This window comes from Burkholderia mayonis, assembly GCF_001523745.2.
Lineage (GTDB): Bacteria > Pseudomonadota > Gammaproteobacteria > Burkholderiales > Burkholderiaceae > Burkholderia > Burkholderia mayonis.
The window spans coordinates 3435535-3491921 of the sequence record NZ_CP013386.1 but is presented as its reverse complement, the minus strand read 5'-3'; the positions used below and the strand labels follow the sequence as shown (position 1 = coordinate 3491921).

The window sequence follows — 56387 nt, the reverse complement described above, 5'->3', positions numbered from 1 at the left end:
GACGGCGGCAGCGCGAACTTCACGCCGGGCGATGCGTCGCCCATCGATCCTTCACCGGGCCGCGTGGTTGCGCCGGCGCCCGACGCGGCGCTTGCCGCGCTGCCCGACGCGCTGTTGGCCGCGCCGGCCGTCGCGGTGCTGCTCGCGGGCTCGGCCGCAGGTGCCGCGGCGGGCGATTCGACGGGAGACTCGACGGCGCTCAATACGGGCTCCGAACGATGCGGCGCGCGGGCGCGCGGCGCGGGAGCCGCGCGCTTTTGCGCGGCCTGCGGCCGAGCGGCGGCGGGCTTGGCCGGCGCCGGCGCGCGCTCGATCTGCCGGGGCTTCAGCAATTCGACCTGAACCGGCACGTTCTCGGGCTCGACCGGCTTGAACGGCTCGCGAAAGCGCACGAGCCACAGCGCGGCGAGCCAGTGCAGCACGAGCACGAGCGCGAAGGCGAGCACCGCGCGCCGCACGCGGTGCGGCGCGATGCGCGGATTCGGCGAAACGGTGGACGACGGCGGCATCAAGGGCGGGCGAACATCTCGAACGGCGACGAAACGGGGCGCGCGCGAGTCGCGCGGCCGGGATGCGGCGGCGCCGGTCAGGCGTCGCGCGCCCCTTCACTATACCCAAGCTCGTACGACAGCTTCCGTGCGCATGCGCGCAGCGCGACGTCGATCTCTCCGTCCCAGCGGAGGTCGAATGCGCCTTCGTGGCCGAGCGCGATGATCGCGAGCGCGAGATCGCCGACCGCGTCGAACACGGGCATGCCGAACGCGTTGATCGTCGGCAGCAGCATCCCTTCGACGCGCGCTGCGCGATGCGCGCGCACGTCGGCGAGCACGGCATCGACTTCGGCGAGCGTGCGCGGCCCGGTGTAATGCGTTGCGCGCCGCGTGTCGGCGAGCTCGCGCTCGATCATCGCGACCGTCTTGCTGCGCGGCAGATACGCGGCGAACACGAGGCCCGTCGCCGAGCCAAGGAGCGGCATCACATCGCCGAGCTTGAGCGACGCCTTCGCCGGATGGCTCGACTCCATCCAGTGGACGATCGTCGGCCCCTGGTTGCCCCATACCGCGATGCCGACTGTCTGGTCGAGCTGATCGCGCAGTGCGGTCAGCGCGATCCGCGCGAGCTTCACGCCGTCGACGCGCGCGAGCCGCGCGAGGCCCATCTGCAGCGCGAAGCCGCCGAGCTCGTAGCGGCCCGACACCGGATCCTGCGAGACGAGCCCGAGCCGCTGGAAGCTCACGAGATAGCGGTGCGCCTTCGCCGGACTCATCTCCGCACGTTGCGCGAGGTCGCGCAGCATCATCGCGCGCGGCTCGCTCGTCAGCACGTCGAGGAGGCGAAAGCCGACCTCGATCGACTGGATGCCCGAGCGGACCTTTTCCTCGGCGGTGTCGTTGTCGTCGGCGAGATCGTCGTCGGGAGCGTTTGAGGCGAACTTGTTCACGGCGTGGCGGGAAGAAAGAGAACGGAACGTCCGCGCGGCTTGCGGCGCGCGCCGCCGAGCGGATTCACCATCGTAAAATAGATTCCTTCCATCGTCACTACAACGGCTCACTTCTCTATGAAACTTGCTTCGCTCAAGGACGGCACGCGCGACGGCCAGCTGATCGTCGTATCCCGCGATCTGCACACGGCGGCGATCGCCGACGCGATCGCGCCGACGCTGCAGCGCGTGCTCGACGACTGGGCGTTCTACGCGCCGCAGCTGCGCGACCTGTACGACGCGCTGAACCAGGGCCGCGCGCGGAATGCGTTCCCGTTCGAGCCCGCCGACTGCATGGCGCCGCTGCCGCGCGCGTTCCAATGGGCGGACGGCTCCGCTTACGTGAACCACGTCGAGCTCGTGCGCCGCGCGCGCGGCGCCGAGATGCCGCCGGAGTTCTGGACCGATCCGCTGCTCTACCAGGGCGGCAGCGACGACTTCCTCGGGCCGCGCGACGACATCGTCTGCGCGTCGGACGAGTGGGGCATCGATTTCGAGGCGGAAGTCGCGGTGATCACGGCCGACGTGCCGATGGGCGCGACGCCCGACGAAGCGCTGAAGGCCGTGCGGCTCGTCACGCTCGTCAACGACGTGTCGCTGCGCAATCTGATTCCCGCCGAGCTCGCGAAGGGCTTCGGCTTTTTCCAGAGCAAGCCGGCGTCCGCGTTCGCGCCGGTCGCCGTGACGCCGGACGAGCTCGGCGAGCACTGGCGCGACGGCCGCGTGCACCGTCCGATGATCGTCCACTGGAACGGCAAGAAGGTTGGCCAGCCGGACGCGGGCGCCGACATGGTGTTTCACTTCGGGCAACTGATCGCGCACGCGGCGAAGACGCGCAATGTGCGCGCGGGCTCGATCGTCGGCTCGGGCACGGTGTCGAACCAGGACGCGAAGCGCGGCTACTGCTGCATCGCCGAGAAGCGCTGCCTCGAGACGATCGAGCACGGCGCGCCGCAGACCGGGTTCATGCGTTACGGCGACAAGGTAAAGATCGAGATGTTCGACGAGGCGGGCAAGTCGATCTTCGGGGCGATCGAGCAGGCGGTGGCGCCGTTGGATCGATAGGGGGAAGCTCGTTTTCTTGTCGACTCGGCCCGACATGCCGGACATTGCCGGGCGCTCGCGCGACCGTGATCGGCCGACTGCAGGATGGCGGGCTGAAGCCGCCGCGATGCTGGCGGGCCGCTGAATTCCATGGCGGCGCAGATCCCGCGCGGAGCGCCAGAAACCTGGGCGGCAGCGTATCGGCGGCGGGCGCGGCGAATGGCGACCATCCGATGCCGGACGTCGTCGCGCCGCCTGCGAAGCTCACGCCGATTGATCCGGACAAAGACGGGTTCCGCGCGCGCGGCGAGAACGACGCGCATTTGGCGGGGTGGGGGCGTCGCCACGACGATACTATCCGCCGACACGTGAGAAACTCTCTCCGAGGCGCCCCGTCGCCGATTCCCGATCCCGCGCCGGGTTTCGCCCGATGCCCGTCCGAACGGGCTTCGCTACACTGAATCGAGAGACAGAAAGCCTCCCGGCCGCCCACCCTCAATCGAAGGAAGGTCCAGCATGCCCGATCTCGCCCTCTATGCCGGCTACGAAGCGCTGCGCATCCGACGCCAGCCGCACGGCATCCTCGAAATCGTGATGAGCGGCGAAGGCGCGAACCGCAGCGGTCTCGCGGTCGCGAGTGAAGCGATGCATCGCGAGCTCGCCGACATCTGGCGCGACGTCGATCGCGATCCGCACGCGCGCGTCGCGGTGATTCGCGGCGAAGGCAAGGGCTTCTCGGCGGGCGGCGATCTCGCGCTCGTCGAGCGGATGGCCGACGACCACGCGGTGCGCGAGCGCGTCTGGCGCGAGGCGCGCGATCTCGTCTACAACGTGATCAACTGCGGCAAGCCGATCGTGTCGGCGATGCACGGGCCCGCCGTCGGCGCGGGGCTCGTCGCCGGGCTGCTCGCCGACGTGTCGATCGCCGCGAAGAGCGCGCGGATCATCGACGGCCACACGCGCCTCGGCGTCGCCGCGGGCGATCATGCGGCGATCGTCTGGCCGCTCCTGTGCGGGATGGCGAAGGCGAAATACCACCTGCTGCTCTGCGAGCCCGTGAGCGGCGACGAAGCCGAGCGCATCGGGCTCGTGTCGCTCGCGGTCGACGATCACGATCTGCTGCCGAAGGCGTACGAGGTCGCCGAGCGGCTCGCGCACGGCTCGCAAAGCGCGATCCGCTGGACCAAGTACGCGCTCAACAACTGGCTGCGGCTCGCGGGGCCGACGTTCGACGCGTCGCTCGCACTCGAATTCATGGGGTTTTCCGGGCCGGACGTGCGCGAAGGGATTCGTTCGCTGCGCGAGCGCCGCACGCCGGATTTCACGGGCGACGCGCCGTCGTGAGCGCGGCGCACGCTATGATCGACCATGGACGCCGCCGCGCGGCGTTTCCCCGTGACCCGCTTCATTCGTTTCGAAGGAATCGACGATGACCGACACCAACGGCTCCAATCCGTTTTCCGGCTTTGGCGGCTTTCAGCCCGCCGGCTTCCTCGACAAGATGTGGGACATGATGCGTCTCACGCCGTTCGGCGGAATGGGCGGGTTTCCCGGCGCGTCGCAAGGGCTGCCGCCGTCGCTGTCGGCGATGTCGGACCTGATGGCGCCGCTCGCGAGCGTCGAGGAGCTCGACAAGCGGATCACCGATCTGCGCGCGGTCGAGCAGTGGCTGAAGCTCAACCTCGGCATGCTGCAGTCCGCGATCCAGGCGCTCGAGGTGCAGCGCGCGACGCTCGCGACGCTGCGCGCGTTCGGCGCGTTCGCACAGACGTCGATGGCCGCGGCGGAAGCCGCGCTGTCGCCCGACGACTCGGCGCACGGTGAATCCTCTTCCGCCGCGCTCGCGTCGTCGCGCGAAGACGATGCGCGCGCGCGCGCCGGTGCATCCGCGAGCGCGGCAGCCGACGCCAGCGGTACCGAGCCGCCGCAAGCGGCGCCGGGCGCCGACGCGTTCGATCCGGCGGGCTGGTGGAATCTGCTGCAATCGCAGTTCAACCAGCTCGCGCGCTTCGCGATGACGCAACCGGGCATGACGCCGCCCGCCGACGCGGATGCGCCGGGCGACGAGGCGGCGAAGAAGCCGTCCGCCGCGAAGAAGCCGGCCACGCGCCGTGCGGCTTCGCCGCGCGCGAGCGGTTCGGCGGCCGAGCGTGCATCGAGCGCGGCCGGCGGCGCGAAGTCCGCCGCCGCGAAGAAGACGGCGAGGCGCAGCCCGTGATGCGCGCGCCGCCGATGAGGACACGCTGAGGCAGACATGCGGCTCGCGCTCGTGATGATGGGGGGCGGCGCGCGCGCCGCGTATCAGGTTGGCGTGCTGAAGGGGCTCGCCGAGATCGCGCGCGACGTCGATCCGAAGCGGCGCACGTCGCCGTTCACGGTGATCTGCGGTTCGTCGGCGGGCGCGATCAACGCGACGTCGCTCGCGAGTCACGCCGACGACTTCGAGCACGGCGTGCGGCGTCTCCTCGATTTCTGGGAACAATTGCGCGCCGATCACGTTTATCGAACCGACTGGCTCGGCATCGCCGCCGCGGGCGCGCGCTGGCTCGCGGCGATGAGCCTCGGCTGGGCGGCGCGCCGTTCGCCGCGCGGGCTGCTCGACAACTCGCCGCTCGCGTACTTGCTGCGGCGCGAACTCGACTTCCACCGGATCGAGCTGATGCTCGAGGCGCGCAAGCTGCATGCGCTGTCGGTAACGGCGCTCAGCTATTCGAGCGGCCGGCATCTGACGTTCTATCAGGCGAGCGAACCGATCCAGGCGTGGCGGCGCGCGGAGCGCACCGCGCGGATGGTCGACCTGTCGGCCGGGCATCTGCTCGCGTCGTCGGCGATCCCGTTCGTGTTTCCCGCAGTGCCGCTCGTGCTCGACGGCCAGATCGAATATTTCGGCGACGGCTCGATCCGGCAGATCGCGCCGCTGTCGCCGGCGATCCATTTCGGCAGCGATCGGATCGTCGTCGTCGGCGCCGCCGACCCGCGGCCCGAGGTGCCCGCCGCGAACGGCAACGGGCGCGGCTATCCGTCGCTCGCGCAGATTGGCCAGCAGGTGCTCGCGAGCGTGTTCCTCGATTCGATCGGCGCCGACATCGAGCGGATCGACCACGTGAACCGGATGATCGAGCACCTGCCCGCCTACGTCGAGCCGACGAGCGGCTGGCGGCATGTCGACGTGCTCGCGATCGCGCCGTCCGAGCGGATCGAGCTCATCGCGTCGAAGCATCTGAAGCGGTTGCCGCTCACGGTGCGCGGGCTGCTCGGCGCGGTGGGCGGCAACAAGCCGGCGGGCGCGTCTTTCGCGAGCTATCTGCTGTTCGAGGCCGAATTCACGCGCGAGCTCGTCGAGCTCGGCTACCGTGACGCGCACGGGCAGCGCGAGCGGCTCGCGCAGTGGATCGCGTCCGCCGAGCGCAGCGGCGCGGAGGCCGAGCACGGCCCGGGCGCCGGCCGCGAAGCGAGCGCGAGCGTCGCGGGCGCGGGCGACGACACGTCGGACGGCGGCATGTCGAGCGTGTCGAGCTTGTCGGGCGCGCCCGCCCGGGCGGCGCGGCACTGACGGCCGCGTGACGATGCAGCCCGCTCGGCCCGATTCGGACGGCGACACGCATTCGGCCGCCGCATCCGCCGCTTGGGTTGCGTTTTCGCCACGCTGACAGAAAGCTTTCGCCGCGACGCTTTGCCGCATGGGCGTGGTCCCGGCGCCCGCCGCCGTCTCGGAACGGTCACAGTCGCGTGCTATCATGGCCGCCGCCGAATACATCATATCGGGCCGCTCGAGCGCAGCCGTTCTGCAAGGCGCGCGCGGGTCCCGGCAACGAAGCCGGCGGTGCGCCGGCGCCTTTCAGGCATGCGCGACGCGGCTTTCGATCTCGTCGGGAGCGCTGAGTGCGGCCTGCCCCACGGTGGTAGCGCGGCCGCCCGGCGTCCGGCGCGAAACCTGCGTCCGGGCCCGGATTAGCGCGTAAAATTATCGACTTGGTTGCGAAAACGCCCGCACTGGGCCGGTTTGCCGCAACAGTCTCGTTTAAGTTGTCGCATTGCGCAGAACAGGGGTGGGACCATGAACACCATGCTTTATCCGGAACTTTACAAGTCGCTCGAAGCCGTCCGCTGGGACATGGAGAAGGACATTCCGTGGGACAAGTTCGACGCGTCGCTCCTGACCGACGAGCAGGCGAGGACGATCAAGATGAACGCGATCACCGAGTGGTCGGCGCTGCCCGCGACGGAGATGTTCCTGCGCGACAATCATCACGACAGCGACTTCTCCGCGTTCATGAGCGTCTGGTTCTTCGAGGAGCAGAAGCACTCGCTCGTGCTGATGGAATACCTGCGCCGCTTCCGGCCGGAGCTGATGCCGACCGAAGAGGAACTGCATGCGGTGCGCTTCGAGTTCGATCCGGCGCCGCCGCTCGAGACGCTGATGCTGCACTTCTGCGGCGAGATTCGCCTGAACCACTGGTATCGCCGTGCGGCCGAGTGGCATACCGAGCCCGTCATCAAGCACATCTACGAAACGATCTCGCGCGACGAGGCGCGTCATGGCGGCGCGTACCTGCGCTACATGAAGAAGGCGCTCAACAATTGCGGCGACGTCGCGCGCGCGGCGTTCTCGAAGATCGGCGTACTGATGGCGTCGGCGCGCCGCACCGAGAAGCCGCTGCACCCGACGAACCTGCACGTGAACCAGGCGCTGTTCCCGCGCGACACCGTGCAATCGCGCCTGCCCGATCCGGAATGGCTCGAGCGCTGGCTCGACGAGCAGATCCTGTTCGACGGCGAGTGGGAAAAGAAGGTCGTCGACCGGATCCTGCACAATTTGTCGGTGCTGTTCGAGCGCACGTTCGCGACCGCGCAGGAACTGAACCGCTATCGGAAGGAAGTGACGGTGCGCCTGCAGGCGGGAAGCGGCTCGGCCGCCACGCAGCCCGCGTAACGCGCGCAGCACGCGGCGCCGCATCGCGCGAAAAGCCCGCTCGCAGGCCCGGCGGGCTTTTCTTTTGCTGCTTCGCGTCGCAGCCGGCGCGCGTCGAGCGTGATGCTCGACGTCGTTTTCCGATCATCCCGCCCAACGAGTTTTTGCACCATGCCCGCTTCGTTTGAACGCAAGCTGATCACCCGCGACGCGCTCGTCGCATTGCGCGCGTCGCTGCCCGCGCCCGTCGTGTTTACGAACGGCGTGTTCGACATCCTGCATCGCGGCCACGTCACCTATCTCGCCGATGCGAAGGCGCTCGGCGCATGTCTCGTCGTCGGCGTGAACAGCGATGCGTCGGTGCGCATGCTCGGCAAGGGCGACGATCGGCCGATCAACGCCCAGGAAGACCGGATGGCGCTTCTCGCCGCGCTCGAATGCGTCGATTGGGTCGTCGGCTTTGACGAAAAGACGCCGGTTTCGCTGATCGACGCGGTGCGTCCCGACATCCTCGTGAAGGGCGGCGATTACGACATGGACGCGCTGCCCGAATCGGCGCTCGTGCGCGGCTGGGGTGGGCGGGCGCTCGCGATTCCGTTCGAGCACGATCGCTCGACGACCGCGCTGCTGAAGAAAGTGCGGTCGCCGTCGAACTGAGCGAAGGCATGCGCGGCTGCCGTCGCGGCTGCGGCGCGCCGCTGCGTCATTGCGCGGCGGAGGCGTTCGAAGGGGTTTGCGCCGATGCGGGCGTCGCGGCCGCGGCGGGCGTCGCCGAGGACGCCGATGCGGGTGCCCGCGAACCCGGCGTGGCGCCGGCGGCCGAGCCGGGCACCGAGCCGGGCGCGTTCAGCGGTGCGGTATCGAGCGGCGGCGACATGATCGGCCCGCCGACGGTCGGCTGATCCATCGCCTCGGACACGGGCGTCACGCGCAGCGCATCCGGCCGCACCTGCAGCAGCGCGTGACCCGGCTCGCGCGAGCCCGCGGCAGGCATCGGGCCGAACAGGCCGCGTACCACGACGAACGCGAGCATGTTGGCGAGAAAGAGAATAGAGATCAGCCAGCGCAGCATCGTCGATACTCCCGAGAATCGTTCCGTTACCGTCAATCCGCCGCGCATGGCGGCGATGCGCCGCTTCGTGCGCCGAAGCCGTGCGGGCCGCGCGCTCGCGCGGCGCGCGTCACGCCGAATGCGCGATCAGCGCGAGGCCCGTCAGCACGAGCGTATCGTGCCGCGTGTGCGGGATGGTCAGCGCGCGCACGATCGCGTCCGCCGCGCCGCCCGACAGCACGAGCCGCACGGGCGCCTTCCATGCCTTTTCCAGATCGCGCCATGCGCGCTCGATGAGCCCCGCCTGCGCCTGCAGGCAGCCGGCGGACAGCGCGTGCGGCGTGTCGATCGCGAACGGCGCGTGCGCGTCGTTCATGGCGAGCTCGTCGAGCAGGTTCGTCGCCGCGTCGATCGACACCGTCGGCAGCTGCGCGGTGTGCGTGCCGAGCGAGCGCATCATCAGCGCCCAGCCGGGCGCGATCAGCCCGCCCGCGAAATGGCCGTCGGCGCGCAGCGCTTCGAGCGTCGTCGCGGTGCCGAACGTCGCGATCAGCAGATGCTCGCCCGGAAACGCCGCATGCGCGCCGATGAGGCCTGCCCAGCGGTCGCTGCCGAGACGTGCCGGCTCCGTGTAGCCGTTCGTCACGCCGCACTGCGCGGCGCTTGCGCGCACGACGGTGCGCGGCAGCGCGGGCCAGTGCGCGTCGATCAGCGCGTCGATGCGTGCGGCTGCCGCGTCGCCCGCGACGTTCGAGATCCATGCGCCGCGCGGCGCGGGCAGCGTCGACCAGTCCGGCGCGTCGTCCGCGTGCCCGAACGCGCCGATCGAGACGAAATGGCGTTCGGTGTCCGCGAGCGCCCATTTGACGCGGCTGTTGCCCGCGTCGATCAGCAAGCACAAGCCGCTCATCGGACGGCTCCCGGCGCGCGCAGCGACACGTCGCCCGCCGCGATCGCTTGCCGGCCGGCGGGCGTGTCGAGCAGCAACTGGCCGGTCGCGTCGATTCCGACGGCGACGCCGCGCATGATTTCCGCGCCGCGTTCGAGCAGCACGACGTCGCGGCCCGCATACGCGTGCAGCGCGTTCCAGCGCGCGGCGAACGGGGCGAGGCCGTCCGCTGCGAACGCGGGCAGCGCGACGGCGAGCGCGTTCAGCGCGGCGGCGAACGCGTCGGTGAGATTCGCGCCGGGCCGAACGGCGGATAGCGCGACGGGCGGCAGGCCGCTCGCGAGCGTCGCGTCGCGCTCGCGCAGCGCGTCGACTTCGGCTGCGGCGGCGTCGGCCGTGCGCACATTGACGCCGAAGCCGATCACGACCGCGGTCGCATCGTTCGTGTTCCAGACGGTTTCGATCAGGATGCCGGCGAGCTTGCCGACGATCGCGGTTTCACCGTCGCGCGTTGTCGTGACGAGCAGATCGTTCGGCCATTTGAGCGCGATGCGATGGGCGTCGGCAGCAGCGTTCGCGCGTTGGCCCGCAAGCGGCGCGCCGTCCGTCCCGGCAAGCGCTTCGGCGAGCGCGACGCCGACGGCGAGGCTCAGGCCCGCGAGCTCGCCGACCGGACACGGCAATACGCACGCGATCGAGCAAAGCAGCGCGTCGCCCGGCCTGGCGAACCACGGGCGGCCTTGCCGGCCGCGTCCGGCCGTCTGCTCGTACGCGACGCGCGCGATCGGCGCGGCGAGCGCGTCGCGGTTGCGACGCAGCGTCTTCAGGTGCGCGGCGAGGTCAGCGTTGGTCGAACCCGTCGTGTCGACGATCTCGATCGACCATTCGCGGGCTGCGGGAACAAGGCGTGCATCGACGCGTGCGCGATCGATGAGCGGCCCGTCGTCCGCGGGCGTTGAAGGGAGGGTGGCGACATTCATGGCGCGTATTGTTGCGGAACTGGTCGACGGTTGCCAGCGTAAAGTTCGATTGTCCCGTCGCTTGACGGGGGATTGCGGATCGCGTTCTTTCATGCGTTCGTCGGCGATTCGCCCATCATAGCCGCGTCGTCCGGCGACGGGCGATTGGCGGGGCTGCGGCGCGTGCGGCGCGAATGCTCGGCGCGTGCGGCGGATCGGTGGATCGGTGGATCGGTGGATCGCGCCGAGGCGACAAATCGCGGGACTGCGGGATCGGCGACCGACGGTTGGCGGATGACAGGCGGCAAGCGACAGGCGACAGGCGATTGCGCACGTCGCGTCGGCGAACCGTCGCCCACAGAGCGCGAAAGACTCCGATTGTAGTGGCCGGCGCGCTCGATCGCTTCGACGTGGCCATCGACGCGGCATCGCGGGCGTAATCGCGGATCGGGCATGTATCGGGCATGTATCGGGCGTCGTGCCGGGATGCGCGAGCATGCGTCAGTGGGAATGCACGCCGATCGATTGCGATGGTTGGCCGGCGGGTCGTCACGCGGCGTCGGCGCGACGGCCGCTTCACGCGAGCGAGGGGTTCGCGCGGCGTGTGCACGACGTGTCAGCACGCCGATACGGAATGTGTTCGGCGTGGCGCGAGGCGGAGAAACCGGGGCGGTGCGATGCGCGAGCGTGCCGGGACCGGTTCACGTCGACATGCCTTCGCGCGACGCCGATCGAGCGCAGGGGGGCTTGGATCCTGTTTCTGTTGCATCGCGTGCGAGGCGCGGCAGCTCGGCGAATGCGTTTGAGGGTGAGTTCGGCGATTCGAATCGTGCGTTTGGCGGACGCATGCCGGAGCGATTTGCCCCAAACGCCCCAAACGCCCCAAACGCCCCAAACGCAGCCAACAAAACGCCTCGACCCGGCATCGCCGGCGAAGTCAGCGATCGCCATGCGCCGCGACGCCGAATCCAGAGAATCGCCGGCCGAAGAGGCCGCGCCGCCCATCCGCCGATGGACGGCCCGGCACCGCCGCGCGAAGCGCCCGACTTATTGAACGTGCTTCTGCAGCGCCGTCGCGCGCCCCGTCTTCGCATACTGCTTCCAGGCATCGAGCTTCTCGCCTTCGAGCAGCGCGAGCGAGCCATCGCCGTTCGCGTAGGCCGACGTGATGTCGGCCTCGCTCATGTGCCCCGACTGGACCATGAACGCGATCAGGTTGCCGCCCCAGACCTTCGGCTGTCCGCCGAGATCCGTCGTGAAGTAGTTCGTCTTGTAATCGGCATCCGGATAGAGCCGCTGATAAACCTTGTGCGCGAAATAGTCGGTCGCGAACTCGTCGTAGTTCCAGTTCGAATTGATGCCGGCTTCCTTCGTCGTCTGCTGAAAGCCCGTGTGATCGTGCGAAGCCGCATGCACGCTCTCGTGCACGAGCGTCGATCGGATCTTCGCCGCATCGAGCACGCCGCCCGCCGAATATTCGGGCGCATCGGTCGCCATGTAGATCCTGCCTTCGGGCGACGTCCACGCGATCGGATTGAGCGTCGGTTCGTCGGCGTAGTACGGGATGCTCATCACGCTCGACAGCCCTTCCATCGTCGTCTCGGCGATGTCCATCCGCGGCGGCGCAATGCCGAGCACTGCCGCAATGCCCGCGCTCAGCTTGTCGGTGTCGACATAGTTCTTCACCGACCAGCGCGGCGACAACTGCTTGTTCTCGTTCACGAACGGCTTGAGCTCGGTCGGCTGAAACGGCTGCGTCGACGTGCGCGGTGCCGCTGCCGTCACGGGAGCCGGGCGCGCGGCAGGCGGCAGCGGCGGTAGCGGCAGCGCGCCGGGCGTTGGGGGCGGCAATGCGCTGGGCGGTGGAGGCGGCATCCGCACGCCGGGCGCCGGTGCGGGCGGCGGGGGCGCGTGGCGTCCGGCCGGCGTCGGGCCGTCGCTCTCGAAGACCCGGCTCGCGCCTTCGAAGAAGCGGCTGACGTCCGCATGTTGCGGATGCGTATGCGGCAGCCGCTGCGAGGCCGCGTCGACGCGGTGTTCGTGCCCGCCGACCTTCAATGTTCCTACGTGTCGGACGTCCTGCGGCGCATTCGGCGATGCGCTCGCCGTTGCGGCAAGATGCTTAAACTCGATCATGAATCACACTCTTCTCGTATCGCGCCACGTGCGCGGTTTCGCGCAGCGACGCGGGAAACGCCTTTACCCAGACGATGAAATCGGACAGCCGGTGCGCGAGCGCTTCGGCCGTCAGCTCCAATGCCGGCTCGACCCGGTACGCGACGAGCCCCAGTTCCTCATGCCAGCCGATGCCCGGCTGCGCGCCGACGAGCGGATTGAGCGCCGCATGCAGCAACAGACGCAGCGTGTCTTCGCTCGCCGATGCGGGCAGCGGCCAGTCGATGCGCCCGATGACGACGAGCTGTGCGCCGCTACGGCGCAACAGGATCGGCAGCGATTCGTCGATCAGCAGGCGGCAATGGCCGTGCGCGTCGAAATGCAGGCTGCGCAGTCCCAGCCGCTGTGCGAGCTCCGCGAGTAGCGCGTCGGTCGCGCCGTCGTGCGGGGAAGGCGCCGGAGTCGAGCGGATGCTCGGCGAGAAGTCGGAAAAACAGATGGTCATGGGTATCGTGTCGAACGAGGGCGTTGCGTGAAACGGGGTTGCTCGCCGGACGGCAAGCGCGGCCGAACCGCACGGTGCGGCTGCAACACGTATTGGTACACGATCGTTGCGCACGCCTCTTGTTGAAATCGCCGATTGTTTCGTTTTTCTGTCCGGCATTCGTGTGGCGGTGCGCGCTGGCATGTGTTTCGGCACGGCGTCGTCGCGGGGTGTCGGGAGGCGACGCAAAGCCTGTATGCGTGCGCCGCCGCGCGCCGCCGCACCGCGCCGGACGGCCGGGCGAAACGAGACTTCGCGCGGCGAAGCGGTTCGCTACAATGACCGCTGTCACCGTTTTGCAAAATCGACCTTTGGACTTCCAGACTCCCCCCGGCCTGTCGGTCGATTCCGGCAGCCAAGGCCAGACCGTGCGCCTTTACGGGCAGTGGACGGCGCTTGCCCTCGCGCGCGACCGCGGCAACGTCGCGCGCCGGATCGCGCGGCTCGCGAAAGAGCCCGTCGGCGAGTGGGATCTGTCCGGCGTCGTCCGGCTCGATCACGTCGGCGGGCAGGCGCTCTGGCGCGTGTGGGGCCGCCGGCTGCCCGAAGGGCTCGCGCTCACCGACAATCAGCGGACCGTGTTCGAGCGGCTCGAGCGGCTCGACGAAGGCCGCGAGGCGCCCGAGCCCGTCGTGCGGACCGACCCGGTCACGCGCTTCGGCCAGGGCCTCTTTACGTTCGGCGAGCATCTGTACGGCGGCATCGGGCTGCTCGGCGGGCTGATCATCGATCTGCTGTCGGTGCTGCGCCGGCCGCGCACGATGCCGTGGATCGAGATCTCCGCGAACGTCTACGCCGCGGGCGCGAAGGCGCTGCCGATCACGGCGCTCGTCGCGTTCCTGATCGGCATCGTGCTGTCCTATCTGTCCGCGCAGCAACTGCAGCTATTCGGCGCGAACCGCTACATCGTCAATATCCTCGGCCTGTCCGTGATCCGCGAGCTCGGGCCGGTGCTGTCGGCGATCCTCGTCGCGGGCCGCTCGGGCTCCGCGATCACCGCGCAGATCGGCGTGATGCGGGTGACGGAAGAGCTCGACGCGATGCGCGTGATGGGCATCCCGCACGGCCTGCGGATCACGCTGCCGCGCGTGCTCGCGCTGGGCGTCGCGATGCCGCTCCTCGTGATGTGGACCAACGTCATCGCGCTGACGGGCGGCGCGCTCGCCGCGAAGTTCGTGCTCGCCATCGACCTGAACTTCTTCGTGCGCTCGCTGCCGTCCGTCGTGCCGATCGCGAACCTGTGGATCGGGCTCGGCAAGGGCGTCGTGTTCGGGATGTTGATCGCGCTCGTCGCGTGCCACTTCGGTTTCCGGATCAAGGCGAACTCGCAGAGCCTGGGCGAAGGGACGACGACGTCCGTCGTCACGTCGATCACGGTCGTGATCCTCGCCGACGCGGTGTTCGCGATCCTCTTTCAGAACGTGGGGCTCGGATGAGCGCGCGCGACGACGATTTCGTGATCGAGGTGCGCGACCTGACGAAGCGCTACGGGCGCAACGTGGTCCACGAGCACCTGGACTTCGACGTGCGCCCGGGCGAGATCGTGGCGATCGTCGGCGGCTCCGGTTCGGGCAAGACGACGCTCGTGCGGCAGATCTTGGGCCTCGAGCGGCCGACGTCCGGCACGATCAAGGTGTTTGGCGAGGACACGTCGAAGATCGACGCCGAGACCGCGCGCGTGATGCGCAGCCGCTCGGGGATGCTGTTCCAGCACGGCGCGCTGTTCTCGTCGCTGACCGTGTTCGACAACGTCGCGCAGCCGCTGCGCGAGCTCGGCCGCGTGCCGGAGGACCTGCTGCACGACATCGTGATGCTGAAGCTCGAGATGGTCGGGCTGCCGTGCAAGCACGCGTCGAAGATGCCGGCCGCGCTGTCGGGCGGGATGGTCAAGCGGGTCGGGATCGCGCGCGCGATCGCGCTCGAGCCGGAGCTGCTGTTTCTCGACGAACCGACGGCGGGGCTCGATCCCGGCGCGTCCGACGAGTTCGTCGAGCTGATCGCGACGCTGCATCGCACGCTGGGCCTCACCGTCGTGATGGTCACGCACGATCTCGACACGATGGTCGCGCTGTCGACGCGCGTCGCGGTGATCGCCGACCGCAAGGTGCTCGTCGCCGCGCCCGTCGAAGAGGCGGCGGGCGTCGATCATCCGTTCATCCGCGAGTACTTTCTCGGGCGGCGCGGCCGCCGCGCGCTGCAGGCGCTGCCGCCCGAGCGTCGCGCGCGCCTGCCGAAGGCGGCGCTCGAACCGGCGCCTTCGGACGTCGAGCTGTAAAACGAGGGAACCCCCACATGGAAAACAAATCACACGCGTTCTGGGCCGGCCTGTTCACGATCGGGCTTCTGCTCGCGATCGTCGGCGCGGTCTATTGGTTCAACGTCGATCGCACGGTGCGCGTGCCTTACGATCTCGTGTCGCGCTCGAACGTGACGGGGCTCTTCCCCGACGCGGCCGTCCGCTATCGCGGGCTCGACGTCGGCAAGGTGCAGTCGATCAACTTCGACCGCGGGCATCCGGGAGAGATCGTGATCCGCATCCTCGTCGACGCGAACGCGCCGATCACGCGCTCGACGTTCGGCAGCCTCGGCTTCCAGGGCGTGACGGGCATTGCGTTCGTGCAGCTCGACGACACGGGCGCGGATCAGGCGCCGCTGCCGACGTCGGCGAAGGCGGTCGCGCAGATTCCGATGCACCCGAGTCTCTTCGACCAGCTCCAGCAGCGCGGCGACGTGCTGCTCAAGCAGATGGAGATCGCCGCGAAGAGCGTCAACGAGATGCTGTCGCCGGACATGCGCGATCAGCTGAAGGCGACCGCGGCGAGCATGCAGCATGCGGCCGACGGCGTCGCCGAGCTGTCGAAGCAGGTCGAGCCCGCGCTCGCGCAGATGCCGGAGACGATGGCGCACGTGAACCATGCGCTCACGTCGGCGAACGCGCTCGTCGCGCCGGGCGGGCCGCTCGTCACGAACCTGAACCGCGCGGGGCAGGCGCTCGCGTCGATGAACGACACGCTCGCCGAGCTGAGCGCGCGCGTGCGCTACGACACGCTGCCGCGCTTCAACGCGCTCGCGACGAACGTCGGCGACGCGTCGCGCACGCTGAAGGACGTCGCGGGCGATGTCGGCCGCAATCCGCGCAGCCTGCTGTTCGGCGCGCCGCTCGCCGAGCCGGGCCCGGGCGAGACGGGATTCGTGTGGCCGGGCGTCACGCCCGCCAAATAAGTACTCTTGGAATTCGCGATGCACGCACACTTCATGTCAGGTCCTTTCTTCCGCCGAAGCCGTCCGGCGCTCGCGCTCGCCGTGGCGCTCACGATCGCGAGCCTGAACGGCTGCGCGGGGACGCCCGCCGCGCTCTCGAACATCCGCTACGACCTCGGGCCCGCGCGGCCGGCCGCGTCGGCGGGCGCGGGTCCCGCGCTCAAGGTGCTCGACGTGAGCGCGCCCGACGCGCTCAACTCGGATCGTTTCGTCTACCGGCTCGCGTACGCGGATGCGCAGCGCATCGCCGTGTACCGCGACAGCAAATGGACCGCACCGCCCGCGCAGTTGCTGACGCAAAGGCTGCGCGGCGCGCTGTCGCAGCGCGGCGCGGTGCTCGAGGGCGAGGACAGTGTGCGCGCGCCCGTGCTGAAGGTCGAGCTGTCCGAGTTCGAGCAGGTGTTCGACGGGCGCTCGGAGAGCCACGCGGCCGTCACCGCGCGCGCGACGCTCACGCAGGACGGCAAGGTGCTCGGCCAGCGCACGTTCGTGTCGCGCGCGCCGTCGAGCACGCCGGATGCGGCGGGCGGCGCGCAGGCGCTCGCGACGGCGAGCGACGAACTCGTCTCGCAGCTCGTCGCGTGGCTCGGCGTCCAGGCATACGCCGCCGCGCCGTGAACGCCGCCGCCCACGCCGCGTTTGTCGCGTTTGCCGCGCCGTGCGCGGCGCCGCCGAGATGAAACGCGCCGCGCGCTGGCAGCGTCGTCATTCGACGCTCGCGCGTCAGGCGTTCGCCGTCTACGCGGCGCTCGTCGTCTATGCGTCGCTTTATCCGTTCACGGGCTGGCGCTCGCTCGGCATCGGCCCGTTCGACTATCTGCTCGCGCCGCTGCCGCGCTATCTGACCGCGTTCGACATCGTCACCAACGTGCTCGGCTATCTGCCGTTCGGCGCGCTCGCGGTGCTCGCGCTCTATCCGCTGCGCGGCGTGCCGGCCGTGTTCGCCGCGACCGCGGCGGGCGCGCTGCTGTCGGGCGCGATGGAAGCGCTGCAGACGTATCTGCCGGCGCGCGTGTCGTCGAATCTCGATCTCGCGGCGAATGCGCTCGGCGCGCTGATCGGCGCGACGCTCGCCGCGCCCGCCGCGACTGCGCTGATCGAGCGCGGCGTCGTGCGGCGCGTGCGCTTCGCGTGGTTCGAGCGCGATGCGTCGACGCCGCTCTTTCTCGCCGCGCTGTGGGCGGGCGCGATCCTGTTTCCGTCGCCGTTCCTGTTCGGCATCGGCGACTGGCCGAGCGAGCTTTGGGAGAGCGCCGACGTGTCGATGCGCGGCGCGCTCCTCGCGTGGGCGCCGGCCGCGTGGAACGTGCCCGCATGGCCGGACCGGCTCGACGGCCTGCTGTCCGATTCCGCGTGGGAGGCGCTGCTTGCCGCGCTCGGCCTGTTCGCGGCGCTCGCGGTCGCGTCGCTCGCGATGCGCGAGCGCGCGCCGCGCGTGCGGCTCGTCGCCGGCTTCACCGTGTTCGCGCTCGCGCTGAAGGCGGCCGCGACGTTCATGCAGTCGTACACGGGCCTCGTGTTCGACTGGGCGACGCCCGGCGCGCGGCTCGGCATCGCGGCGGGTCTCGTCGCCGCGCTCGCCGCGCTGCGGCTCGCGAGCGCGTGGCGCGCGGCGCTGGCCGCGGCGGCGCTCGCCGTCGCGCTCGTGCTCGTCAACGTGCTGCCCGTCAATCCGTTCTTCGATTTCGCGCTGTCCGGCTGGCAGCAGGGCCGCTACGTGCACTTCAACAGCATCGCGCGCTGGCTCGCGTGGATCTGGCCGTACGCGGCGCTCGTCTGGCTCGCCGGACGCGCGGAGCGCGCATGGCTCGCGAAGCGCGCGGCGGGCGCTTCGCGCGGCGCCAGCGGCAAACGGCGCCGCTCGCTATAATCGGCCACTCGCCTGCCGATTCCGTCCGACAACGCGGGGCGCTCACGCGGCGCCCCCACGCAATGGGCCACATCATGGATCCCTACTATCAACACCACGTCTTTTTCTGCCTGAACCAGCGCGAAAAGGGCGCCGAACGTCCGAGCTGCGCGAACTGCGGTTCGCAGGAGATGCAGGAATACGCAAAGCAGCGCGTCAAGGCGCTCGGCCTCGCGGGCGCGGGCAAGGTGCGCGTCAACAAGGCGGGCTGCCTCGACCGCTGCGAGGAAGGTCCCGTCGTCGTCGTCTATCCGGAAGGCGTCTGGTACACGTACGTCGACAAGAACGACATCGACGAAATCGTCGAGTCGCATCTGCGCGACGGCCAGGTCGTCGAGCGGCTGAGAATCTGAGCACGGTTTTTCGAATCACCCCGCACGCTGCTGCATGAACGCCTACACCCAGAAATCCCTGATCGCCGGCCCGGTCGGCAACATCGAGGTCGCGATCGACCTGCCCGACGCGGTGCGCGACGGCTCGGCCGCGCCGCGCGGGATCGCGCTCGTCGCGCACCCGCATCCGCTCTTCGGCGGCACGATGGAGAACAAGGTCGCGCAGACGCTCGCGCGCATCTTCGTCCAGTTGAACTACGCGGTGATCCGCTCGAATTTCCGCGGCGTGGGCGCGACGGAAGGCGCGCACGACAACGGCGCGGGCGAGGTCGACGACCTGCTCGCAGTGCTCGCGCACATGCGTTCGCTGCCGGGCCACGCGGAACTGCCGGTCGTGCTCGCCGGCTTTTCGTTCGGCACGTTCGTGCTGTCGCACGTCGGCAAGCGGCTGCGCGATGCGGGGCAGGCGATCGAGCGGATGGTGTTCGTCGGCACGGCGGCGAGCCGCTGGCAGGTCGCCGACGTGCCGGAAGACACGATCGTAATCCACGGCGAGAACGACGACACGGTGCCGATCGCGTCGGTTTACGACTGGGCGCGGCCGCAGGAGCTGCCCGTCGTCGTGATTCCGGGCGCCGAGCACTTCTTCCATCGCAAGCTGCACATCCTGAAGCGCGTCGTCGTCGGCGCGTGGCGCTGACGCGCGACGAGCGGCGTTTCGTTTCGCCGTGAGCCGTGAGCTGTGAGCCGCGCGGCGAGCGAGCGGGCGGATGCCGGACGTTCGTCGTGCCGGGCGCGTTGCGGCGGATCGCTGCGGCGCGGTGCTGCATCTCGCGGCGTGCATGGATGGCGCGGTCGAGTTGCACAACCGGCGCAGCGCGGCACCACACGGCACCGCACGGCACCACACGGCACCGCACGGCACCACACGGCACCGCACCGAGCGGCGCGGCACGCGGCTTGGGCGACTGCATGGTAATTGCGGCACGCGACATGGGCGTCCGGCGCGATCACCGTTCCGTCCGTGATCGACAATCGATCGACCAAAGATCGACCAAAGATCGACCAAAGATCGACCAAAGATCGACCAAAGATCGACCCGCGATCGGCCGCCGGCCCGCCCGCCGCGACCGAATCACACCGCCCGCCACGCGACAAGCTCCCCAATCCCGAAAAGCGCCGCTGCGAACTTCCGTATAATGGCCGGGTTTTGCGTCGGCCCGTCCGCACGGACGTCCGATGCGCCGTGCAGGCCGCCGCGCCGCTTTTCGCTTAGCGAACCGATCGCGCCGCCGCCTGTCCAATCGGCGCGTTTCGCGAGCCTTCCTTCCCAGAGATGCCGCCGGAACGCCGCCGCCGGCCCTTCAACCGCGCGCCCCGTGTGCGCTGAAATTTCTGCCATCAGCCTGAATCGATATGCGTCTGTCTTCCTTCGGCCTCACGTCACTCGCCACCTCCACCGCTTTTGCCGTCGCCGCGCGTAACCTTGCGCTCGGCGTCGTGCTGCCCGCCGCGCTCGTGTCGACGATCGCCGTCGCGCAGGCGAAGCCCGCCGCCAAGGCGAAGCACGCGGCCGCCGCGCCCGCCGCCGCACCGACGGGCGCACCCGCCACGTATGCGCCGGGCGCGGTGCCGCCGCCCGGCGTGAACGCGCGCTCGTGGGTGCTCGTCGATGCGACGAGCAATCAGGTGCTCGCATCGGGCAACGCAGACGAGCGCGTCGAGCCCGCGTCGCTGACGAAGCTGATGACGGCGTACCTCGTGTTCGAGGCGCTCGATGCGAAGAAGATCACGATGGAGCAGATCGTTACGCCGGGCGAAGCGGTGCGCCGCGTCGGCCGTGACGAGTCGCGGATGTTCATCGAGGCGAACAAGCCCGTCAGCGTGCACGATCTCGTCTACGGGATGATCATCCAGTCGGGCAACGACGCCGCGATCGCGCTCGCCGAGCTCGTCGGCGGCAGCGAAGCGCAGTTCGTCAACATGATGAACGCGGAAGCGCAGCGCCTCGGGATGGCGGGCACGCACTTCGCCGACGTGAACGGGATGCCCGATCCGCAGCACTACACGACGGCGGGCGATCTCGCGAAGCTGTCGACGCACCTGATCCGCGACTACCCGGACTACTACAACATCTTCTCGGTCAAGGACTTCACGTACAACAACATCAAGCAGCCGAACCGCAATCGTCTGCTGTGGCTCGACCCGACCGTCGACGGCCTGAAGACCGGCCACACGCAGGCGGCGGGCTACTGCCTGATCGCGTCGGCGAAGCGCTCGCTGCCGGGCGCGACCGACGCGACGCGCCGCCTCGTCACCGTGATGATGGGCGAGACGAAGGAAAGCGACCGTGTGCAGGACAGCATGAAGATGCTGAACTACGGCTACACCGCGTTCGATTCGGTGCGCCTCTACAAGGCCGGCCAGGCGATCGACACGCCGCGCGTCTACAAGGGCAAGAGCAACAACGTGCAGGTCGGCGTGAAGAAGGATCAGTTCATCACGGTGCCGCGCGGCTTGGCGGACAAGGTGAAGCCGGAAGTCGCGCTGAACGCGCCGCTCATCGCGCCGCTCGCGGACGGTCAGGCGGTCGGTTCGGTGAAGCTCGTCGCCGACGGCAAGACGGTCGCGGAATTCCCGGTCGTCGCGCTGCAGCCGGTGCCGGAAGCAGGCCTCCTCGGCCGCATCTGGGATTCGATCCTGCTGATGTTCAGCAAAAAGAAGTAAGCTGTCCGGGTCTCGCCGGACCGGGTCTCCAGGGATCAGGGTCCTGCGGACCGGATTCACTGGGACCGGATCCCTTCGTCATGATTTCGTCACTCGTTTAACGCCATGAGCCAAGCCGATATCGAACCGACCGTCTACCTGAGCGTCGCGTCGCGGGAAGAGCTGGTGCCGCTGTCCGAAGCGCGCGTACCGGTGCTCGACCGCGGCTTCATCTTCGGCGACGGCGTGTACGAAGTCGTGCCGATCTACGCCGACGGCGCACGTCGCGCGCCGTTCCGGATCGCGCAGCATCTCGTGCGTCTCGCGCGCAGCCTGAAGAAGATCGGCATCGACGATCCGCACGACGAAGCGGGCTGGCGCGCGCTCGTCGCGCGCGTCGTCGACGCAAACGCGGCGGTGCTCGGCGACGGCCAGCACGCGATCGTCTACATCCAGGTGACGCGCGGCGTCGCGAAGCGCGGCCACGCATTTCCGCTGAACGCGGTGCCGACGGTGTTCGCGATGGCGAGCCCGCTGTCGCTGCCGACCGACGCGCAGCGCGCGCAGGGCGTGCGCTGCGTGACGGCCGAGGATCGCCGGTGGCTGCATTGCGACATCAAATCGGTGTCGCTGCTCGGCAACGTGCTGATGGCGCAACATGCGGCCGAGCACGACGCAGTCGAGACGATCCAGCTGCGCGACGGCAACGTGACGGAGGGCTCGTCGTCGAACGTGTGGATCGTGAAGAACGGCGAGCTGATCGCACCGCCGCGCAGCAACAGGATTCTTGAAGGGATCCGCTACGCGCTCGTCGAGGAGCTCGCGGAGGCGTGCGGGATCCGCTTCGTCGCGCGCGACATCAACGAAGCGGAACTGCGTGCGGCCGACGAGATCCTGCTCACGTCGGCGACGAAGGAAATCCTGCCCGTGACCCTGCTCGACGGCCTGCCCGTGCAGGGCGGCCGGCCGGGCCCGGTGTTCGAGGCGCTGTACGCCGCGTATCAGCAGGCGAAGGCGCGTGAGTTGGAAAGCGTTTGAGCGGGCCCGGCCCTCGACGCGTGGAGAACGACATGACCGAATCAAACAAGACCGTCGAGCTGACGGGCGAAATCGCGACGCCCAAGGAAACGCTGCTCGAATTTCCGTGCGATTTCCCGATCAAGGTGATGGGGCGCGCGCATCCGGAGTTCAAGGACACGATTTTCAAGGTCGTGAGCGTCCACGACAACGAGATCGATCTCGAGAAGATCGAGGAGCGCGCGTCGAGCGGCGGCAACTACACGGGCCTCACGATCACCGTGCGGGCGACGAGCCAGGCGCAGCTCGACAACATCTACCGGGCGCTGACCGGCCACCCGATGGTCAAGGTCGTGCTCTGACGGCCGGCCGCCAGGCTAGTCCCCGCCAATCCTTTCCCTTCGCACACGCGCGGCCGCGCAGGCCGCCGCGTGCTGCGCCTCCAGCGTCGCGCACACCGCGTTGAAGCGCGCGATCTCCTCCAGCAGCCAGGTCCGGAACGCCTGTACGCGCGGCGTCTGCGCGAGCGACGGCGGGCACACGAAGAAGTAGTGCCACGGGCTCGGCCCCGCGATGTCGAAGAGCCGCACGATCCTGCCCGCCGCCAGATCCGGCACCGCGAGCGAGCGTCGCACGAGCGCGATTCCCTGACCGTCGATCGCCGCCTGCAGCAGATTCGACGAATCCTGATACAGCACGCCGCGCTTCGGCTCGGTCAACGTGTCGAGGCCCGCCGCGTCGAACCACGGGCGCCACAGCTCGTCGTCCGAGCGCAGCAGCGGATAGCGGGCGAGATCGGCGGGCGTCTCGGGCAGCACGCCGCCGTTGAGCGTCGGCGCGCAGACGGGGAAGAACGTCTCGTCGAGGATCGGCTCGACGTACAGCCCCGGATAGACGCCGTAGCCGAAGCGGATCGCGATGTCGACGTCGTCGCGTGCGAAGTCGACGAGCGCGTCGCTCGCCCGTAATTCGAGATCGATTTCCGGATGCCGCTCGATGAACGGGCCGATCCGCGGCGTGATCCAGCGCGCGGCGAACGACGGCAGCGTCGACACGACGAGCCGCTTGTCGCGATCGCTCGCGCGGATGTCGCGGGTCGCGTCGGCGATGAGCGTCAGCGCGGCGCGCACCTGCTGCGCGTAGCGGCCGCCCGCGTCCGTCAGCGCGAGCCGCTTGCCGTGGCGCACGAACAACTGCACGCCGAGCTCGGCTTCGAGCGCGCGTATCTGATGGCTGACCGCGCCGTGCGTGACGGACAGCTCGTCCGCCGCGCGCGAGAAGCTTTCGTACCGCGCGGCGGCTTCGAACACGCGCAGCGCGTTCAACATCGGCAGCTGACGGAGGTTCATTGGTTAGTTTTTCTCACTAGCACGTGAAAATCGATCGTTTTACGCCGAGCCTTGCGCACACTACGATTGTAGCCACTGGAGCATTTTTGGCGGAGGCGGTCATGAGAGAGATTTCTTCAAGCATCACGTTCGAGATCCAGCCCGGCGAAACGGTGCCGATGAAGGTGGCGCGCAGCACGCGGTTGAGCGTTCGCGGCGCGTCCGTGTGGGCGACGCGCAGCAACGACGTCCACGATTATTTCCTGTCGCCGGGCGAGACGCTGAAGCTGCGGCGCGGCGAGCGGCTGTGGCTGAGCGCCGACGGCGAGACGAGCGCATGCGTGTCGTTCTCGATCGCCGTGCCGCCGCGGCAGGCGGCCGTGTCCGGCATCGTGCGGTTCGCGACGCGGTTCGCCGCGCGCTTTCGCGACGGGTGGCGCACCGTCTGAGCGCCCCGTGGTCGCCGGTGCGTGCCGCCGCGTGATCCGTCCCCTTCGGGCACCGGCGAGGTGCATGGGTTTTCGGTAAACTACCGTCCATGTCAGCCTCGCCGGTTTCCATCGTGCCACCCGCTTCCGTCGCGTCCGCCGCGCCCGACGCCGCCGCGTCGGCTTCCTCGTGTTCGTCCTCCGCGCTGCCTGTCACGGTTCGCTGGCTCGGCGAAACATCTTACGAAGCGTGCTTCGACGCGATGCGAACGTTCACCGACGCGCGCACGCCGGACACCGACGACGAGATCTGGGTCGTCGAGCATCCGCCCGTCTACACGCTCGGCCAGGCCGGCAATCCGTCGCACCTGCTCGTCGCCGACAGCGGCGTGCCGCTCGTGAAGGTCGACCGCGGCGGGCAAATCACCTATCACGGTCCGGGGCAAATCGTCGCCTATCTGCTCGTCGACTTGAGGCGGCGCAAGCTGATGGTGCGCACGCTCGTCACGCGGATCGAGGAGGCCGTGATCGAGACGCTCGCGGCGTATAATCTCGCGTCGATCCGCAAGGCCGGCGCGCCCGGAATCTACGTGGAATCGGGGCCGCATCGCGGCGCGAAGATCGCCGCGCTAGGTCTCAAGATCCGCAACGGCTGCAGCTATCACGGTCTGAGCGTCAACGTGAAGATGGATCTGCGTCCGTTTCTCGCGATCAACCCGTGCGGTTACGCGGGACTCGAAACGATCGACATGGCGAGCCTCGGCGCGACCGCCGACTGGCACGAAGTCGCACGGACGCTCGTGCGCCGTCTGATCGCCAACCTCGACGGCGCAACCGCGGCCGCCGCATTGCCGCAGCAGGCACTGGAACAATCGAATGACTGACCTTACCGCTCCCTCCGCACCCGCCGAACCGGCCGCGCCCGCGTACGATCCGACCGCCAAGCAGAAGGCGCTGGCGAAGACCGCGCGGATTCCGATCAAGATCGTCCCGATCGAGAAGCTCAAGAAGCCCGACTGGATCCGCGTGAAGGCGGCCACCGGCAGCTCGCGCTTTTCCGAGATCAAGACGATCCTGCGCGAGCACAACCTGCACACGGTGTGCGAGGAGGCGAGCTGTCCGAACATCGGCGAATGCTTCGGCAAGGGCACCGCGACGTTCATGATCATGGGCGACAAGTGCACGCGCCGCTGCCCGTTCTGCGACGTCGGCCACGGCCGGCCCGATCCGCTCGATGCGGACGAGCCGAAGAACCTCGCACGCACGATCGCGGCGTTGAAGCTCAAGTACGTCGTGATCACGAGCGTCGACCGCGACGACCTGCGCGACGGCGGCGCCGGCCACTTCGTCGAATGCATCCGCGAAGTGCGCGAGCAGTCGCCGCAGACCCGCATCGAGATCCTGACGCCGGACTTCCGCGGCCGCCTCGACCGCGCGCTGCAGATACTCAACGCCGCGCCGCCCGACGTGATGAACCACAATCTCGAAACGGTGCCGCGCCTGTACAAGGAAGCGCGTCCCGGCTCGGACTACGCGCATTCGATGAAGCTGCTGAAGGATTTCAAGGCGCTGCATCCGGACGTCGCGACGAAGTCGGGCCTGATGGTCGGCCTCGGCGAGACGCCCGAAGAGATCCTGCAGGTGATGCGCGATCTGCGCGCGCACGACGTCGACATGCTGACGATCGGCCAGTACCTGCAGCCGTCCGAACACCACCTGCCGGTGCGCGAGTACGTGCACCCGGACACGTTCAAGATGTACGAGGACGAGGCGTACCAGATGGGCTTCACGCATGCGGCCGTCGGCGCGATGGTGCGGTCGAGCTATCACGCCGATCTCCAGGCGCACGGCGCCGGCGTGGTTTGACGGTAGGCGACGGTCCGTCGAACCGACGGTCCGGCCAGTCAGTCGATGAAAAACCCGCAGCGAAGGCTGCGGGTTTTTTTGTGCTTTTCGCGGGACGTGTCGCCTGCGGCGGACTCAATCCCCCGCTACGACGCCGTCGCGCCGCGGGTCCGAGCCGCCGAGCCACACCGACCGCCCCTCGACGTTGATCCGCTGAATCCCTTGCAGGCTCGACCCCAGCTCAACGATGCGCACGTCGTGTCCGCGCTCCTTCAGCGCATCCGCGAGCGCATCGGATACGCGCCCCTTTTCGAGCTCGGTCGGCCCGTTGCGCGAGCCGAAGTTTGGCAGCGCGATCGCCTGCTGCATCGTCATCCCCCAATCGATCATGCCGACGAGCGTCTTCGCGACGTAGCTCGCGGTCGACGCGCCGCCCGCCGAGCCGAGCGCCATCATCAGCCGCCGCGAGCCTTTCTCGAACACGAGCTCGGGCGCGAGCGTCGAGCGCGCGCGCTTGCCTGGCTGCACGCGGTTCGCGATCGGCTTGCCATGCTCGGTCGACACGGGCGAGAAGTCGAGCAACTGGCTGTTGAGCAGGAAGCCGCGCACCATCAGCCGCGAGCCGAACCGGTCGTCGAGGGTCGACGTCATTGACACCGCGTTGCCGTAGCGGTCGACGGCCGTGATCTGCGACGCCGACGGCGGCTCCGCGCCGCGGTCCGCGGCGGACGCGGGCGGCAGGCCGGACGGCGAGCCGGCGCTTGCGTTGCCGACGGCCGTGTCGCCGATCAGGCGCGCGCGCTCGGCGACGTAGCGTCGCTCGACGAGACTCTTCCAACTGCCGCCCGGCGGCGCGACGAAATCGGGATCGGCGACGTACTGCGCGCGGTCCGCGTACGCGAGGCGGCCCGCTTCGCTGAACAGATGCGCGGCGAACGGCGTCGGCTCGAGGCCCGTCGCGTTGCGCACCGGCTTTTGCGCGCCGATCTGCCGCCAGTCCGGCTGCGCTTCGAGCAGGCCGAGCATCTGCGCGACGACGAGCCCGCCCGCCGACGGCGGCGGCATCCCGCACACGGTCCATTTGCGATAGTCGGCGCACAGCGACTCGCGGACCTTCGCGCGGTACTGCGCGAGATCCTGCATGCTCAGCACGCCCGGATTCGGCGCCTGGCGGACTTTCGCGACGATGTCGCGCGCGATCGCGCCGGTATAGAGCGCGTTCGCGCCGTGCGCGGCGACGAGCCTGAGCGTCGCCGCGAGCTGCGGATTCTTGAGCGTCGTGCCCGCCGGCTTCGGCGCGCCGTTCTTGTCATAGAAGTACGCGCGCGCGGCAGGATCGCTTGCCAGCGACGGATCGTTCGCGATCATCGCCGCGAGTCGCGGGCCGAGCGGGAAACCTTGCTCGGCGAGCCGGATCGCGGGCTGGAACAGGCGCCGCCACGGCAGCTTGCCGTGCGCGCGATGCGCGAGCTCGAGCATCCGCAGCACGCCCGGCACGCCGACCGCGCGCGCGCCGAGCGCCGACGGCGGCAGCGGCTTGCCGTCGGCGCCGTAGAACAGGCGGTCGGTGGCGGCGGCGGGCGCGGTTTCGCGGCCGTCGTACGCTTCGACCGTCTTGCCGTCCGCGTGCAGCAGGAACGCGCCGCCGCCGATCCCCGACGCCTGCGGCTCGACGAGCATCAGCACCATCTGCGCGGCGATCGCCGCATCGACTGCGGTGCCGCCCGCCTTCAGCATCTCCTGGCCGGCCTGCGCGGCGAGCGGATGCGCGGCCGCGATCATGTCGCGCTGCGAGGTCCAGCCCGGCTTGTCGACCCAGCTCGACAGCTCGGCGGGCGCGGCCTGCGGTTCCGCCGTCGATGTCGCGGCGGCCGCTGAGACCGCGGAAGCCGATGCGGCAGCGGCGGCATTCGGCGCGCCCGAGCCGGGCGCGTTCGCGCATCCGGCGGTGAAGGCGAACAGGGCGGCGGCGATCGCGCCCGCCCACGGGTTGGACGAGCGCGGACGGATCCGGTCGGTCATGAATACCTCGGTACGAAGGAAAGACGGCGATGCACGGGCAATACACGGCGAATGGCGGCAGCGCCCCATGCGGCGCCGCACGGGCGGGCTATTGTCGCCGCGTTGGAAGCGGCCTGTCATCTGACAACAAACCCTAAGGGTCGGGTCGCGAACGGCCGCCGGGCGTCACTGGCCGCGCCCGGCGTTCCTCGCCTCTTCGAGCACGAATTCGATGAACGTCGACGTCGCGCGCGTGTGATGCCGGTTCGGCATGTACAGCATGTACATGTGCGTGCCGAAGATGCTGAGCCGGTACGCGTCGAGCGTCGTGACGACGGCGCCGCGCCGCACGTCGTCGTGCACGACGTAGTCCGGCACGATGCCGACGCCGAGCCCGGCGAGGATCGACTGGCGCAGGAACAGGAAATTCTCGGAGATGAGCGTCGGCTCAAGCAGCACCTCGTGCCGCTCGTCGCCGAGATACGCGGCGACGCGCAACTGCCGGCCGACCACCGTCGCCGTGATCACGGGCGCGTCGAACAGCTGATCGAGCTCGGTCGGCATCCCGTGCGTCGCGGCGAAGCCGGGCGACGCGCACGCGACGTAGCGCACCGCGCCCATGTCGCGCGCGACGAGATTCTGCGGCGGCTCGGACATCACGCGCACCGCGATGTCGACTTCGTCGCGCATCAGATCCTCGACGCGGTTCTCGAACACGACGTCGAGCACGATCCCCGGATAGCGCTGCTTGAACGAGATCAGCCAGTTCGACATCACGAGCTGCCCGTAGCCGCTCGGCACCGACAACCGCACACGGCCCTGCAGGTCCTGGCCGAGCGTCGTCACCGCCTCGCGCGCGGCGAACAGCTCGTTCTGGATACGCCGGCCGTGCTCGTAGAGCCGCAGCCCGATCTCGGTCGGCTCGATGCGCCGCGTCGTGCGCCGCACGAGCTGCAGCCCGATCGACTTCTCCAACTGGTTGAGCCGGTAGCTGACGTTCGCGCGGCTCATCTTGAGCCGCTGGGCCGCCTTGCTGAGGTTGCCCGCGTCGAGGATGTCGACGAGCAGCGTGAGCGCATTCAGATCCATCGCCGTGTCCGCATGTTCAAGGTATTTGTCAAATATGACTTGACAGGTTGTTAAAGAAAGCTGGAATTGTCAATCAATCTAGATCAATCGAGAATCGAGGCAAACCCCGCGTCTCGTCTGTTGAAGCGAGGGCGCGTATTCCGTACGGAGCGAGAGACATGAATCAGCAGGCATCCCACGAAACCGGCACCGTCACGCGCGAGCGGCGCGACAAGGTGCTCGTCGTCACGATCGACCATCCGCCCGTCAACGCGTTGTCCGCCGACGTGCGGCGCGGCCTCGTCGACGCGCTCGACGCAGCCGACGCCGATGCGGCCGTCGGCGCGGTGCTGATCGTCGGCGCCGGGCGCAACTTCATCGCCGGCGCGGACATCCGCGAGTTCGGCAAGCCGCCCGTGCCGCCGCTCTTGCCCGACGTGTGCAACCGGATCGAGACGAGCGGCAAACCCGTCGTCGTCGCGCTGCACGGCGCGACGCTCGGCGGTGGCCTCGAGATCGCGCTCGCCGCGCACTACCGGATCGCCGTGCCGGGCGCGAGGCTCGGCCTGCCGGAAGTGCAGCTCGGCCTGCTGCCGGGCGCGGGCGGCACGCAGCGCACGCCGCGCCTGATCGGCGCGAAGGCCGCGCTCGACCTGATGCTGAGCGGCCGGCACGCGTCGGCCGAGGAGGCGCTGACGCTCGGCCTCGTCGATCGGCTCGCGCACAGCGGCGACACGCTCGCCGAAGGGCTCGCGTACGCGCAGGAACTGCTCGCGGCGGGCGCGCCCGTGCGCCGCGCGCGCGACGCGCAGGGGCTCGCCGATCGCGCGGCGGCCGAAGCGGCGCTCGACGCGGCGCGCGCCGACGTCGCGAAGAAGTTTCGCGGGCTGCTCTCGCCGGCGAAGATCGTCGATGCGGTCGCCGCGGCGCTCGCGCAACCGATCGACGAGGGCTTGCGCACCGAGCGCAGGCTGTTTCTCGAGTGCCTCGACAGCCCGCAGCGCGCGGGTCTCGTCCATGCGTTCTTCGCGGAGCGCGAAGCGGCGAAGTCGCCGGAAACGCGGCGCGGCGCGGCGCGCTCGATCGAGCGGATCGGCGTCGTCGGCGGCGGCACGATGGGCGCGGGCATCGCGGTCGCGGCGCTCGACGCCGGCCTCCCGGTGACGATGATCGAGCGCGACGACGCATCGCTCGAACGCGGCCGCGCGCACGTCGAGAAGGTCTACGCGGGCCTCGTCGCGAAGGGCCGGATGACGCCCGCCGCGCAGGCCGCGCGTCTCGCGCGCTTCAAGGGCGGCACGTCGTACGACGCGCTCGCGCAGGCCGACGTCGTGATCGAAGCGGTGTTCGAGGACATGACGGTGAAGAAGGCCGTGTTCGCGGAGCTCGCGCGCGTCTGCAAGCCGGGCGCCGTGCTCGCGACGAACACGTCGTATCTCGACATCGACGAAATCGCCGCGAGCGTCGAGCGCGCATCCGACGTGATCGGCCTGCACTTCTTCTCGCCCGCGAACATCATGAAGCTGCTCGAAGTGGTCGTGCCGGCGCAGGTGAGCGCGGACGTCGTCGCGACCGCGTTCGAGCTGGCGAAGAAGCTGAAGAAGATCCCGGTGCGCGCGGGCGTGTGCGACGGCTTCATCGGCAATCGCGTGCTCGCCGTCTACCGGACGGCCGCCGACTACATGATGGAAGACGGCGCGTCGCCGTATCAGATCGACCGCGCGGTGCGCGAATTCGGCTTCCCGATGGGGCCGTACCAGGTCGTCGACCTCGCGGGCGGCGACATCGGCTGGGCAACCCGCAAGCGGCGCGCGCCAACGCGCGATCCGCGGCTGCGCTACGTCGAGATTCCGGACCGCCTGTGCGAGCGCGGCTGGTTCGGCCAGAAGACGGGCCGTGGCTACTACCTGTATCCGGACGGCGCGCGCGTCGGCACGCCGGATCCGGAAGTCGAGGCGATCATCGCTGACGCGCGCGCGCAGAAGGGCGTGACGCCGCGCGCGTTCACTGACGAAGAGATCGTGCGCCGCTATCTCGCCGCGATGATCAACGAAGGCGCGAACGTCGTTCACGAGAAGATCGCGCTGCGCCCGCTCGACGTCGACACGGTGTTTCTGCACGGCTACGGCTTTCCGCGCTATCGCGGCGGCCCGATGCATTACGCGGACACCGTGGGCCTCGCGAACGTGCTCGCCGACATCCGCGTGTTCGCGAACGAGGCCCCGGTCTTCTGGAAGCCGTCGCCGCTCCTCGTCGATCTCGTCGCGCGCGGCGAGACCTTCGCGAGCCTGAACCGCATCGGCTGACGCCGCGTTCGATCGCCCGTCAATTCAATTACCTCAGGCATTCGAGAACGACGCCACATGGATCTGAATTTCACCGCAGAAGAGGAAGCGTTCCGCGCGCAAGTGCAGCGCTTTCTCGCCGACAAGCTGCCGCCGCGCATCTCGCGCAAGGTGAAGGGCGGCTTGCGGCTCACGCGCGACGACATGCGCGAATGGCACGCGATCCTCGACGAACAGGGCTGGCTCGCGAGCCACTGGCCGCGCGAGTGGGGCGGCCCCGGCTGGAGCGTCGCGCAGAAGTTCCTGTTCGACAACGAGTGCGCGCTCGCGGGCGCGCCGCGCATCGTGCCGTTCGGCGTGAACATGCTCGGCCCGGTGCTGATCAAGTACGGCAGCGAAGCGCAGAAGCGCCGCTGGCTGCCGCGCATCCTCGACGGCACCGACTGGTGGTGCCAGGGCTACTCGGAGCCGGGCGCGGGCTCCGATCTCGCGTCGGTCGCGACGAGCGCGGTGCGGGGTGTCGACGCGCAGGGCGACCACTACGTCGTCAACGGCCAGAAGACGTGGACGACGCTCGGCCACTACGCGAACATGATCTTCTGCCTCGTGCGCACCGCGACCGACGTCCGCAAGCAGGAAGGCATCAGCTTCCTGCTCGTCGACATGCATTCGCCCGGCGTCGAAGTCCGCCCGATCGTCACGCTCGACGGCGAGCATGAAGTGAACGAGGTGTTCTTCACCGACGTGCGCGTACCCGTCGAGAACCTGATCGGCGAAGAGAACCGCGGCTGGACCTACGCGAAATACCTGCTCACGTACGAGCGCACGAACATCGCGGGCGTCGGCTTCTCGGTCGCGGCGCTCGAGAAGCTGCGCGCGGTCGCGGCGAAGGTGAAGAAGAACGGCCGGCCGCTCGCCGACGATCCGCTCTTCGCCGCCCGCGTCGCGCGCGTCGAGATCGAGCTCGACAACATGAAGACGACGAACCTGCGCGTGCTTGCGGCAGTCGCGGGCGGCGGCGCGCCGGGTGCCGAGAGTTCGATGCTGAAGATTCGCGGTACGCAGATCCGCCAGGAAATCTCGTCGCTGATGCGGCGCGCGATGGGGCCGTACGCGCAGCCGTTCGTCGACGAAGCGCTCGACGCCGGCCATGACGGCGAACCGCTCGGCGGCCTGCCCGAAGCGGCGAGCGCGGCGACGCAGTACTTCAACAATCGTAAGCTGTCGATCTTCGGCGGCTCGAACGAAATTCAGAAGAACATCATCTCGAAGATGATCCTCGGGCTGTAGGTTTTGCAGGGGGGGCCGGAGCGCGAAGCGTGGGACCGGAGTCGATGCTGAAGCACTCGCTCCGGTCGACATGAGCGCTAAAGCGCCAACAGCTTTGCATGGGACTGTGAACTAAGCGCTGAAGCGCTAAGTTCAGTCGACATCTGGTCGACAGCGATGCATGGGACCAGAGTAAGCGCTGAAGCGCCAACTCTGGTCGACAGCGTTGCATGGGACCAGAGTAAGCGCTGAAGCGCTAACTCTGGTCGACAGCGATGCATGGGACCAGAGTAAGCGCTGAAGCGCTAACTCTGGTCGACAGCGATGCATGGGACCAGAGTAAGCGCTGAAGCGCTAACTCTGGTCGACAGGAGAACACGATGGACTTTCGACATACCGAAGACCGCCGGATGCTGGCGGACAGCCTGAATCGCTTCATCGCCGAGCAATATCCGTTCGCCGTGCGCGACAGGGTCGCGCTGTCGGACGCCGGCTTTAGCGACGACATGTGGCGGCGCTTCGCCGAGCTCGGCGCAATCGGCGCGCTGTTTCCCGAGGACTGCGGCGGCTTCGGCGGCGCGGGCTTCGACATCGCGCTCGTGTTCGAATGCCTCGGGCGCGGGCTCGTCGTCGAGCCGTTCGCGGGCGCGCTGATGGCCGGGCGCGCGCTCGCCGACGCGCCCGGCGACGCGCATCGCGCGCTCGTCGCGGAACTGATCGAAGGCCGCGCGATCGGCGCGTTCGCGCACGCGGAGCCCGACACGCACTACGCGTTGCACACGGTGCGCACGCGCGCGATGCGCGAAGGCGATCACTGGGTGCTCGACGGAACGAAGGCCGTCGTCGACTGCGGCGAGCACGCGACGTTCTACGTCGTCAGCGCACGCACCGCGGGCGGCGACGACGACGCGGCGGGCCTGTCGCTCTTCGTCGCGCCGAAGTCGGCGCCGGGCGTGTCGGTGCGCGGCTATCGGAAGATCGACGGCGGTCGTGCGGCCGACGTGCGCTTCGAGCGCGTGACGCTCGCCGACGCCGCACTGCTCGGCGCGCCGGGCGAAGCGGCCGACGCGATCGAGCGCGCGATCGGCTTCGGCCTGCTCGCGCTCGCGGCGGAAGCGCTCGGCGCGATGGACGTCGCGAAGGCGCACACGCTCGACTACCTGCGCACGCGCAAGCAGTTCGGCGTGCCGATCGGCAGCTTCCAGGCGCTGCAGCACCGGATGGCGGACGTGCTGCTCGAAATCGAGCAGGCGCGCTCCGCCGTGATCAACGCCGCCGCGCAGTTCGACGCGCCGCGTGTCGCGCGCGAGCGGGCGCTTGCCGCAGCGAAGTACAGCGTCGGCCGAATCGGCACGCTGGTCGCCGAGGAGAGCATCCAGTTGCACGGCGGGATCGGGATGACGTGGGAGTTGCCGCTGTCGCACTATGCGAAGCGGCTCGTGATGATCGATCACCAGCTCGGCGACGAAGATCATCATCTCGCGCGCTACATCGCGCTGTCGAAGCCGCAGTCGATGCAATAACCGCGAACGGACGGTGGAGACGAAGATGCGCAACGAACGAGGCGCGCAGCCGCTCGCGGGCGTCAAGGTGCTCGACTTCTCGCGGGTGCTCGCGGGACCGTGGTGCGCGATGGTGCTCGCGGATCTCGGCGCGGAAGTGATCAAGATCGAGCATCCGCAGCGCGGCGACGACACGCGCGACTGGGGCCTGCGTGTCGGCGATACCGAGACGACCTATTTCAATAGCGTGAACCGCAGCAAGCGCTCGATCTGCGTCGATCTGCAGGCGGCGGCGGGGCAGCGTGTCGCGCGCGCGCTCGCCGCGCAGGCGGACGTCCTCGTGCACAACTTCAAGGCGGGCGGCGCGGAGAAGCTCGGCCTCGGCTACGACGCGCTCGCCGCGCTGAATCCGCGGCTCGTCCATTGCGCGATTTCCGGCTACGACCGTTCTGGGCCCGAAGCGGGCCGGCCGGGCTACGACCTCGTCGTGCAGGGCGAGACCGGCCTGATGGCGCTGAACGGCGACGCCGGGCAGCCGCCGCTCAAGTTCGGCGTCGCGGTGGCGGACCTCTTTACCGGCATGTATTCGGCGCAGGCGGTCCTCGCGGCGCTCTACGAGCGGCAAGCGACGGGCCGCGGGCGGCGCATCGAGATGGCGCTCTTCGATTGCGGGCTGATGGTCACGTCGTACTATGGGCTCGAGGCGCTGCTGATTGGCGAAGACCCGCCGCGCTACGGCAACGCGCATCCGTCGATCGTCCCGTACGGCGTATTCGACGCGTCGGACGGCCCGATCGTGATCACGGTCGGCAACAACCCGCAGTTCGCGCGCTTTTGCGACGTGATCGGCCGGCCGGCGCTCGCGGCCGACGCGCGCTTCGCGACGAACATCGCGCGCTCCGCGAATCGCGCGGAGCTGCTGCCGGAGATTCGCCGCGAGCTTGGCGCGCGGACGCGCGCGGCGCTGCTCGCGGCGCTCGCGCAAGCAGGCATTCCGTGCGGCGAAGTGCTCGGCCTGCGCGAGGCGCTCACGTCCGGTCGAGCGCGGGCGGCCGGGCTCGTCACGCGGCAGCCGCATCCGGTCGCAGGCGAGGTCGACGTGCTCGCGCCGCCGTACCGCTTCGACGGCGAGCGCCTGCCCGTGCGCGGCGCGCCGCCCGTGCTCGGCGCGGATACCGCGAACGTGCTCGGCGACTGGCTCGGGATGTCCGAGCGCGAGATCGCGCAATTGCGGGCCGACCGCGTCGTATGAGCGCGGCGCCTGCGCGGCGCGGCTTCAGCTTCACGCCGACGGCGCTGATGATCGCGACGCACCACGGCTTCATCCTGCTCGTCGCGCCCGCGCCGCATACGCTCGCCGAGCAGGCGGTTCGGCACCGAAACATCTGACGAAAGGCGCGATCCGTCCGGCGATCCGGACGGCTGCATTCCAGATTTCTGGAAAGCCGGAATGCGCGCGCCGGTCTCGATTAGGAAAATCCAGAGAAATCAATAGGCTGGACCTGATCGAGCAGCTGGCATCGACCTTGCGAAGTAAATGCCCAAGGCCGCCTCGGCCTAACTACTACAGCAAGGAGACATTCGATGACCCACTCAATCCACCTCCCCCGGATCCACTGAGGCCATCGCTTGTTGCGGCACGGCAGCCGCGCGGGCGAGTGGCTCCCCTGGCTTTTCGTCCGCGCGCGTGACGCCGGCCTGCTTCGACTCATCTTCTCTCTTCTCTGGAACCATCGTGAAGAAACCGTTCTATAAAGTCCTCTACGTGCAGGTGATCTTCGCCATCGTCGTCGGCGTGATCCTCGGTCATTACTATCCGTCGCTCGCCGTCGACATGAAACCGCTCGGCGACGGCTTCATCAAGCTGATCAAGATGGTGATCGGCCCGATCATCTTCTGTACCGTCGTGACGGGCATCGCCGGCATGCAGGACATGAAGAAGGTGGGACGCGTCGGCGGCAAGGCGCTCCTCTATTTCGAGATCGTGTCGACGTTCGCGCTCGTGCTCGGTCTCGCGGCGACGCACATCCTGCGTCCGGGCGTCGGCTTCAACATCGATCCGGCGACGCTGAACGGCAAGGAAGTCGCGTCGTACGCGGCGAAGGCGCACGGCCAGTCGACCGTCGACTTCCTGATGCACATCATCCCGAACACGATGATCGACGCGTTCGCGCAAGGCGAGATCCTGCAGATCCTGCTGATCGCGCTGCTGTTCGGCAGCGTGCTCGCGCATCTCGGCGATCGCGGCAAGGTCGTCACGGACTTCATCGACGGCATCACGCGCGTGCTGTTCGGCATCGTGCACATCGTCACGAAGCTCGCGCCGATCGGCGCGTTCGGCGCGATGGCGTTCACGATCGGCAAGTACGGCGTGGGCTCGCTCGTGCCGCTGCTCAAGCTGATCGGCACGTTCTACCTGACATCGGTCGTGTTCGTGCTCGTCGTGCTCGGCGCGATCGCGCGCTTCACGGGCTTCAGCATCATCCGCTTCGTCGGCTACATCAAGGAAGAGCTCCTGATCGTGCTTGGCACGAGCTCGTCGGAGGCGGCGCTGCCGCAGCTGATGGAGAAGCTCGAGAAGGCCGGCTGTTCGCGCTCGGTCGTCGGCCTCGTCGTGCCGACCGGCTATTCGTTCAACCTCGACGGCACCAACATCTACATGACGATGGCCGTGCTGTTCATCGCGCAGGCGACCAACATCGAGCTCACGTGGATGCAGCAGCTCACGCTGCTCGCGGTCGCGATGCTGACGTCGAAGGGCGCGAGCGGCGTGACGGGCGCGGGCTTCATCACGCTCGCCGCGACGCTCGCCGTCGTGCCGACCATTCCGCTCTCCGGCATGGTGCTGATTCTCGGCATCGACCGCTTCATGAGCGAGTGCCGTGCGCTGACCAACATCGTCGGCAACGGCGTCGCGACGGTCGTCGTCTCCGCATGGGAGAAGGAGCTCGATCGCAAGAAACTGCGCGCCGCGCTCACGGGCGGCGGCGAAGTCGCAGCGGGCGAAGCCGCCCGGGTCTGACGGTGAGCGGAAACACGGCGGGGCGCGCAGCAGCGCCCGCGCCGGGCGGGGCCGAACCGGGCGCGTCGAGGCGCGCTCCGTTCGGCCCCGCGGTCTTTCCGAGCGGGGGCTATGCCACAATAGACGATCCATACAGTCCGGAAGCCGTCACCGTGAAGCGCCGCCTGCTCGTCCTTCTCGCGCTCGCCGCGATGCTCGCGGCGGCCTGCGCGCTCACGTGGACCATCACGTGGCAGCGTGGCGTCGCCGATCTGCGGAACAGCGCGGCGGCGCGCGTCGACCGCACCACCAACGCACTGAAGAGTACGCTCGACCGCTACGAATCGCTGCCGTACCTGCTGGGCGGCCACCCGTTCGTGCAGGACGTTCTCGCCGCGCCCGGCAATCGCCGCCGGGTGAATCGCGCGAACCTGTACCTCGAGGACATGAACCGCCACGCGCACGCGACGGCGACCTACGTGATCACGGCGGACGGGCTGTGCGTCGCGGCCAGCAACTGGCGCGGGCCGGACAGCTTCACCGGCATCGGCTACCAGTTTCGTCCGTATTTCATCGACGCGGTGAAGGGCGGCACCGGCCGCTTCTTCGGGATCGGCACGATCTCGCGCGATCCCGGCTACTACATCTCGCAGCCCGTGCGGCGCGACGGCAAGATCATCGGCGTCGCGGTCGTGAAGCTCAATCTCGAATGGTTCCAGGGCGCGGACGCGTCGGAGCCGCTCGTCGTCGCCGACGACCACGGCGTCATCTTCCTGTCGTCGGTGCCCGAATGGAAGTACCACACGCTCAGGCCGCTGCCGGGGCCGATCGCGACATCGATCCACGAGACGCGCCAATACGCGCAATATCCGGTGACGCCGCTTCCGCTGCGCGTCGAGCGTGTGCTCGGCCCGGACGCGCAGATCGTCCGGATGGGCGCGGGGCGGCGCGCGCCGCGTTATCTCGCGACGCGCCGCCTGCTCGGCGAGCCCGACTGGCAGCTCGTCACGCTCGCGCGGATCGAGCCCGTCGACACCGACGCGCGCAACGCGACGATCGTCACCGCGTTCGGCTTCGTGTCGCTCGGCCTGCTCGGCTTCTACTGGCGCACGCGGCGCGCGCGCGTGAAGGAGATGCTCCGCAGCCGCGTGCTGCTGCAAAGCGCGTATGCGGAGCTGAACCGGCGCGTCGAGGAGCGCACGGCCGATCTGTCGCAGGCGAATGCGCGGCTCAAGAAGGAAGTCGGCGAGCGGATTCGCGCGGAGCAGGAACTGCGCGCCGCGCACGACGAGCTCGTCCAGGCGAGCAAGCTCGCCGCGCTCGGCCAGATGGCGGCCGGCATCACGCACGAGCTGAACCAGCCGCTCGCCGCGCTGCGCAGCTTCTCCGACAACACGCGCGTGCTGCTCGACCGCGGCGACCAGGCGGCCGCGCGCGAGAATCTCGAGGCGATCGCGGCGCTCACCGAGCGGATGGGCAAGATCACCAATCAGTTGAAGCTGTTCGTCGGGCGCGCGAAGCCGCGCAACGAGCAGGCGCAGGTCGCGCGCGCGCTGCGCAACGTGGTCGCGCTGCTGAAGGTGCGCATGAAGGGTGTCGAGCTCGGGCTCGCGTTGCGCGACGAGACGCGCGATCCCGTGGAAACCGTGCGCTTCGATCCGTCGCTCGACTATCCGCCGCTTGTCGCGCGCTGCGAGGATCTGCGGCTCGAGCAGGTGCTCATCAACCTGCTCGGCAACGCGCTCGACGCGGTTGCGACGGTCGCCGCGCCGCGCATCGACGTGACCATCGACGCGACGGCCGCGACGCTGTCGATCGTCGTGCGCGACAATGGGCCGGGGATTCCGCCGGAATCGCTCGCGCGTCTGTTCGAGCCGTTCTTCACGACGAAGGAAATGGGGCGCGGGCTCGGGCTCGGCCTCGCGATCTCGTCATCGATCGCGCGCGACGCGGGCGGCTCGCTCACCGCGCGCAACGCGCCGGGGGGCGGCGCGGAGTTCGTCTTGACGCTGCGCCGCGCGCGCACGCATCATCCGGACACTTCCGCCGCGAGCTGAACGCGCGTGCGCGCGCGGCCCGCACAGCATCATTGGGTGACAGAAGATGGCGAACCGCCTGCAAGTGATCTACATCGAAGACGACGAGCTCGTGCGCCGCGCGAGCGTGCAGAGCCTGCAGCTCGCGGGCTTCGACGTTGCCGGGTTCGGTTCGGTCGAGGCGGCCGAGAAGGCGATCGTCGGCGATGCGGCCGGCGTGATCGTATCCGACATCCGTCTGCCCGGCGCGAGCGGGCTCGACCTGCTCGCGCAGTGCCGCGAACGCACGCCCGACGTTCCCGTCGTGCTCGTCACCGGACACGGCGACATCTCGATGGCCGTGCAGGCGATGCGCGACGGCGCATACGACTTCATCGAGAAGCCGTTCGCGGCCGAGCGCCTGACCGAGACGGTGCGGCGCGCGCTCGAGCGGCGCGCGCTCGTGCTCGAGAACCACGCGCTGCGGCGCGAGCTCGCGGGGCAGGGCGTCGTCGCGCCGCGGATCATCGGCAGAAGCCCCGCGATCGAGCAGGTTCGGCGGCTGATCGCGAACGTCGCGCCGACCGACGCGTCGGTCCTCATCAACGGCGACACCGGCGCGGGCAAGGAGCTGATCGCACGCAGCCTGCACGAGCTGTCGCCGCGCCGCAACAAGCCGTTCATCGCGGTCAACTGCGGCGCGCTGCCGGAGCCGATGTTCGAATCCGAAATGTTCGGCTACGAGCCGGGCGCGTTTACCGGCGCGGCAAAACGTCGTATTGGCAAGCTCGAGTACGCGTCGGGCGGCACGCTGTTCCTCGACGAGATCGAGAGCATGCCGCTTGCGCTGCAGGTGAAGCTGCTGCGCGTGCTGCAGGACGGCGTGCTCGAGCGGCTCGGCTCGAACCAGCCGATCCGCGTGAACTGCCGCGTAGTCGCGGCGGCGAAGGGCGACATGAGCGAGCACGTCGCGGCCGGCACGTTCCGGCGCGATCTGCTGTATCGGCTGAACGTCGTGACGATCGCGCTGCCGCCGCTCGCCGAGCGTCGCGAAGACATCGTGCCGCTCTTCGAGCACTTCATGCTCGATGCGGCCGTTCGCTACGGACGCCCCGCGCCGCTGCTCACCGATCGCCAGCGCGCGAGCCTGATGCAGCGCGACTGGCCGGGCAACGTGCGCGAGCTGAGCAACGCGGCCGATCGCTTCGTGCTCGGCGTGACGGAGGGCATTGTCGGCGATGCAGGGACGGGCGCGGAACAGGACGCCGAGCGGTCGCTCAAGGAGCGGGTCGAGCAATTCGAGCGCGCGGTGATCGCAGAGACGCTGAATCGCACGGGCGGCGCGGTCGCCACGACGGCCGACAAGCTGCACGTCGGCAAGGCGACGCTCTACGAGAAGATGAAGCGCTACGGGCTGTCGGCGAAAGGAGAAACGGACCGCTGAAGCGGGCGTGACCCGTCTCGAGCGATCCGTCGGAGGGAGGCGGCGCGCCGTGCGGCGCGGCCGGAGGGCTTACGCGCTCGTGCCGAGCGCTTTCTGCAGCAGTTGGTCGAGCTCCGCGAACTGCGGCGCGCCGACGTAGCGCTTCAGGATCTTGCCGTCCTTGCCGATCACGAACGTTGTTGGCGTAAGCTGGACGTTGCCGAACTGCTTCGCGACGCTGCCGTCGTCGAGCGCGACCTTGAACGGCAACTGGCGGGTCTGCGCGTAGTTCGCGACATACATCGGCGGATCGTAGCTCATCGCGACCGCGACGAACTCGAGCCCCTGGCCCTTGAAGCGGTTGTACGTGTCGACCATCTGCGGCATTTCCTGCATGCAGGTCGCGCAGCTCGTCGCCCAGAAGTTGACGAGGTAGACCTTGCCCTTCAGATCGGCGCCGGTCGAGATCTTCTGACCGGACAACAGCGTGAACGTCGCTTCGGGCGCGCTCGACTTGCCGTTGAACGCGAAATAGCCGGCGACGGCGATCGCGACGGCGGCGACGGCGATCGCCACGTAGCGCAACGGGCCGGCGCGGCGGCCGGTGGGGGCGGGAGCGGGACTCATCTGCTGAACCTCTGGAATGCGGGCGACGCCACACGGGCGGCGCGCCCAAGCGGTGCGAACGGCGCTCATTGTACCGTCAATCGGGCGCGCGCACCGGCGCCGCGCGGACGCGCCGACCGGCGATAATGCGGCTTCGTTTACCGTCCATTGCAACCCGTTCCTTTCATGATTCGTGCCGGTTTTCGCTACGCGCGTCTGCTTCGTTTGCTTCGTCTGGTCGGCTTGTTTGGCCTGCTTGGTTCACGTGGGCCAGTGGGGCCATCGGGCCGGTCGGCTTCGCTCCATCCGCCAGAGCCGTTGCGCGCGTTCGTCGCATCTTTTGCGTCCCGTGCGCGCCGCGCCGCCGTCGCGTTCGGCGCGCTCGCGTCGCTTGCCGCCTGTTCGCCCGCTTACGACTGGCGCACGCTGCACAACGACGCCGGCTACACGATCGATCTGCCGGCAAAGCCGACCGTCGAAGAGCACCCGGTCGCGATCGGCGGCGTGCCGATGAAGATGCGGATGCAGGCGGCGCACGTCGGTGGTGCGGTGTTCGCCGTCGGCACGATCATGCTGCCCGACGACCGCGATGCGACCCAGCGCGCGGTGCTCGACTATCTGCGCACCGGTTTGGCGCGCAACCTGCGTGCGCAGCCGGCCGAGCAGGCGGTGCTCGTGCCGCTCGCGATGGGCGGCCAGACGGCGGGCGTCGAGCTGCGGATGAGCGGGGCGCCTGGTGGCGCGTCGGGCAGGGCGCCCAGTGCGGCGCGGGAATCGGTTTCATCCGACGCGGGCGCGTCGAAGACGGTGATTGCGCGGCTCATCGCGCACGGCCGGCACGTGTACGAGGTCATCGTGATCTCCGACGCGCCGCTCGCCGCCGAGCCGCTCGAACAATTTTTCGGCTCGTTAAAACTCGACTGATCGAGCGATGCGGGATATCTGAGAGCCGATTCCGAACTGAAAGTTCCTTCACAAGAAAGGACGCTAATCGCCGGATTTTGTGGGATTTTTTAAACTATCCACAAAGACTGTGGATAACTTTGTTGAAAACTTTGCCGGGCCTTCTGCAAAGTCCCGCCAGAGGGCCTTTCAGTTAGATTGCCTCGAATCTTTGCACCTGCAAAAAATCAACAAAATCAATAATTTGCAAAAGAAGCTTCAAGTAACGGCTGGGGCGTGCGGAAGTTGGGTCGGATTCGCCTAATTGTGCATAAGTCAAGTCTTGACAGCCATTTATTTGCCATCCGGGCGACGAGAGGCAAGCCCGGATGCCCTGTGGCGCGTGGCTTCCGACGATGCGGCGCGTTTTTTTCGACGCTTTCCGGCGGTTCCGCGGTGCGTGTTTTCCGGGAGTCGCCCGTTTGCCGGGCGGGCGGGTTGGCGGCCACGGTGTGCGCTTGCGTATTGGTGCTGAAGCCCCGAGCGGACGAAACGCTTTCGTGCCGGCCGATCGAGCGCAAAGCGCTGGGGCGTCGTCGGGCGATCGGCGTCTGCGCCGAGTGCGTGCAAGCGCCAAATCGCGCGGCTATCCGGCGCAAGGCGCTCCATCGAAGACACCGGTACCCGTCGCGCCGTTCGCCGGCGGCCGCTCATGCCGCGCGAGCGCGGCGTCCACTGCGTTATGGACCGCGGACAGGTCATCGAGCAGGTAGAAATGCCCGCCGTCGAACGCCCGGAACTCGATCAGCCGCGTCGATGCGCGCTGCCAGTCACGCAGCCCTTCCGGGGACAGCACCGCATCCTGCCGGCCCGCGAAGACCGTGACGGGAACGGGCAGCGGCGTCGGCGATGCGAGCGGGAAGAATGCCTCGACGATCCGGAAGTCGGCCTTTGCGAGCGTCAGCAGCATCGCCCGCAGCTCGTCGTGTGCGAAGACTTCAGGCGGTGTGCCGCCGAGCGCCGCGAGGTAGTCGACAATCGCCGCTTCGGTGCGCTGATGAACCGGAAACGCGCGGCGCCGCGATGCCGCGAACGGTGAGTCGGCGCCCGACACGCCGAGCCAGCGCGGCGGACGTCCGAGCTGCGTCATGTCGTGCGCGAAGCAATACGCGACGAGCGCGCCCATGCTGTGGCCGAAGATCGCATAGTCGGAAGGGAGCTCGGGAGCGAGCTCGCGCAGGTAGTCGCGCAATTGCGGCAGCGCATCGATCGCGGGGCGGTTGAGATTCCTGCCGCGGCCCGGCAGCTCGACGAGCCAGACCTCGATATGCGCCGGAAACGCGGTCGCCCATTTGTAGTAGTTCGTCGCGGAGCCGCACGCGTGATGGAACATCAGCAGCCGGTGCCGCGCGTGTTCGCGCCTGTCGGGAATGGTGAGGGTGCCGGGCAGCAAGGCCATGCGCGTTCGCTCCAGTCGGGGAAGGCAAATCTTGGACGGTCCGACGCCGCCACAGACGCTCGGCGCGCGGGACGATGGCGTCGCGGGACGATGGCGTCATTGAAAACGTGCACCGTTATTGACCCTACTATATTACGATTCGCCTGCCGCCTTCGTTTTGCGGTTGTGGCGCTTTATTGCGTCATCGACGTTTGCCGTTGCGCATCGCGCGTTGCACGTCACGAGTCCGCGACCTCCACGCCGGACCGAGTTGCACCGCGTTGCAGCCGGCAACGATCGGGAAACGGCATCGGATCGCGTTCGTGCGTTTGCGTCAGGTGCTCGCCGTGCGGCGTGTCGCAACCGGCGGCCGGGCAGGCGCGTCGATCGTTCCGCTGCAGGCGGCGAGAGCTGCGTGCCGCCCACTGTCCTCGTCTCCACCGTACCCAGATAAAACGATCATGACGATCATCGTTCGCACGGCCGTTGCCGACGACCGGCCGGCGTTGCGCCGAATCTTTTTGCAAACTCGCCGCGACACGTTCGACTGGCTGTCAGCCGATGGTTTCGCGCTGGACGATTTCGACGAACACACGCGAGGCGAATCGCTGCTCGTCGCCGAAGCGGCGGGTTCGGGCATCGTCGGCTTCATCTCGGTGTGGGGGCCGGAGCGCTTCATCCATCACCTGTACGTCGCAGGATCGCGGCTGCGTGAAGGAATCGGCAGCGCGTTGCTGCGTGCGCTGCCCGGCTGGCCCGCCGCGCGCTATCGGCTCAAGTGTCTGACGCAGAACGAACGCGCGCTCGCGTTCTATCGCGCGCATCGGTTCGTCGAGATCGGCTCGGGTGTGTCCGACGATGGCGAGTATCTGCTGCTGGAATCGCGTGAGGAGGGCGGCGGATGACACTCCTTTGCGTATTGCGAGCGCTGGGCGCTCCTGCGCGGCACGTTCGGTATCGCGCCGCCTGCCGTTACGCGACGCTCGCTGCCCAAGCGCGTATCGCCGTTCGGGACGGGAGCGCGGCACGCTTGACCTATCTGCCTTCTCGCTCGAATCATCATTCAAGCTGGTGGCCGACCGCGTCGGCCGCCTTCGCCCTTATCCTGAACGGCGGTTGCCGGAGAACATTGCCGATGGCGCGTCGGCGCAAGGCTTCGACAGCAAGCCGATGATTCGACTCGCGTCCGGCCCCGCCCCGCACTTCGCCGCACCGCGCTACGGGACGCCTCGCATCTTCCTGTTCGTCGGCCGGATCGGGCGCAAGGGCTTGCAATCGGCTCCTATTCAGACCGGTGAAAACACCCGCCGATAACGGATCGCTTCGGCGATCTGTCCCGCGCTCGGCGCGTCGTCGCCTGCCAGATCCGCGATCGTTCGCGCGACCTTCAGCACCCGGTAGTACGCGCGCGCCGACCAGCGGAACCGCTCGCCCGCCTCGCGCAACAGCGCTTCGCCCGTGCCGTCCGGGCGGCAGAGCGCGTCGGTTTCGCGGCCCGTCAGCATGTGGTTCGTCTTGCGTTGCCGCGCGAATTGTCGCTCGCGCGCACGGGCGACGCGTTCGGCGACGGTCGCGCTCGATTCGCCCGCCGTCGCCGGCCGCTCGGCGAGTTCGGCGGGGGTGAGCGCCGGGATCTCGATCTGGATGTCGATCCGGTCGAGAAGCGGCCCGGACAGCTTGCGCAGATAGCGCGCGGCGACGTCGGGCGAGCAGCGGCAGCGGCCGCCGGGATCGCCGCGCCAGCCGCACGGGCACGGATTCATCGCGGCGATCAACTGGCACGCGGCCGGGAAATCGGCTTGCAGCGCGGCGCGCGAGATCGTGATGCGACCCGCTTCGAGCGGCTCGCGCAGCGTCTCGAGCACGTGCCGGTCGAATTCAGGGAGCTCATCGAGAAACAGCACGCCGAAGTGCGCAAGCGTGATTTCGCCGGGCTGCGGCGGATTGCGGCCGCCGACGAGCGCGGCCGAGCTCGACGAATGATGCGGCGCGCGAAACGGCCGCCGCCGCCATTGAGCGGGCGCGAAGCCCGCGCGGCTCGACGACAGGATCGCGGCCGACGTCAGCGCCTCGTCATCGGTGAGCGGCGGCAAGAGGCCAGGCAGGCGCGCGGCGAGCATCGACTTGCCCGCGCCCGGCGGCCCGATCATCAGCATGTGATGGCCGCCCGCCGCCGCGACTTCGAGCGCGCGCTTCGCGCCCGTCTGGCCGATCACGTCGGCGAGGTCGGGGGCGGACGTGGCGGGCAGATCGTCGAGGCGCGGGGCGGCGACCGGCGCGAGCCGCCCGCCCGGCGCGTCGGCGAGATGCGCGCACAACGCGGGCAGGTCGGCCGCGCCGTACACGGTCACGCCCGGCACGAGCGCCGCTTCGCCTGCGCTCGGCAGCGGCAGATAGAGCTCGGGTGCGGCGGCGGGTAACGGCGCGGACTCGGCCGAACCGCTTTCGTCCGCCTGCTGCCCGCGCGCGGCGCCGCACGCCATCGCGAACGCGCCGCGCATCGGCCGCAGCGCGCCCGTCAACGACAGCTCGCCCGCGAACTCGCGGCCGTCGAGCGCGTTCGCCGGAAGCTGGCCGCTTGCCGCGAGGATGCCGAGCGCGATCGGCAGATCGAAGCGTCCGGACTCCTTCGGCAGGTCGGCGGGGGCGAGGTTGACGGTGATGCGCCGCACGGGGAACTCGAAGCCGCAGTTCTGCAGCGCGGCGCGCACGCGCTCGCGGCTTTCGCGGACTTCGAGATCGGGCAGGCCGACGATCGAGAACGACGGCAACCCGTTGGCGAGATGGACTTCGACGGTGACTTCCGGCGCGCGGCCGGCAGCGGGCGCGCGGCTGCGCACCACGGCAAGCGACATGATTCGACTCCGCGTGGACCGGACCGGGCGGCGCGGACTGCGCCGCCCGTGGCGTCCGGAGAATGGTTTCGATGCGCGCTTGCCGGCGTGGCGCGAGCTGCGGGGGTGAACCGCTCAGCGAATGCGAGCGGCGGCGGCCGTCACGATTGGACGTCGGCCAGTTTCTGTTCGAGCTCGGCGACGCGCTTTTCGAGCTCTTCGAGCCGCGCGCGGGTGCGCGCGAGCACTTGCGCCTGCGTGTCGAATTCCTCGCGGGTGACGAGATCGAGCTTCGAGAAGCCTTGCGTGAGGATTGCCTTCACGTTGCGCTCGACGTCCTTGGCCGGCGAGTTTTTCAGCAGATCGCCGATGCGCGATTGCAGGTCGTTGAAAACGTCGCTGGGTTGCTTCATGGTGTTCCCCTTCCAGATGCACAAAATTTGCGCAATTGCCGTTGCAGTCGTGCCCGCGAATTGCGCATGACCGAAATTGGTGCGCTCACAGGCCCGTTTTCCGGGCATTCGACCGCGAGAAGCCGCGTTCGCCGTGCGCCGGACGTGCGTGCACTCTAGCAACCTTCCTTTCAGCGCGCCAGCAAACCGGGCCCGCGCTGGCCGTTCGGCCAAGGCGCGCTTGCGTTCGCGCAAGCGTGTGTCGATGGCGGAAATCTGCCTGAAAGCCTTTCGAGATCTGCATGAGCCGACATGGCATGCGAGTTGCTGTAGATGTTCCGCCACACATTGCAGCAGTGATGGGACAACCACCATAGCGAGAGGACTTCATGAAACTGATTACCGCAATCATCAAGCCGTTCAAGCTCGATGAGACGCGCGAGGCGCTCTCGGCGCTCGGCGTCTCGGGCATCACGGTGACGGAGGTGAAGGGGTTCGGCCGCCAGAAGGGGCACACCGAGCTGTATCGGGGTGCCGAGTATGTCGTCGATTTCCTTCCCAAGATGAAGATCGAGGCCGCGGTATCGGACGATCTCGTCGACCAGGCCGTCGAGGCGATCGAGCGCGCGGCGCGGACGGGGAAGATCGGCGACGGCAAGATCTTCGTCACGTCGATCGAGCAGGTGATTCGGATCCGTACTGGGGAGACGGGCGCTGACGCCCTGTAACAAGAGACACGAGCGATAAGAGGAAAACCAAGATGCGCAAAATCCTGATGTCCCTGTTGATGGCCGGCTCGCTGCTTGCGGGCGGCATCGGCGCTGCGATGGCCGACGACGCGTCGTCGGCCCCCGCCGCCGCATCGGCCGCCGCCGCTTCCGACACGTCGGCGAGCGCCGCTGCCGCGTCCGCGCCGGCCGCTTCGGCACCTGCCACGTCGGCCTCCGCCGCCGCATCCGCGGCTGCATCGGCCGCCGCACCGGCTTCGGCCGCCGCTGCCGCAGCGCCTGCCGCACCGACCGCGCCGTTCTCGGTCGATTCGTCGAAGATCAACTCGGGCGACACCGCGTGGATGCTGACGTCGACCGCCCTCGTGCTGTTCATGACGATCCCGGGCCTCGCGCTGTTCTACGGCGGCATGGTCCGCAAGAAGAACGTGCTCGCGACCGTGATGCAGAGTTTCGCGATCACGGCGCTCATCACGGTCCTGTGGACGGTGGTCGGCTACAGCCTCGCGTTCACGCCGGGCAGCGGCTTCATCGGCGGCTTCTCGCGCGTGTTCCTGTCCGGGATGAACTACATCCACGGCGACAAGGCGACGACGCTCACCGTCAGCCACCTCGCGCCGACGATTCCGGAAACCGTCTACTTCGTCTATCAGATGACGTTCGCGATCATCACGCCGGCCCTCATCTGCGGCGCGTTCGCCGACCGGATGAAGTTCTCGGCGATGCTCGTGTTCATGACGCTCTGGTCGCTGATCGTCTATGTGCCGATCGCGCACATGGTCTGGGAGCCGACCGGCTGGCTGTCGTCGGACGGCGTGCTCGACTTCGCGGGCGGCACCGTCGTGCACATCAACGCCGGCATCGCGGGCCTGATGTCGTGCCTCGTGCTCGGCAAACGCGTCGGCTACGGCCGCGAAGCGATGGCGCCGCACAACCTCGTGCTGACGCTGATCGGCGGTTCGATGCTGTGGGTCGGCTGGTTCGGCTTCAACGCGGGTTCCGCGGTCGCGGCCGACGGCCGTGCCGGCTTCGCGATGCTGACGACGCAAGTCGCGACCGCATGCGCGGCGCTCGGCTGGATGTTCGCCGAGTGGATCGCGAAGGGTAAGCCTTCCGTGCTCGGCATCGTGTCGGGCGCCGTCGCGGGCCTCGTCGCGATCACGCCGGCCGCGGGTTTCGTCGGCGTCGCGGGCGCGCTCGTGATCGGCATCGCCGCGGGCGTCGTCTGCTTCTGGTCGGCGACGTGGCTCAAGTCGAAGCTCGGCTACGACGATTCGCTCGACGCGTTCGGCGTGCACGGCGTGGGCGGTATCCTCGGCGCGCTGCTGACCGGCGTGTTCGCGGTGAAGGACATCGGCGGCGCCGACGGCAGCCTGCTGCTGCAAGCGAAGGGCGTGCTGATCACGCTCGTCTACAGCGGCATCGTCAGCTTCGTGCTGCTGAAGGTCATCGACCTCGTGATCGGCCTGCGCGTGACGGAAGAAGAAGAACGCGAAGGCCTCGACGTGATCCTGCACGGCGAGCACGTCGAATAATCGGATTCATCCCCGATCCCGGGGCGGCGAAGCGCACGCATGCTTTGCCGCCCGCCGGAATGAGCGCAGCGACTTCGACCCGCCTCCGAGGCGGGTTTTTTTCGTCATTCGATTCGTCGTTTCTTTGCGTCGGCGCCGCGCGCCGGGCGTCGCATGCCGGCTCCGACGCCCGCCCGGCGCGGGCCGCGTTCGTTGACCCTTCGTGCTATCGGGTCAATAGCGACAAACATTCGGTAAATCCTTGCGATCCCGGGAACAATCCCCAAATGCGACGGGCAATTGCTCTACAATCTTTTTTCTCCCGTCCGCGAGTTACACATGGTTCCCCATCTCGTTACGGCGTTAAACGGCCCGCTGCTCGAGCTCGAGCGGAAGATCCTCGACGCCACGCCTGCGATCGAACGCTGGTTCAGGCTCGAATGGCAGGAACACACGCCGCCGTTCTACTGTTCGGTCGATCTGCGCAACGCGGGCTTCAAGCTCGCGCCCGTCGACGCGAATCTCTTTCCTGGCGCGTTCAACAACCTGCCGCCCGAAGTGCTGCCGCTCGCCGTGCAGGCGGCGATGGCCGCGATCGAGAAGATCTGCCCGGATGCGAAGAATCTGCTCGTGATTCCCGAGCTGCCGACGCGCAACGCGTTCTATCTCGAGAACGTCGCGCGCCTCGCGACGATCATGCGCCAGGCGGGGCTGAACGTGCGCTTCGGCTCGCTCGATCCGAGCATCTCCGACATCACGCCGATCACGCTCGCCGACGGCCAGAAGATCGTGCTGGAGCCGCTCGAGCGCACGCCGCGCCGGCTCGGCCTCAAGAACTTCGATCCGTGCTCGATCCTGCTCAACAACGATCTGTCGGCGGGCATCCCGGGCGTGCTCGAGAACCTGCACGAACAGTATCTGCTGCCGCCGCTGCATGCCGGCTGGGCAGTGCGCCGCAAGTCGACGCACTTTTCCTGCTATGACGACGTCGCGAAGAAGTTCGCGAAGATGGTCGGCGTCGATCCATGGATGCTGAATCCGTATTTCGCGCACGTCGAAGGCGTGGACTGGCATGGCAGCGGCGGCGGCGAAGCGCTCGCCGACGCGATCGACGCGGTGCTCAAGAAGATCGCGCGCAAGTATCGCGAATACGGGATCGGCGAGAAGCCGTACGTCGTCGTGAAGGCGGATGCGGGCACGGCGGGGCGCGGCGTGATGACCGTGCACGACGCGTCCGAGATCGGCCGGATGACGAAGCACGAGCGCGCGCAGATGGCCGAATCGAAGGCGGGCGTGCCGGTGAGCGACGTGATCGTGCAGGAAGGCGTCTACACGTTCGAGCGGATCGGCGACGAAGTGGCGGAGCCCGTCGTCTACATGATCGATCGCTACGTGGTGGGCGGGTTCTACCGCACACACGGCGCGCGCGAGCGCGACCAGAATCTGAACGCGCCCGGCATGCACTACGTGCCGCTCGGCTTCGAGCACACGGCGCTGCCGGACGCGCACGCGAAGCCCGGCGCGGCGCCGCCGAACCGCTTCTACATGTATGGCGTCGTCGCACGGCTCGGGCTGCTCGCGTCGTCGGTCGAACTCGAGAAGACCGACCCGGAAGCGATCCAGGTGTGACGCATCCCTTATAGCATCAGGACTCGCATGGACATTCTCTTTATCGCCGACCCGCTCGACCGCTTCAAGATCTACAAGGACTCGACCTACGCGATGATGGCCGAGGCGGCGCGGCGCGGGCACGCGGTGTACGCGTGCGAGCCGAACCAGCTCGCGTGGACGGTCGCGGGCGTCGAGGCCGACGTGCGCCGCGTGACGATCGTCGGCGACACGGCCGACCTGCATCGCGATCGCTGGTACGAGGCGCGCGCGCACGAGTCGCGCGCGCTCCCGTCGTTCGGCGCGATCCTGATGCGCAAGGATCCGCCGTTCGACATGGAGTACGTGACGTCGACGTGGCTGCTCGAGCTCGCCGAGCGCGCGGGCGCGCGCGTGTTCAACAAGCCGCAGACGATCCGCGATCATTCGGAAAAGCTCGCGATCGGCGAGTTTCCGCAGTTCGTCGCGCCGTCGCTCGTCACGCGCGACGCCGCGCGGCTGCGCGCGTTCCACGCCGAGCACGGCGACGTGATCCTGAAGCCGCTCGACGGCATGGGCGGGATGGGCGTGTTCCGCGTGAAGCCGGACGGCATGAACCTGGGCTCGATCATCGAGATGCTGAGCCACGATGGTGCGCGCTCGGTCATGGTGCAGAAGTTCATCCCGGAGATCAAAGCCGGCGACAAGCGGATTCTGCTGATCGACGGCGAGCCGGTGCCGTATTCGCTCGCGCGGATTCCGCAGGGCAACGAGGTGCGCGGCAATCTCGCCGCGGGCGGCGTCGGCGTCGCGCAGCCGCTCACCGAGCGCGACCGCGAGATCGCGGCGACGCTCGGTCCGGTGCTCGCGGCACGCGGCCTGCTGCTCGTCGGACTCGACGTGATCGGCGACTGGCTGACCGAGGTGAATGTCACGAGCCCGACTTGCTTTCGCGAAATCATGGAGCAGACTGGATACGACGTCGCCGGCATGTTTGTCGACGCATTGGAGCGCGCGGTCGGCTGATGCGCGCACGACCCGGCGGCGGCTGCGCAGGCCCCCGTCGCCGGATCGGTTCGGCCGGACGGGACGCTCGGCCGGACGGGCTCGACTGGCCTGCTACAATGCCCGCTCGCCCGGCACGGTTTTCCGTGCGTCAGGCCCGGCGGTCGGGCCGAACACGTTGCAAGGCTGACATGGCAGGCATTCTCATCATCGCGCATGCGCCGCTCGCTACCGCTTTGCGGGACTGCATCGCGCACATCTACGGCGGGTTGCCCGCGCGCATCGGTTGTATCGACGTGCAGGCGGACAACGATCCGATCCAGGTCATGGCGTTCGCGCACGCGGAACTCGCGCGCCTGAAGGAAGAAAACGGCGCGCTCGTGCTGACCGACATGTACGGCGCGACGCCCGCGAACATCGCCGGGCAGCTCGCGAAGATCGAAGGCGTCCGGGTGCTCGCAGGCGTCAATCTGCCGATGCTCGTGCGCGCCGTCTGCTACCGGACGACGCCGCTCGACACGCTCGTCGACAAGGCGCTCGCCGGCTCGACGAAAGGCATCCACGAGATCGCCGCCGGCACGCCGCCGCCACGACCGAGCGCGCTCGGCTGCGGCGAGTGCGCACCGATTCCGCCGGAGCCAAAAGCACAGACCCAGCCGCACTGAGCCGACGCACCGATTCGCATTACCCTCGTGCGGCCGGCAGGCCGGCCGCAGCCCGTTTTGACCTCATCGGAACACCATGCTTCAACAAGAAACAACCATCGTGAACAAATTGGGGCTCCATGCGCGCGCGTCGGCCAAGCTCACGCAGCTCGCGGGCAATTTTCAGTCGGAAGTCTGGATGACGCGCAATGGTCGCCGGATCAACGCGAAGAGCATCATGGGCGTCATGATGCTCGCGGCGGGCATCGGCAGCGCGGTGACGATCGAGACCGAAGGGCCCGACGAGCGAGAGGCGATGGACGCGCTCCTCAAATTGATCGCCGACAAATTCGGCGAAGGGCAATAACGCCACGGCGGCATGCCGTTTCGCTATCCAGCGAGGATGCCGCGCCACGTCGCGGCATTTTTTTCGTCATGTGACGTCGCGCAGCGATGCTGCACTGCACGCAGTCACGCGGGTCGTGCGGAATTTATAATCGACCGTCGGGGTCATAAGCGCATCGCAGCGGTGCGCCGCGGCTCACGTGATCAAGGAGGTGCGCGTGTCCTTCACGCTGCATGGGATTCCCGTTTCAAGAGGCATCGCGATCGGACGAGCGTATCTGATCGCGCCGGCGGCGCTCGACGTCGCACATTATCTGATCGAGGCCGAGCGGATCGAAGCCGAGATCGAGCGCTTCCGCGCGGCGCTCGAAGCGGTGCGCGGCGAGCTGAATGCGCTGCGCGCCGATTTGACCGACGATACGCCGACCGAAGTCGCCGCGTTCATCGATGTGCACGCGATGATCCTCGGCGATGCGCTGCTCGTGCAGGAAACCATCGACCTCATCCGCGCGCGCCGCTACAACGTCGAATGGGCGCTGACCGAGCAGCTCGACGTGCTCGCCAGCCACTTCGACGACATCGAAGACGAATACCTGCGCGAGCGCAAGGCGGATATCGAGCAGGTCGTCGAGCGGGTGCTGAAGGCGCTCGCGGGCGCGCCGTCCGCCGCGCAGGCGCTCGACCGGGCCGCGGGCAACGGCCGCGACGAGATGATCGTCGTCGCGCACGACATCGCGCCCGCCGACATGATGCAGTTCAAGACGCAGTCGTTCCAGGCGTTCGTCACCGACTTGGGCGGACGCACGTCGCACACGGCGATCGTCGCGCGCAGCCTCGGGATTCCGGCCGCGGTCGGCGTGCAGCACGCGAGCGCGCTGATCCGCCAGGACGATCTCATCATCGTCGACGGCGACCAGGGAATCGTGATCGTCGATCCCGCGCCGATCGTGCTCGAGGAATACTCATACCGGCAATCGGAGAAGGCGCTCGAGCAGCGCAAGCTGCAGCGGCTCAAGTTCTCGCCCGCGCAGACGCTCTGCGGCACGAAGATCGACCTGCTCGCGAACATCGAGCTGCCCGACGACGCGAAGGCGGCCGTCGACGCGGGCGCGGTCGGCGTCGGCCTGTTCCGCTCCGAGTTCCTGTTCATGAGCAAGAACCGGATGCCGGAGGAAGAGGAGCAGTTCGCCGCGTACAAGCGTGCGGTCGAGCTGATGCGCGGGATGCCCGTCACGATCCGCACGATCGACGTCGGCGCGGACAAGCCGCTCGACTTGCACGACGAAGGCTACGAAACCGCGCCGAACCCGGCGCTCGGCCTGCGCGCGATTCGCTGGAGCCTGTCGGAGCCGCAAATGTTCCTGACGCAGCTGCGCGCGATCCTGCGCGCGTCGGCGTTCGGCCAGGTCAAGATCCTGGTGCCGATGCTCGCGCACGCGCAGGAGATCGACCAGACGCTCGACCTCATCAGCGAGGCGAAGCGACAGCTCGACGCGGCGGGACTCGCGTACGATCCGAACGTGCGCGTCGGCGCGATGATCGAGATTCCGGCTGCGGCGATTGCACTGCCGCTGTTCTTGAAGCGCGTCGATTTCCTGTCGATCGGCACCAACGATCTGATCCAGTACACGCTCGCAATCGACCGCGCGGACAACGCGGTCGCGCATCTGTACGATCCGCTGCATCCGGCGGTGCTGCACCTGATCGCGTTCACGCTGCGCGAGGCGAAGCGCGCGGGCGTGCCGGTGTCGGTGTGCGGCGAGATGGCGGGCGATCCGGCGTTGACGCGCCTTTTGCTCGGCATGGGGCTCACCGAGTTCTCGATGCATCCGAGCCAGTTGCTCGTCGTGAAGCAGGAAATCCTGCGCGCGCATCTGAAGGCGCTCGAGAAGCCGACCGCGGACGTGCTCGCGGCGTTCGAGCCGGAAGAGGTGCAGGCCGCGCTCACACGGCTCGCGAGCGCCGAACCGCGGGCGGACGTCGCGGCTTGACCGGGCGGGGCGTGTGCTTGGGCGCGCGCGTCGTCTACGGAAGCCGGAGCTGAAGTGTTCGCGCGCAGTGGGGAGGCTCGTTCGTCGCGGGCCGCTCGAAAGCGCGATCGCGCGTTAAGTTTCAACGCCAACGCCGCCGCTCAATGCGATTCCCCCGCGCCGCACACCGGGCAATCCGGTTGCCGCGCGATCTTCATCGTGTTCCATTCCATCCGCAGCGAGTCGAGCATCATCAGCCTGCCGACGAGCGTCGTGCCGATTCCGCCGATCACGCGCAATGCCTCGGCCGCCTGCATCGCGCCGATGATGCCGACGGTCGGCGCGAACACGCCCATCGTCGAACACGCGACTTCCTCGAACGGCTGATCTTCCGGAAACACGCATGCGTAGCACGGCGAGCCTGGATCGCGGAAGTCGAACGTGCTGATCTGCCCGTCGAAGCGCAGCGCCGCGCCCGACACGAGCGGCACGCGATGCGCGACGCACGCGCGGTTGATCGCGTGGCGCGTCGCGAAGTTGTCGGTGCAGTCGAGCACGACGCTCGCTTGCGGCACGTGCGCGTTCAGCCACGCGTCGTCGACACGCTCGGCGATTGCGTTCACCTTCACGTCGGGATTGAGCCGCGCGAGCGCGTCGCGTCCCGATTCGACCTTCGGGCGGCCGACCGACGCCGTCACGTGCAGGATCTGCCGCTGCAGGTTCGTGAGATCGACGGTGTCGGCATCGACGAGCGTGATCGTGCCGACGCCCGCCGCCGCAAGATACATCGCCGCAGGCGACCCGAGCCCGCCCGCGCCGACGACGATCGCATGTGCGTCGAGAAAGCGCTGCTGCGCTTCGATGCCGATTTCGTCGACGAGGATGTGACGGGAGTAGCGGAGGAGTTGATCGTCGTTCATCGTGGGGATGCGGGACGGGGAAACGGTCTCGATATTATTCTAGGCGCGCAAAGAAAACGGGCCATCGCGGCGGCTTGCCGCGATGGCCCGTGCGTTGCGTCGCGCGCTTACTGCGGCTGCGGCGCCGAAGCGGGCTTCGCTGCCGATGCCGGCTTGGCCGCCGAAGCGGGCTTCGGCGCAGCCTTCGATGCGGCCTTCGGCGCCGACGCGCCAGCCGCCTTGTCGGCCGCGCCCTTCGACGCGCTTTCGGCGACGAGCATCTTCGACTGCTCAACCGGCTTGCCTTCGAGCTTGTTGAGCGCCTGCTGCATCATGAAATCGTCGGCGCTGCCGAATTCGATCGGCTTGCGTTCGCGATCCTTCTGACGCTGCTCGGGCGTCTTCTTGTCGTTCTGCTCTTCGAGAATGCGCAACTGCTCCATCCGGCGCTGCTCGCGGTCCTCGAGTTCCTTCTTCTCGTTCGGATCCTGCGTGTTCGCGAGGTGGTTCGTGTAGTCGACCTCGCGCGTGACGAGCACGTCGTCCGGATCGCCGTCCGCGTACTGGTCGACCGGAATGTCGGGCAGGATGCCCTTGTTCTGGATCGAGCGGCCGCTCGGCGTGTAGTAGTACGCGGTCGTCAGGCGCAGCGCGGTGTCCGCCGTCATCGGCCGGACCGTCTGCACCGAGCCCTTGCCGAACGTCGCCTTGCCCATGATGACCGCGCGATGCGCGTCCTGCAGCGCGCCCGCGACGATCTCCGACGCCGACGCCGAATACGCGTTCGTCAGCACTACCATCGGCACGGTCTTGAAGACGGGCGGCAGACTCTTCAGCGGGTCGGAATCGAACGACGGCAGCCGGTAGTTCTCGTAGTTGTCGCGATAGATCTGCTTCGAATCGGGGATCTGGCCGTTCGTCGACACGACGACGGAATCCGGCGGCAGGAACGCGCCCGCGACGCCGACGGCGCTCTGCAGCAGGCCGCCGCCGTTGTTGCGCAGATCGAGGATCAGGCCCTTCAGGTTCGGCTGCTGGCGCGCGATGTCCTGCAGCTTTGCGGCGAGATCGGGCGTCGTGCGTTCCTGAAAGCTCGTGACGCGGATGTACGCGTAGCCCGGATCGAGCAGCTTCATCTTCACGCTCTGCACGCGGATCA

53 protein-coding genes and 1 pseudogene (2 of these 54 only partly in view) are annotated in these 56387 nt (G+C 68.5%); 38 read left to right on the top strand and 16 right to left on the bottom strand.

The window, feature by feature from the left end; all coding sequences use genetic code 11:
* Positions 1–509, bottom strand: the 5' portion of a protein-coding gene (locus WS70_RS16820) for a DUF3108 domain-containing protein (protein ID WP_059596868.1). It extends 799 nt beyond the left edge of the window; 509 of the gene's 1308 nt are visible here — the first part of the coding sequence; the start codon lies at positions 507–509; the stop codon falls past the left edge of the window.
* A gap of 77 nt (positions 510–586) precedes the next feature.
* Positions 587–1441 (bottom strand): IclR family transcriptional regulator, encoded by an 855-nt coding sequence (locus WS70_RS16815; RefSeq protein WP_059471871.1) that lies wholly within the window; start codon positions 1439–1441, stop codon positions 587–589.
* 117 nt (positions 1442–1558) lie between these two features.
* Here WS70_RS16815 and WS70_RS16810 point away from each other — a divergent pair, with 117 nt between their 5' ends.
* The 7 genes and pseudogenes from WS70_RS16810 (at position 1559) to rfaE2 (ending at position 8093) form a co-directional block, all read left to right on the top strand.
* On the top strand, positions 1559–2545 hold the full coding sequence (locus tag WS70_RS16810) for a fumarylacetoacetate hydrolase family protein (RefSeq protein WP_059471870.1): 987 nt from the start codon (positions 1559–1561) through the stop codon (positions 2543–2545).
* A gap of 495 nt (positions 2546–3040) precedes the next feature.
* The gene (locus WS70_RS16805) at positions 3041–3868 is read left to right on the top strand and encodes an enoyl-CoA hydratase/isomerase family protein (protein ID WP_059471869.1); all 828 of its coding nucleotides are present in this window, start codon (positions 3041–3043) and stop codon (positions 3866–3868) included.
* A gap of 85 nt (positions 3869–3953) precedes the next feature.
* Positions 3954–4742 (top strand): PhaM family polyhydroxyalkanoate granule multifunctional regulatory protein, encoded by a 789-nt coding sequence (locus WS70_RS16800; protein ID WP_059596811.1) that lies wholly within the window; start codon positions 3954–3956, stop codon positions 4740–4742.
* Between the two features lie 36 nt (positions 4743–4778).
* Complete coding sequence (locus tag WS70_RS16795; protein WP_059596810.1) at positions 4779–6077, top strand: patatin-like phospholipase family protein; 1299 nt, start codon at positions 4779–4781, stop codon at positions 6075–6077.
* A 47-nt stretch (positions 6078–6124) separates the two neighbouring features.
* Positions 6125–6479, top strand: a pseudogene (locus tag WS70_RS32955) (hypothetical protein); the annotation flags it as partial.
* Between the two features lie 111 nt (positions 6480–6590).
* Complete coding sequence (locus WS70_RS16785) at positions 6591–7457, top strand: ferritin family protein (RefSeq protein WP_059471991.1); 867 nt, start codon at positions 6591–6593, stop codon at positions 7455–7457.
* 150 nt (positions 7458–7607) lie between these two features.
* Complete coding sequence (gene rfaE2 / locus WS70_RS16780) at positions 7608–8093, top strand: D-glycero-beta-D-manno-heptose 1-phosphate adenylyltransferase (RefSeq protein ID WP_059471866.1); 486 nt, start codon at positions 7608–7610, stop codon at positions 8091–8093.
* Between the two features lie 46 nt (positions 8094–8139).
* Here rfaE2 and WS70_RS16775 read toward each other — a convergent pair whose 3' ends face one another.
* The 5 genes from WS70_RS16775 to WS70_RS16750 all read right to left on the bottom strand — a co-directional run bounded on the left by WS70_RS16775 (position 8140) and on the right by WS70_RS16750 (position 12955).
* Positions 8140–8508: a hypothetical protein gene (locus WS70_RS16775; RefSeq protein WP_059596809.1), complete on the bottom strand. Its 369-nt coding sequence runs from the start codon at positions 8506–8508 to the stop codon at positions 8140–8142.
* A 109-nt stretch (positions 8509–8617) separates the two neighbouring features.
* On the bottom strand, positions 8618–9397 hold the full coding sequence (locus tag WS70_RS16770) for a type III pantothenate kinase (protein ID WP_059596808.1): 780 nt from the start codon (positions 9395–9397) through the stop codon (positions 8618–8620).
* Positions 9394–10356, bottom strand: a complete 963-nt coding sequence (locus tag WS70_RS16765; protein WP_059596807.1) for a biotin--[acetyl-CoA-carboxylase] ligase — start codon at positions 10354–10356, stop codon at positions 9394–9396. Before WS70_RS16765 ends, WS70_RS16770 begins: the two co-directional genes overlap by 4 nt.
* Before the next feature lie 1026 nt (positions 10357–11382).
* On the bottom strand, positions 11383–12471 hold the full coding sequence (locus tag WS70_RS16755; RefSeq protein WP_226382774.1) for a toxin: 1089 nt from the start codon (positions 12469–12471) through the stop codon (positions 11383–11385).
* Positions 12458–12955, bottom strand: a complete 498-nt coding sequence (locus WS70_RS16750) for a type III secretion system chaperone (RefSeq protein WP_059471863.1) — start codon at positions 12953–12955, stop codon at positions 12458–12460. The genes WS70_RS16755 and WS70_RS16750 overlap by 14 nt, the downstream gene beginning before the upstream one ends.
* A gap of 350 nt (positions 12956–13305) precedes the next feature.
* On the opposite strand from WS70_RS16750, the gene WS70_RS16745 reads away from it, so the two are divergent.
* The 10 genes from WS70_RS16745 to WS70_RS16690 all read left to right on the top strand — a co-directional run bounded on the left by WS70_RS16745 (position 13306) and on the right by WS70_RS16690 (position 22581).
* A complete protein-coding gene (locus WS70_RS16745; RefSeq protein WP_059471862.1) occupies positions 13306–14430 on the top strand; it encodes an MlaE family ABC transporter permease in 1125 nt (374 codons plus the stop codon).
* Positions 14427–15269, top strand: a complete 843-nt coding sequence (locus WS70_RS16740; RefSeq protein WP_059471861.1) for an ABC transporter ATP-binding protein — start codon at positions 14427–14429, stop codon at positions 15267–15269. The genes WS70_RS16745 and WS70_RS16740 overlap by 4 nt, the downstream gene beginning before the upstream one ends.
* A gap of 17 nt (positions 15270–15286) precedes the next feature.
* Complete coding sequence (locus WS70_RS16735) at positions 15287–16216, top strand: MlaD family protein (protein WP_059471860.1); 930 nt, start codon at positions 15287–15289, stop codon at positions 16214–16216.
* Between the two features lie 18 nt (positions 16217–16234).
* Complete coding sequence (locus tag WS70_RS16730) at positions 16235–16873, top strand: ABC-type transport auxiliary lipoprotein family protein (protein WP_059596866.1); 639 nt, start codon at positions 16235–16237, stop codon at positions 16871–16873.
* Positions 16874–16931: 58 nt separating this feature from the next.
* The gene (locus tag WS70_RS16725) at positions 16932–18125 is read left to right on the top strand and encodes a VanZ family protein (RefSeq protein WP_059596867.1); all 1194 of its coding nucleotides are present in this window, start codon (positions 16932–16934) and stop codon (positions 18123–18125) included.
* A 74-nt stretch (positions 18126–18199) separates the two neighbouring features.
* The gene (locus WS70_RS16720; RefSeq protein ID WP_059471986.1) at positions 18200–18517 is read left to right on the top strand and encodes a (2Fe-2S) ferredoxin domain-containing protein; all 318 of its coding nucleotides are present in this window, start codon (positions 18200–18202) and stop codon (positions 18515–18517) included.
* Between the two features lie 34 nt (positions 18518–18551).
* The gene (locus tag WS70_RS16715; RefSeq protein ID WP_059596806.1) at positions 18552–19196 is read left to right on the top strand and encodes an alpha/beta hydrolase; all 645 of its coding nucleotides are present in this window, start codon (positions 18552–18554) and stop codon (positions 19194–19196) included.
* Positions 19197–19912: 716 nt separating this feature from the next.
* Positions 19913–21223 (top strand): D-alanyl-D-alanine carboxypeptidase family protein, encoded by a 1311-nt coding sequence (locus tag WS70_RS16700; protein ID WP_059596804.1) that lies wholly within the window; start codon positions 19913–19915, stop codon positions 21221–21223.
* A 105-nt stretch (positions 21224–21328) separates the two neighbouring features.
* A complete protein-coding gene (locus WS70_RS16695; RefSeq protein WP_059596803.1) occupies positions 21329–22240 on the top strand; it encodes a D-amino acid aminotransferase in 912 nt (303 codons plus the stop codon).
* 32 nt (positions 22241–22272) lie between these two features.
* Entirely contained in the window at positions 22273–22581 is a 309-nt protein-coding gene (locus WS70_RS16690) for an HP0495 family protein (RefSeq protein WP_059471985.1), read from the top strand.
* 15 nt (positions 22582–22596) lie between these two features.
* Here the strand turns inward: WS70_RS16690 and WS70_RS16685 are convergent, their stop codons facing one another.
* The gene (locus WS70_RS16685) at positions 22597–23568 is read right to left on the bottom strand and encodes a transcriptional regulator GcvA (RefSeq protein WP_059596802.1); all 972 of its coding nucleotides are present in this window, start codon (positions 23566–23568) and stop codon (positions 22597–22599) included.
* Positions 23569–23669: 101 nt separating this feature from the next.
* Here WS70_RS16685 and WS70_RS16680 point away from each other — a divergent pair, with 101 nt between their 5' ends.
* The 3 genes from WS70_RS16680 to lipA all read left to right on the top strand — a co-directional run bounded on the left by WS70_RS16680 (position 23670) and on the right by lipA (position 25841).
* Positions 23670–23996 carry a DUF2917 domain-containing protein gene (locus WS70_RS16680; protein ID WP_059471984.1) on the top strand — a complete coding sequence of 109 codons (327 nt, stop codon included), beginning with the start codon at positions 23670–23672 and terminating at the stop codon, positions 23994–23996.
* Positions 23997–24085: 89 nt separating this feature from the next.
* Positions 24086–24859, top strand: a complete 774-nt coding sequence (gene lipB / locus WS70_RS16675) for a lipoyl(octanoyl) transferase LipB (protein WP_059471854.1) — start codon at positions 24086–24088, stop codon at positions 24857–24859.
* Entirely contained in the window at positions 24852–25841 is a 990-nt protein-coding gene (gene lipA, locus WS70_RS16670; protein WP_059471853.1) for a lipoyl synthase, read from the top strand. Before lipB ends, lipA begins: the two co-directional genes overlap by 8 nt.
* A gap of 114 nt (positions 25842–25955) precedes the next feature.
* Here the strand turns inward: lipA and WS70_RS16665 are convergent, their stop codons facing one another.
* Positions 25956–27842, bottom strand: a complete 1887-nt coding sequence (locus WS70_RS16665; protein WP_059471852.1) for a gamma-glutamyltransferase family protein — start codon at positions 27840–27842, stop codon at positions 25956–25958.
* A 165-nt stretch (positions 27843–28007) separates the two neighbouring features.
* The gene (locus tag WS70_RS16660) at positions 28008–28910 is read right to left on the bottom strand and encodes a LysR family transcriptional regulator (protein ID WP_059471851.1); all 903 of its coding nucleotides are present in this window, start codon (positions 28908–28910) and stop codon (positions 28008–28010) included.
* A gap of 158 nt (positions 28911–29068) precedes the next feature.
* Between WS70_RS16660 and WS70_RS16655 the strand changes: the two genes are divergently transcribed.
* The 8 genes from WS70_RS16655 to WS70_RS16620 all read left to right on the top strand — a co-directional run bounded on the left by WS70_RS16655 (position 29069) and on the right by WS70_RS16620 (position 40405).
* On the top strand, positions 29069–31195 hold the full coding sequence (locus WS70_RS16655) for a 3-hydroxyacyl-CoA dehydrogenase NAD-binding domain-containing protein (protein ID WP_059596801.1): 2127 nt from the start codon (positions 29069–29071) through the stop codon (positions 31193–31195).
* Between the two features lie 57 nt (positions 31196–31252).
* Positions 31253–32464, top strand: a complete 1212-nt coding sequence (locus WS70_RS16650) for an acyl-CoA dehydrogenase family protein (protein WP_059596800.1) — start codon at positions 31253–31255, stop codon at positions 32462–32464.
* Between the two features lie 359 nt (positions 32465–32823).
* The gene (locus tag WS70_RS16640) at positions 32824–33966 is read left to right on the top strand and encodes an acyl-CoA dehydrogenase family protein (RefSeq protein WP_059596799.1); all 1143 of its coding nucleotides are present in this window, start codon (positions 32824–32826) and stop codon (positions 33964–33966) included.
* A gap of 25 nt (positions 33967–33991) precedes the next feature.
* The gene (locus WS70_RS16635) at positions 33992–35197 is read left to right on the top strand and encodes a CaiB/BaiF CoA transferase family protein (protein WP_059596865.1); all 1206 of its coding nucleotides are present in this window, start codon (positions 33992–33994) and stop codon (positions 35195–35197) included.
* The gene (locus tag WS70_RS31625; RefSeq protein WP_156438193.1) at positions 35194–35334 is read left to right on the top strand and encodes a DUF485 domain-containing protein; all 141 of its coding nucleotides are present in this window, start codon (positions 35194–35196) and stop codon (positions 35332–35334) included. The genes WS70_RS16635 and WS70_RS31625 overlap by 4 nt, the downstream gene beginning before the upstream one ends.
* A 343-nt stretch (positions 35335–35677) precedes the next feature.
* Positions 35678–36967, top strand: coding sequence for a dicarboxylate/amino acid:cation symporter (locus WS70_RS16630; protein ID WP_059596864.1), 1290 nt, complete (start codon positions 35678–35680; stop codon positions 36965–36967).
* Positions 36968–36969: 2 nt separating this feature from the next.
* The gene (locus WS70_RS16625) at positions 36970–39003 is read left to right on the top strand and encodes a sensor histidine kinase (protein WP_059471847.1); all 2034 of its coding nucleotides are present in this window, start codon (positions 36970–36972) and stop codon (positions 39001–39003) included.
* 46 nt (positions 39004–39049) lie between these two features.
* Complete coding sequence (locus tag WS70_RS16620; protein WP_059471846.1) at positions 39050–40405, top strand: sigma-54-dependent transcriptional regulator; 1356 nt, start codon at positions 39050–39052, stop codon at positions 40403–40405.
* Between the two features lie 69 nt (positions 40406–40474).
* On the opposite strand, the gene WS70_RS16615 is transcribed toward WS70_RS16620, so the two are convergent.
* Entirely contained in the window at positions 40475–41011 is a 537-nt protein-coding gene (locus WS70_RS16615) for a peroxiredoxin family protein (RefSeq protein WP_059471845.1), read from the bottom strand.
* A 165-nt stretch (positions 41012–41176) separates the two neighbouring features.
* On the opposite strand from WS70_RS16615, the gene WS70_RS16610 reads away from it, so the two are divergent.
* Positions 41177–41914, top strand: a complete 738-nt coding sequence (locus WS70_RS16610) for a hypothetical protein (RefSeq protein ID WP_108033961.1) — start codon at positions 41177–41179, stop codon at positions 41912–41914.
* A 604-nt stretch (positions 41915–42518) separates the two neighbouring features.
* Here the strand turns inward: WS70_RS16610 and WS70_RS16605 are convergent.
* Positions 42519–43331, bottom strand: coding sequence for a thioesterase II family protein (locus WS70_RS16605; RefSeq protein ID WP_059596798.1), 813 nt, complete (start codon positions 43329–43331; stop codon positions 42519–42521).
* Between the two features lie 440 nt (positions 43332–43771).
* Between WS70_RS16605 and WS70_RS16600 the strand changes: the two genes are divergently transcribed.
* Complete coding sequence (locus WS70_RS16600) at positions 43772–44215, top strand: GNAT family N-acetyltransferase (RefSeq protein WP_059596797.1); 444 nt, start codon at positions 43772–43774, stop codon at positions 44213–44215.
* Between the two features lie 7 nt (positions 44216–44222).
* Positions 44223–44624, top strand: coding sequence for a hypothetical protein (locus tag WS70_RS31620; protein WP_159082911.1), 402 nt, complete (start codon positions 44223–44225; stop codon positions 44622–44624).
* On the opposite strand, the gene WS70_RS16590 is transcribed toward WS70_RS31620, so the two are convergent.
* Both WS70_RS16590 and WS70_RS16585 read right to left on the bottom strand, forming a co-directional pair.
* Entirely contained in the window at positions 44597–46165 is a 1569-nt protein-coding gene (locus tag WS70_RS16590) for a YifB family Mg chelatase-like AAA ATPase (RefSeq protein WP_059471840.1), read from the bottom strand. The two genes, WS70_RS31620 and WS70_RS16590, sit on opposite strands and share 28 nt — an antisense overlap.
* 140 nt (positions 46166–46305) lie before the next feature.
* On the bottom strand, positions 46306–46557 hold the full coding sequence (locus WS70_RS16585) for an accessory factor UbiK family protein (RefSeq protein ID WP_059471839.1): 252 nt from the start codon (positions 46555–46557) through the stop codon (positions 46306–46308).
* A 368-nt stretch (positions 46558–46925) separates the two neighbouring features.
* On the opposite strand from WS70_RS16585, the gene WS70_RS16580 reads away from it, so the two are divergent.
* From WS70_RS16580 to ptsP, 7 genes are all read left to right on the top strand, one after another.
* On the top strand, positions 46926–47264 hold the full coding sequence (locus WS70_RS16580) for a P-II family nitrogen regulator (RefSeq protein ID WP_004198020.1): 339 nt from the start codon (positions 46926–46928) through the stop codon (positions 47262–47264).
* Positions 47265–47296: 32 nt separating this feature from the next.
* On the top strand, positions 47297–48799 hold the full coding sequence (locus WS70_RS16575) for an ammonium transporter (protein WP_059596795.1): 1503 nt from the start codon (positions 47297–47299) through the stop codon (positions 48797–48799).
* Positions 48800–49117: 318 nt separating this feature from the next.
* Complete coding sequence (gshA, locus tag WS70_RS16570; protein ID WP_059471837.1) at positions 49118–50407, top strand: glutamate--cysteine ligase; 1290 nt, start codon at positions 49118–49120, stop codon at positions 50405–50407.
* A gap of 27 nt (positions 50408–50434) precedes the next feature.
* Entirely contained in the window at positions 50435–51391 is a 957-nt protein-coding gene (gene gshB / locus WS70_RS16565) for a glutathione synthase (RefSeq protein ID WP_059471836.1), read from the top strand.
* Between the two features lie 170 nt (positions 51392–51561).
* Positions 51562–52035, top strand: coding sequence for a PTS sugar transporter subunit IIA (locus WS70_RS16560; protein WP_059471835.1), 474 nt, complete (start codon positions 51562–51564; stop codon positions 52033–52035).
* 76 nt (positions 52036–52111) lie between these two features.
* Positions 52112–52381 carry an HPr family phosphocarrier protein gene (locus WS70_RS16555; RefSeq protein WP_059471834.1) on the top strand — a complete coding sequence of 90 codons (270 nt, stop codon included), beginning with the start codon at positions 52112–52114 and terminating at the stop codon, positions 52379–52381.
* Between the two features lie 178 nt (positions 52382–52559).
* Positions 52560–54350, top strand: a complete 1791-nt coding sequence (ptsP, locus tag WS70_RS16550) for a phosphoenolpyruvate--protein phosphotransferase (RefSeq protein ID WP_197419272.1) — start codon at positions 52560–52562, stop codon at positions 54348–54350.
* Positions 54351–54490: 140 nt separating this feature from the next.
* Here ptsP and WS70_RS16545 read toward each other — a convergent pair whose 3' ends face one another.
* Entirely contained in the window at positions 54491–55249 is a 759-nt protein-coding gene (locus WS70_RS16545; RefSeq protein WP_059471833.1) for a HesA/MoeB/ThiF family protein, read from the bottom strand.
* 107 nt (positions 55250–55356) lie between these two features.
* On the bottom strand, positions 55357–56387 hold the 3' portion of the coding sequence (locus WS70_RS16540) for a S41 family peptidase (RefSeq protein WP_059471832.1). The gene runs 562 nt beyond the window's last position; only the last 1031 of its 1593 coding nucleotides appear in the window; its start codon lies beyond the right edge, outside the window; it ends in the stop codon at positions 55357–55359.

Bases quoted from the DNA above. Each gene is read 5' to 3' on its own strand.
- WS70_RS16810 (WP_059471870.1), top strand. From the start codon at position 1,559: ATGAAACTTGCTTCGCTCAAGGACGGCACGCGCGACGGCCAGCTGATC.
- WS70_RS16805 (WP_059471869.1), top strand. From the start codon at position 3,041: ATGCCCGATCTCGCCCTCTATGCCGGCTACGAAGCGCTGCGCATCCGA.
- WS70_RS16800 (WP_059596811.1), top strand. From the start codon at position 3,954: ATGACCGACACCAACGGCTCCAATCCGTTTTCCGGCTTTGGCGGCTTT.
- WS70_RS16795 (WP_059596810.1), top strand. From the start codon at position 4,779: ATGCGGCTCGCGCTCGTGATGATGGGGGGCGGCGCGCGCGCCGCGTAT.
- WS70_RS16785 (WP_059471991.1), top strand. From the start codon at position 6,591: ATGCTTTATCCGGAACTTTACAAGTCGCTCGAAGCCGTCCGCTGGGAC.
- rfaE2 (WP_059471866.1), top strand. From the start codon at position 7,608: ATGCCCGCTTCGTTTGAACGCAAGCTGATCACCCGCGACGCGCTCGTC.
- WS70_RS16775 (WP_059596809.1), bottom strand. From the start codon at position 8,508: ATGCTGCGCTGGCTGATCTCTATTCTCTTTCTCGCCAACATGCTCGCG.
- WS70_RS16770 (WP_059596808.1), bottom strand. From the start codon at position 9,397: ATGAGCGGCTTGTGCTTGCTGATCGACGCGGGCAACAGCCGCGTCAAA.
- WS70_RS16765 (WP_059596807.1), bottom strand. From the start codon at position 10,356: ATGAATGTCGCCACCCTCCCTTCAACGCCCGCGGACGACGGGCCGCTC.
- WS70_RS16755 (WP_226382774.1), bottom strand. From the start codon at position 12,471: ATGATCGAGTTTAAGCATCTTGCCGCAACGGCGAGCGCATCGCCGAAT.
- WS70_RS16750 (WP_059471863.1), bottom strand. From the start codon at position 12,955: ATGACCATCTGTTTTTCCGACTTCTCGCCGAGCATCCGCTCGACTCCG.
- WS70_RS16740 (WP_059471861.1), top strand. From the start codon at position 14,427: ATGAGCGCGCGCGACGACGATTTCGTGATCGAGGTGCGCGACCTGACG.
- WS70_RS16735 (WP_059471860.1), top strand. From the start codon at position 15,287: ATGGAAAACAAATCACACGCGTTCTGGGCCGGCCTGTTCACGATCGGG.
- WS70_RS16730 (WP_059596866.1), top strand. From the start codon at position 16,235: ATGCACGCACACTTCATGTCAGGTCCTTTCTTCCGCCGAAGCCGTCCG.
- WS70_RS16725 (WP_059596867.1), top strand. From the start codon at position 16,932: ATGAAACGCGCCGCGCGCTGGCAGCGTCGTCATTCGACGCTCGCGCGT.
- WS70_RS16720 (WP_059471986.1), top strand. From the start codon at position 18,200: ATGGATCCCTACTATCAACACCACGTCTTTTTCTGCCTGAACCAGCGC.
- WS70_RS16715 (WP_059596806.1), top strand. From the start codon at position 18,552: ATGAACGCCTACACCCAGAAATCCCTGATCGCCGGCCCGGTCGGCAAC.
- WS70_RS16700 (WP_059596804.1), top strand. From the start codon at position 19,913: ATGCGTCTGTCTTCCTTCGGCCTCACGTCACTCGCCACCTCCACCGCT.
- WS70_RS16695 (WP_059596803.1), top strand. From the start codon at position 21,329: ATGAGCCAAGCCGATATCGAACCGACCGTCTACCTGAGCGTCGCGTCG.
- WS70_RS16690 (WP_059471985.1), top strand. From the start codon at position 22,273: ATGACCGAATCAAACAAGACCGTCGAGCTGACGGGCGAAATCGCGACG.
- WS70_RS16685 (WP_059596802.1), bottom strand. From the start codon at position 23,568: ATGAACCTCCGTCAGCTGCCGATGTTGAACGCGCTGCGCGTGTTCGAA.
- WS70_RS16680 (WP_059471984.1), top strand. From the start codon at position 23,670: ATGAGAGAGATTTCTTCAAGCATCACGTTCGAGATCCAGCCCGGCGAA.
- lipB (WP_059471854.1), top strand. From the start codon at position 24,086: ATGTCAGCCTCGCCGGTTTCCATCGTGCCACCCGCTTCCGTCGCGTCC.
- lipA (WP_059471853.1), top strand. From the start codon at position 24,852: ATGACTGACCTTACCGCTCCCTCCGCACCCGCCGAACCGGCCGCGCCC.
- WS70_RS16665 (WP_059471852.1), bottom strand. From the start codon at position 27,842: ATGACCGACCGGATCCGTCCGCGCTCGTCCAACCCGTGGGCGGGCGCG.
- WS70_RS16660 (WP_059471851.1), bottom strand. From the start codon at position 28,910: ATGGATCTGAATGCGCTCACGCTGCTCGTCGACATCCTCGACGCGGGC.
- WS70_RS16655 (WP_059596801.1), top strand. From the start codon at position 29,069: ATGAATCAGCAGGCATCCCACGAAACCGGCACCGTCACGCGCGAGCGG.
- WS70_RS16650 (WP_059596800.1), top strand. From the start codon at position 31,253: ATGGATCTGAATTTCACCGCAGAAGAGGAAGCGTTCCGCGCGCAAGTG.
- WS70_RS16640 (WP_059596799.1), top strand. From the start codon at position 32,824: ATGGACTTTCGACATACCGAAGACCGCCGGATGCTGGCGGACAGCCTG.
- WS70_RS16635 (WP_059596865.1), top strand. From the start codon at position 33,992: ATGCGCAACGAACGAGGCGCGCAGCCGCTCGCGGGCGTCAAGGTGCTC.
- WS70_RS31625 (WP_156438193.1), top strand. From the start codon at position 35,194: ATGAGCGCGGCGCCTGCGCGGCGCGGCTTCAGCTTCACGCCGACGGCG.
- WS70_RS16620 (WP_059471846.1), top strand. From the start codon at position 39,050: ATGGCGAACCGCCTGCAAGTGATCTACATCGAAGACGACGAGCTCGTG.
- WS70_RS16615 (WP_059471845.1), bottom strand. From the start codon at position 41,011: ATGAGTCCCGCTCCCGCCCCCACCGGCCGCCGCGCCGGCCCGTTGCGC.
- WS70_RS16610 (WP_108033961.1), top strand. From the start codon at position 41,177: ATGATTCGTGCCGGTTTTCGCTACGCGCGTCTGCTTCGTTTGCTTCGT.
- WS70_RS16605 (WP_059596798.1), bottom strand. From the start codon at position 43,331: ATGGCCTTGCTGCCCGGCACCCTCACCATTCCCGACAGGCGCGAACAC.
- WS70_RS16600 (WP_059596797.1), top strand. From the start codon at position 43,772: ATGACGATCATCGTTCGCACGGCCGTTGCCGACGACCGGCCGGCGTTG.
- WS70_RS16590 (WP_059471840.1), bottom strand. From the start codon at position 46,165: ATGTCGCTTGCCGTGGTGCGCAGCCGCGCGCCCGCTGCCGGCCGCGCG.
- WS70_RS16585 (WP_059471839.1), bottom strand. From the start codon at position 46,557: ATGAAGCAACCCAGCGACGTTTTCAACGACCTGCAATCGCGCATCGGC.
- WS70_RS16580 (WP_004198020.1), top strand. From the start codon at position 46,926: ATGAAACTGATTACCGCAATCATCAAGCCGTTCAAGCTCGATGAGACG.
- WS70_RS16575 (WP_059596795.1), top strand. From the start codon at position 47,297: ATGCGCAAAATCCTGATGTCCCTGTTGATGGCCGGCTCGCTGCTTGCG.
- gshA (WP_059471837.1), top strand. From the start codon at position 49,118: ATGGTTCCCCATCTCGTTACGGCGTTAAACGGCCCGCTGCTCGAGCTC.
- gshB (WP_059471836.1), top strand. From the start codon at position 50,435: ATGGACATTCTCTTTATCGCCGACCCGCTCGACCGCTTCAAGATCTAC.
- WS70_RS16560 (WP_059471835.1), top strand. From the start codon at position 51,562: ATGGCAGGCATTCTCATCATCGCGCATGCGCCGCTCGCTACCGCTTTG.
- WS70_RS16555 (WP_059471834.1), top strand. From the start codon at position 52,112: ATGCTTCAACAAGAAACAACCATCGTGAACAAATTGGGGCTCCATGCG.
- WS70_RS16545 (WP_059471833.1), bottom strand. From the start codon at position 55,249: ATGAACGACGATCAACTCCTCCGCTACTCCCGTCACATCCTCGTCGAC.